Here is a 57671-nt window from a genome sequence, read left to right as displayed (position 1 = left end):
GGGTGTCGGCGCGGAGACGCTCTTCGTCATTTATACGATCGCCGCTGCTGACCGCGCCAACCTTGGCGTCGCGCTGCCGTTCCTGCGGAAAGAATTCTCAATGAGCAACGCCGAAGCCGGCGCGCTGGTCAGTCTTTTCCTGATCGCCTATGCGATCGCCTAGCTTCCCTCGGCATGGCTTGTGTCGAAGTTCGGGGTAAAGCGGGTTTTTTCTATTTCAATGATCCTCACCTCGGTCGCAACCGGTTTGACCGACATGGTCGGCTCGCTGTTCTCGTTAAAAATCTGCCGGATCGCGCTGGGCTTCACGGAAGGACCGCTGCCGATCGGCATCGCGGCGACAATCAACAGGCCGTCCGCCGCCCGACGGCCACTAACGTGTGTCGACCCGTTTCCGCCGTTCACCTGCTTCAACGGTGGACCGAACTTCCACTGCAAGCGGTCGCGAGCCTATGGTCGCCCCTCTAGCAGCAAACAAGCGCCCCACCGGGGCCACCTTGGTACTTCCTGGCAGCCGGCACTGCACTTGAAACGGAAGCGCGAAGTTCGTTTTCAGTGCAGAGAAGAGTTTTCAATTGCCTGCTCGCGTCAAATCCATCAACCGCTTCGGGAGAATCGAAATGCCTTCTCACGCAAACCGCCCGCGCCCAATGACAAGGGAAGAGCTCGAGTCCCTCAGTCCGCTATCCGCCACCAAAGAGAACCCTCACCTACCCTCAAAATCCATCGGGCCGGCTATCTACGTAACTATTCCTTCCGGTGTGGAGCTTTCGCCGAAAGTGAGATGTCAGCGAATCGATGTACGCCCCGACGATCAAAGCCTGTGGAAAATCACCATTGAGAAAAGTGTCGGATCGATCCAGGCGCTGCCGATGGGCGGCACGGTCCAGAGACACGAACGGACTGATACGATGGGCAAGATCTCCGGCCATCCGTCGTTCAGGCCTGAATGGATGGGCGTCCGATTCGTCCCGAAGACAGGAATTCAGCGACCGCGGCCGCAGATGCGAGACGGGAAGGGGCGCAAGGTGAAACCGCTTACGGTTTTTCCCGGAGATGCGCGCCAGGTCCTGTTCGACACAAGTTGGCCATGGCTACTCACCGGAAAGATTGTTACCAGCGACGGCACGTCCGGGTCCGGCGTGCTGATAGGCGACCGCCTCGTTTTGACCGCTCGTCACGTCATGCCTTGGAATAGCATCGCAACCGGTAACTGGTGGATGAAGTTCACTCCCTACTATTTTGACGGCACCGAACCGTTCGGCTCTTCCTATGTGAGCGACGCCCGCCACTACGGCACTGACGACTCAGACTTCAATCTGTCTCATGACTACGCGGTCTTGCGGTTGTTTGATCCACTGGGCAACCGGCTGGGCTACATCGGCACGACGAGCTTTGACGATGGATGGAGGGGGCTCAATGTGTGGGAGAACGTCGGTTATCCATTCGATGTCGCAAGCGGGGAGCGACCGGCGGTGCAGAGCTGGCAGTCCTTCGAAGACGATTATGAAGACGATGACGGTCAAACCTTGGAAACGGAGGCGAGCCTCAATCATGGAAACTCTGGCGGCCCATTTTTCGCCTGGTTTGAAAATGGAAGTCAAGTTCGTGCGTGTGGCGTGGTATCGAGCGAGGTGAGTTTCAACGGCGACGCCGACAATTCGGTAAGCGGCGGAGACAATCTGGTAAACCTGGTGGACTGGGCACGGGCGAACTGGCCTTTGTAGGTGCTTGCCGCGACAAGCCAACGGGTTCAGCACAGTGGCTACTGCTGCTGGTGAGCGAAGCCTGACACCGGACGGCTGCTTCGGACAGACCAACGAAGCGGACCCGCATCCGAAAGCCGCTCCGGCGCCCCGGCACTATAGGCATTCCCGCCAGGCGTCAGCGGGGATTCTTTGCAATTTGATCAATGGGCAAATGCGCGGCCAGGTCTGTAGCAGCATCGGCGCCAATGCCAGTCATGCAAAGCAATCGCACGACGATTTCGTCTTTCGCGCCGGGTGGTACCGACTCCGTCGTAATCGCCAGGCTGACTCCGACTATCGCGTGTGCGGTCAGCCGCCAAACCAGTTCGGCGTCGGGAACCTGAAAGCGGCCAGCCTGCGCAGCACGTCGCAGGTCACGTATCGCAAACGGTCCCATGCGCCGGAAAAGCGCATCCGCAATGACTTCTGAGCGATAGAGCATCTGCTTCCAACTCAGATCGGTGGTCGCGGTGTGCAGCACGGTACGCACTCCAAAGGCATAGACCTGCGCCGGATCCTCAAACCCAACAGTGATCTCTTCGATCTCCACGGCGAGGTCGTGCATCATTTCTTCGAGCACTGCGACCGCAAGTTCGTCTTTGGACTTGAAATAGTTATAGACCGTGCCGGCCCCCACATCGGCCCGCTCGGCGATCTCAAGCATCGTGGCGGCGTCGATGCCCTTTTCGGTCATGACCGCGCCAGCCGCGCGAATCAGCGCATCGCGGTTGCGGCGCTGCCGGCGGGCCACGCGCCCCGAAGGCGCCGTCGGATCTTCCGATGTACTCATATTGCCCTCACTGTCTCAACCATGACGACCATTCTAGTATGAATGGGCTCGCGGTTCCGCGTGCGCGTCAATTCCAGTTTCGGCACCCCAATAGGAATTAACCCCACTGGAACGTGTTCGCGGGCCGCTTGGACCTTCGCCCGACCACCCACTGTCGTGCTCACACTATGAAATGACCGAACACCATAGTTGAGTACAAACCATAACTGACGAACATTCATTTTCGAACTACATTCTGTTTCATGCGATGGCGAACGGCAATCGCGCCCTTCAGGGCCGTCGCCGGACACGGCAAAACACGCTCGATCGACCACCGACAGTTCCCATTCCAAAGTTTCGATCAAGGAGACAGACATGAATGCTTCAACTTCATCCAGCTTGAGCGGCTTCGATACCGACGTTGCCATCGTCGGCGGCGGACCCGTGGGCACGCTGCTCGCCATCTTGCTTGGCAAGCGAGGCAAGCGCGTCACCCTGATTGAACGTTGGTCTCAGGCTTACGGCCGGCCGCGCGCGGTGACTTACGATCACGAAATTGCCCGCATACTGGCGACGCTAGGGATCGACTCTGATAACGATCCGGCGGTCGACTTCCACGACGAGTTGTATTACTGGAAGGACGCGAAGGGCGAGAACCTGCAGATCGTCGATTGGCAGAGCACATCGGCTTCGGGCTGGCGCGTGCGCTACTGGTTCAACCAGCCGGACCTGGAAGCCCGCTTGACCGGCATCGTAGACAGCCTTCCCAATGTCACGCAGCTTCGCGGTTGGGACGCCGTGGCACTGTCGCAGGATGCCGAAGGAGTACAGCTCTCTCTCCAAAGGAATCCGCAAGAAGTCGGCCCGAATGACGAGACCCGGACGCTGCGCGCGAAGTTCGTGGTCGGCGCCGATGGTGCGAACAGCTTCGTGCGTCAGAGCCTGGGCATCGAAAGTGAAGACAAAGGCTACTTCTTCAATTGGCTCATTCTTGACCTGATCCCGAAGGGTGATTACCAGGCGACGCCGAGCCAATGGCAGTTGTGCGATCCGAAGCGTCCCACCACGATTGTGCCGGGCGGCCCGGGGCGACGTCGTTGGGAATTCATGGTGCGGCCCGATGAGTCGGTGGAGGAAATTCAAAAACCGGAACAGGCCTGGGAACTCCTCAAGCCTTGGGGACTTACGCCGGAGAACGCCGAGCTGGAGCGTAGCGCGGTCTACTGTTTCCAGGCTCGTTGGGCCAACGTATGGAACAGCGGCCGTTGTGCCATCGCTGGCGACGCGGCCCACTTGATGCCGCCCTTCGCCGGTGAAGGCATGTGCGCGGGTCTGCGCGATGCAGTTGCCCTTGGGTGGCGCCTTAACTCCATACTTGAAGGCAAGTTCGGACTTGAGGTGTTGGACAGCTACTCAACCGAGCGCGTCGAACACGTGAAGCACTACATCAACTTCAGCCAGGAACTCGGCAAGATCATCTGCATTTCCGACGAAAATGAGGCGGCCGAGCGCGACGAGAAAATGAAGGCGGATCTCGCCAGGCGCAATAACGAACCCGTCCCGACCGATATCTGCCACCTTGGTCATGGCGCGTGGTGCGCCGACTCCGCCCATGCCGGAGAGTTGTCGGGGCAGGGAGTGGTCGAGGTCAATGGCAGACGTGATCGCCTCGACCAGGCCGTTGGCCATGGCTGGATGTTGATCGGACTGGGCGCGGATCCGGCTGCGGCATTGACCGAGGAACAGCGGGAGCAGCTTGACCTACTGGATGGCTTGACCGTAAGGATTGGAGCGCCCGGCACCGCGTGCGATGCGGTCGATGTCGAGGGCACTTACGCCAGGTGGCTGGACGCGATCGACGCGAAATACGTGTTGCTGCGCCCCGACTTTTACGTGGCGGCCACCGGAAGCAGCCCTGAGAAGTTCCGCCAGCGGTTCGCCAGGGTCATGTCAACACTCCATCTGCAAGCACCTGCATTGGTCTAAACCTGGAGCCGCCAAATGATCACGTCCTTCACGTACGACATCAACCCGAGCCGCATTCTGTTCGGCCCGGGCACCTTAAGCTGCGTCGGCGACGAGCTGAACCGGTTAGGCGCAAACCGGGCGCTGATCCTGTCCACCCCCTCTCAACGGGCGGATGCACAAAAGCTGGCCGAGCAGCTCGGCCCGCTGGCGGCCGGCGTGTTTGCCGAGGCCGCCATGCACACGCCGGTGTCGGTAACGACCAAGGCGATGGCCGCGTTTGAAGCGTCAGGCGCCGATTGCGTGGTGGCACTGGGCGGCGGATCGACGATCGGGCTAGGCAAGGCGATTGCCTATCGCAACGACACACCACAAATCGTGGTGGCCACAACGTATGCGGGGTCCGAGGTCACGCCCATCCTCGGGCAGACCGAGGACGGTGTCAAAACCACGGTACGGCATCCCAGGATCCTGCCCGAGGTGGTGATCTATGATCCCAATCTCACCCTGGAGCTACCGGTGGCGATGAGTGTAACCAGCGGGCTCAACGCGATGGCCCACGCAGTGGAAGCGCTTTACGCGAAAGACCGAAATCCGATCTCGTCGATGATGGCCGTCGAAGGCATCCGCGCACTGCGCGATGCCCTGCGGGTAATCGTGACCACGCCCGCCGACATCGCGGCGCGCAGCGACGCCCTCTATGGTTCCTGGCTGTGCGGTTCGGTGCTGGGTGCCGTCGGCATGGCGCTGCATCACAAGCTTTGCCACACGTTGGGGGGCAGTTTCGATCTGCCGCATGCTGAAACCCATGCCATCGTGTTGCCGCACTCGGCAGCCTACAACGCCCGGGCGGCTGCTGACACGTTGCAACCGTTGGTAGATCTCTTCGGCGGCTCAATTGGCGGCGGCCTATATGACTTCGCGCAATCGCTCGGCGCACCGCTTGCCCTGAAGGATTTGGGACTCAAAGAGGCACAACTGGACCTGGCGGCCGATCTGGCGGTGGAGAACCCCTACTGGAACCCTCGTCCGGTCGAACGTGATGCCGTGCGCTCGCTCCTGCAAAGGGCGTGGGACGGCGCACGGCCGGAATAATCCAGATCGCCAGGATAGAGCCTGCTCTGTCGCGCCGACAATCATTCACAAAGGAAGTCGAACATGTCGCAATTTTTTACCGAAGAAAGCTCTGTTGAGGCCGTGAATTCTCGCATGGGCGAGTACGTCAATCCGAGACTGAGGGAGGTCATGACATCCCTCATCAAGCACCTGCATGCGTTTGCCAAAGACATTCACCTGACACAAGATGAGTGGGAAATTGCCATCGACTTCCTGACTAGGACCGGCCAGATCTGCAGCGAAGAGCGGCAGGAATTCATTCTGCTGAGCGACACATTGGGTTTCTCATGCTGGTGGACGCAATCAACAACCGTCGGCCGCATGGGGCCACAGAAAATACGGTATTCGGCCCCTTCCATGTTGTCGGGGCGCCGGAGCGGGAGATGGGCGAGCACATCTCACTCGACGGCAAGGGCGAGAGCTGTCTGTTCGAGGGCCGCGTCATCGACCTGCACGGCAATGCCGTCGCAGGCGCGCGCATCGATGTGTGGTCGGACAATTCCGACGGCTTCTACGACGTGCAACAGCCGGGTATCCAGCCAAAATGGAACAACCGGGGTATTTTCACCACGGGCGCAGACGGCAAGTACAGCTTCGTCGGCATCAAGCCCGTTTCCTACCCGATTCCCCACGATGGGCCGGTCGGCAAGATGCTCACCGAACTGGGACGTCACCCTTATCGGCCTGCGCATATGCACTTCCTCGTAACGGCACCAGGCTTTCAGAAGGTGGTCACGCACACCTTTGTCGGCGACGACCTATACATCACATCGGACGCAGTGTTTGGAGTAAAGCAAACGTTGGTGGCGCCGTTCGAACGTGTCAACAAAGGCAAAACGATTTGGCGCTCGCCCTTCGATTTCGTACTCACTCCGGTGGGTATCGACGAGTAATGTACGGAGCCAAAAATGCTGCCCGCTTTCATCCTGATCGATAAGCTTGACCACGGCTAGCTGCGCCAGAGCTCGTGGCTTGAGCCGAACACTGCACATCCAGGTGCCACGGCCGGACATGTTGCTGCTGGTCCACTGAACAACGCTGGCGGCCAGATCATGAGGCGGGGCGTGCTCGATTTCCACCTCCCGGGCCTGAGGCTCATTCAGGCATCGAGAACGAATCCCTTCGCCAACCGTCGAGCGCAGAAGGTCAGTTTCCCATCCACCGGCTGATGTTCCTGCGAGCATAGGCCGTCCTGGTATTGTTAGTTTGCGCAGTCTCTACCACCGAGCGCTGCGACAGCGTCGACGGAAAAACAGAAAGATTCAGCAAACTAATGACAATCTGCCTATTGATGCACTCGTTTATAGATTCGTAGTACGAACGATATATATCTCAATGTATTCGCAATTTTCTCGATATTGATTAGACCTGTCCCAGGAGACAACATCATGAAGAAGGCAAACGAAGGTTGGGATGCCGGTTACGAGTGGAAAACCGTGCTGCTTTTATCGATAGGCTTCGGACTTGTCGGTATGGACCGATTCATGATCATGCCGCTATTTCCGGTCATGATGAAAGATCTGCATTTGGACTATCAGGATCTCGGCTACATTACCGGCGCGCTGGCCGTCGCATGGGGAGTTGCAGCGATTTTTATGGGGAACCTGTCCGATCGCATTGGGCACCGGAAGGTGATTATTCCGGCCATGATTATTTTCTCGTTGCTGGGCGGCGCTAGCGGGTTTGCAGGCAGCATCGGTACGCTGATTTTGATACGTGCCTTGATGGGATTTGCCGAGGGAGCGTATACCCCTGTCAGCATTGTCGCGACAATCGACGCCTCAAAGCCAACGCGTCACGGTTTTAACATCGGGTTGCAGCAGACGATGATGCCGCTTCTCGGTCTCGGTCTTTCACCGATTCTGGTGACACAGTTGCTGAAGGTAGTCGCATGGCACTGGGTTTTTGCCCTCGTCTCCGTGCCGGGGTTGATCGTCGCCCTACTTCTGTATCGATGCTTGCGCAACAGTGATGGAGCGACCGCCGCCGTTCACACGGAAACACACGACGCAACGACGCACAAATGGTCCGATATATTTCGCTACAGAAACATCCCTTTGAATATCGTCGGCATGCTGTGCTGGTTGACCTGCCTCGTCGTGTTGGGCGCACTGTTTCCCAGCTACCTGACGGATTTCCTGCATCTCAGTATGGAGCAAATGGGATTTGTCCTGTCGGCCATCGGCTTTGGCGGTGCACTCGGCGCGCTGACCATGCCAGCACTGTCTGATCGGCTCGGCCGTAAGCCCGTGATGATTCTTTCGGTCGTCGGTGCCTTCGCCTTTCTGTCGTTACTGACAGCGTGTGATGCGAGTCCGATGAAGCTCTTTACGTTTCTGTTCATGACGCTGTTCTTCATCTTTGCGCTGATCACGCTGACTGTCGGCCCAATTAGTGCCGAATCGGTGCCTGCAAAACTGATGTCGACCGCCTCCGGTCTTGTCATTGGGATCGGCGAGATTTTCGGAGGGGGTATAGCGCCGGCGCTGGCCGGTTACGTAGCGAAGCACTACGGCATCGAGCGAGTGATGTACTTCGCCTTGGCTGCCCTGGTGATCGGCTTTGTCGTAGCGATCTCTCTGAAAGAAACCGCGCCCCGTCGACGGACGAGCGTTGTGGTTGCTACACCGCCGCTCGTGTCGCTTCCCAGCGAATGACGAACGGGACACAGTTGAAGGGTTAGCAATTCGCGGTCGCCATCAAAGTGGCGACAAGAAAATAATCCCTAAGCCGGCCTGCTCCGAAGCGGACCGGCAAGGGTACGTTTCTTCCCTATGGGAAACGTCGTGACACCGGAGACGCCTAGGAATCAAGGTGTCCTTCAGGTGTCCGTCTGAGAGAGCCGAGAGAGTTCGCCAGATTGATGGACCTTGATCCGGGTAGCACCGTCATCGCTCTGCGCGAAGACGTGATTGCCGTTGCAAATGCCGGTCAGTTCGTCAAGAAGGCATGCCGCTTCAATGCGCGAGTTGAACCGCGCCTCGATCTTAAGGCGTGCGTTCGCCGCTATTTCAGTCAAGTTGTACACGCCTGACGCAATTTCATCGATGACTTTCGCCAAGCCAACCGAATCGCGCTCATTCACGAGAAAGCCTGACACACCGTGATCAATCAACTCAGGAATGCCGCTATGGCGTGACGAAATGGTTATTACCCCCGAGGCCATCGCTTCCATCAGCGCTACCGGAACACCTTCCATGTCGCCATCCGACGCAGTCACCGAGGGCAGCACGAAGACGTCGGTTTCATGCATCAGCGCGCGCACTTTCTTGTGAGGCTGCGCACCCAGAAAACAGACACGCGATTCGACCTTCAGCTCGACCGCCAACGCTCTCAGCGAATTTTCCAGTTGACCTGAGCCGACAATGGTCAGCTTCGCCGCTGAAGTGACATATGCCATGGCCCGAATCGCATACTCGGTACCCTTCTTTTCTATCATTCTTCCGACAAGCAGAATATTCAACGTGGTCGATGACGAATCGCGCCTCGAGAACGGGAATTTGTCGATGTCGACGCCCATCCGGCCGACATGGATCTTTACGGGATCGCACCCCCAATCTTGAATGCGATCTGCGAAGAACTGACTCACTGGCAAAAAGAGTTGGCCACGTGCGAAAAGGCGCAAATACTGTCGACGATAGGATTCAACCTGCTTGTCGATCGTCACGTCATGGCCGTGAAAGACCGTGGCCAGGGCTCCAGAGACCAGTCCTGCGTCGCGCAAATATTGCGCACGAACACCGACCATGCCGAAATGCGCGACTAATGCGTCGTACTGCAGAGTCGAATTCATACTCGAGACGCGCGCAATATCGACCGCCGCGGCCCAATGCCCCCCACGGACGGCCTGCACCGCGACTCGACACGCACGGTGCGCGCGCCGATTGTAAAGTCCGCGAAACGCGAGCCGTGCAACAGCAAGCATTTTCGCAGCACGACTCGCGCCGCACCTCGGACTCACGAAGGGCGGGCACTCGAATTCGATTGCCCGGACAAGCGAGTCATCTCCGCGCGTGAGCCCCAGAATCGAGACTTCGGCCCCAGCGTCGCGTAGCGCCCTCGCTTGCTCGATGATGAACGTCTCGGAAAGCACCGGAAAGCGCTGCGCGATGATGAGTATCCGCATAAGTCGGCCCTCGTCGTTGAACGTGCCAGGAACTGATAGCCGCGTGCGCCCGTCGCGACTGAAGTAATCGCTCGTCCGAATGCCCTTGACCTTCGCGAGACGCGACACACATTTCGGCTGCCTTAAACTCCCCAAGTCGGCTTTGGTTTGCGCGCCCTGTTTGAAATTTGGCGAGCCGCACCCAACCGCAAACGAAGACCTTCCGAGTAGAGTTGTAGCTATTGCATCATGACGCGGAAATTAATGCGCGCCAATGATGCACGGTTAAAAACGACAGGATGCTGGCGGCAAAAGACCGGTCACAGGCGATAACATGCTAACAAGACCATATGGACTGAAAGTCCCTTAACTGAAGTGGAGCGGCCATTCTAACGTCCGCCAGAGTATGCGGTCGACTGGCCGTTCATGGCCACTGCCAGCGTGGGGTGCTTGTAGAGGAGTCGATTGCACCGCTTTCCAGAAGCAGGTTTCGTCATTGAAAACCCACCAAGCCAAGGAGAGACGGTGGTTCCTGAAGGCAAGGCACGGGCGCAGCGCTTCGTCGTTCCGCGTATTGCGTATCGGCGTCCATCTTCCAGCCGTTCTCTCATTCTGTGTGAGTCACCATGAAAGAAATGACCGTTGTAATCTGCAACTACAACTACGAACGGTTTCTGGCAGAGGCGATCGATTCGGCGCTAGCGCAGGACTACATGAACACGCACGTCATGGTCATCGACGACGGATCGGTGGACGGGTCGCGCGCAATTATGGAAGGCTACGGCGCGCGCATCACATCCATTTTCAAGGACAACGGCGGACAGGTGTCCGCCTACAACCTGGGACTTCAGCTGGTCAAGACGGATTACGTGCTCTTCCTCGACTCCGATGACGTCCTATATCCGGGTGCCGTGACTGAAGTGATGCAGCGCTTCGAAGGGGGAGATCTGGCAAAGGTGCAGTTCCGGCTAGACGTCATCGACGAGACGAGCAAGTGTACGGGCGTTTATGTACCTCACTCGGGAATCGACGGTGACTGTCGGAAACTTTTGCTGGACGGCTGGCTCTACCCGTCGCCCCCGGCGTCTGGGAACGCGTATAGCGCCGGTGCGCTAAGGAAGATCTTTCCCGTCCCGGAAACGGCCAGGAACCGGTATGGCGCAGATTTCTACGCGATCTATGGCGCGGCTCTCGTCGGGCCGGTTTCGAACGTCCCGAAGTCGCTCGGCGGGTACCGGGTAGCTCATGGCGGAGCGCGAGGCGTTTCATTTGCCAACTCCGAACAGACCGACAAGGCACCCAAAGCATTCACGTCGCGGTGGGTAACACTGCGTGAAATTGCATCGCGCCGCCTGGGAATACAATTGCCACCCAACTTCCACGATTTCGCGCACGAAAAGGCGTATTTCTGGTCGAGTGTCTATCAGGCGCCGTTGACGACCCGATGGCATTGGATGTTTAGGGATTCGCATGCTTATCTGTATGCGATCGTGGCGAATCCGTTCTGGAGCCTGAAAAAGAAAGTCGGAACGCTCGTGCTGTCCAGTCTCTGTCTGGTTCCGTATTCGCCTATCGCCGACTACGCGGTCCGTTACATCTGTAATCCGCTAGCTCGCCGTCGCGCCGATTAGAACAGGATTCCATATGGTTTGCGGTGAAGAGGTAATGTACGACAACATCAGCCTACGCCCTTTTCCGAGCATCATCGTAGTCCAACGGATCAAGCAAGCGAACCCGGAATGGGTGGGCGATAGTCCTTATGCAACACCCTTTGGCGGAGCGCACACGCCTTGTAGACGCATCAGATTTGAGACATTCTCGGGGCGCGTCAACCATGACATCAAATACGTCGGCCAGCGATTGGAGCAACGCTTTGTACCGTTGAACACCTGCTTGTCGAATACCGGTTCGCCTCACCTCTTTCGTGTACTGGAGACGGAAAGATGGGCAACGAGAGGATAATATCGCGCCACGCGCACGTCAGCCGCCAGCAGCAGTCCGACACGATAAACGAGGGGAAGGGCGTGCCTGTAAGATCGACGAAACCCGAACTCGCGTCAGGGTTGACTGAACGTTCGATTTTTCACGAACCGTGGTGGCTTGAAATCGCTACGAATGGCGCGTGGCGCGTGGTGGAGGTTAAGCATGGGAATACGGTTGTCGGCGAGATGCCTCACACGTTCACCCAAAAGGCACTGTGGCAAATCTCGACATTGCCCCCGCTTACCCGGACGTTAGGACCGGTAATCAGGCCACACCAGAGCGGGGCAGGCGAGCGGGAATGGAGTCAGCGTCTTGGCATCGCGCGCGACCTCATCGCACAACTCCCCAGATATGCACATTTTCATCAGATCATGGACCCTCGGGTCTCGGAAGCGGAAGCGCTGGCATTCCGCCTGGAAGGATTTAACGTAAAAGTCGCGTTCACTCTTATCTCGGATGGCTGGACGGACGAGGCAACGGCATTTGCAGCATTGCGAGGCACGGCGCGCACCGCTGTCCGCAGGGCGCAAGAATGCCTTACGGTCGGACCGATCGATTCTGTGAACGCATTTTTGGATTTCTACACCGCCAATCTCGCCGTCCGCAAGCTTGACAATAGGTACGAGAAAACAACGATGGGGCGCTTGCTTCATGAAGCGATGATTCGGAAAGCTTGCACCCTGCTTGGCGCTTTCGATTCGAAAGGTGCGCTGGTTGCCGGGACTGCTTTGCTATGGGATACGCAGAGAGCGTATTACTTCCTTTCTACACGACGTCAAGACGCGCACAGCGGCGCTGTCAGCTTCTTGATATGGTCAGCAATGCGTATAGCGGGTAAACGAGAACTTAGTCTCGACTTTGATGGTGTTTCAACGGCCGGCATCGTTAAATTTCTCGGGGGTTTTGGCGGCCGCCTTGTTCGGCGCTTCGAAGTTGAGCGGACAATGCCCCTCTATGCGGCTTTGCGCACGACCCTCCACGGTGCGAGGGCGGTCACCGCCGCTGCCAGACCCGCGCAGTGGCGCGGCGAGGCCCGTGAACCGCAACGTATCTGAGTTCGGCGAGCGTACCAGTGCACCCGTCACCTACTGGTTGCGGGCTTTTCCGCCACCTGAGTTTGCCTGGAAGCCGTTGTGGGTACGCGTTTCGCGAGTATCGGGCGAATTCGCTAGAATCCGGTTCCTTTGGCGGTCGAAATGACGCGAGGTCAGCAGCGGCACGGCAAGGGATTCCAGTGAAATTGAGCGATGCGCAGTTCGAAGAATTTGTCTTGCCCCATCTCACGCATGGGTGCCAAATCGCTCTATCACGGACATCGGTTCCCGGCGGCGGTTATCAGCCATGCAGTGCGCTGGCATTTTCGCTTTCAGCTCAGCCTTCGTGATATCGAAGAGCTGCTGTCCGAGCGCGGGGTGATTGTCAGTTACGAAACGACCCGGCGTTGGTGCGACAAGTTCGGCGCTAACGGCTAAAAACAGCCCTTCGTTCTGCCAACTCGAATGTCGGCTTTGCGCGCGTTCGCGATCGTTCGGCCCGTGTCTGCCAAAAGTTGCCTGCCGCCTGAGGGCGAACGAGTGCGAAGCATGCGCTCCGCCGCCTTGGGCTATGGGGCGCATGGCTGGCTTGTCGGACAGTCGCTCCGATTGCGCGTCAGAGGCCGAGTTTTCGTTCGCTCATCCACTTCACGATCGCCGGATCGCGATGTGAGAAGAAGCTGCTCTTACCCGTATCCAGCGTTGCGACGGCCTGCATGTCGCCCTCGGACATTTCGAAGTCGAAGACGGCCAGGTTTTCCAGCATCCGTTCCTTCCGCACGGACTTCGCGAGGGCAACGATGCCGCGCTGAACCAGCCATCTCAGCACGACTTGCCCCACGGTCTTGCCGTGGCGCTGCGCAATCGCTACCAGTTGCTCGTTCTCGAACAGGTTGTTCCGTCCTTCGGCGAAGGGAGCCCACGCCTGCGGCTGGACGCCAAGTTCACGCATAGACTCGACGCTCTCGGCCTGCTGGTGAAAGGGGTTGACCTCGATCTGGTTGACAGCTGGTGTGACGTCGTTGAAAGCCGTGATGTCCATGAGGCGATCCGGCTGGAAGTTGCTCAGTCCGATCGCTCGCAGCTTGCCAGCGCGATGCGCCTCCTCCATCGCTCGCCACGCGCCGTGAACGTCCGAGAACGGTTGATGGATCAGGAACAGATCGAGGTAATCAAGTCCCAGACGCTTCAGTGACTTGTCGATGGCCGCCTGAGCACGTGTATAGCCAGCATCCTCGACCCACAACTTGCTGGTAACGAAAAGCTGGTCACGCGGTACCCCGCAACGTCTGAGGCCACGACCGACGGCCTCCTCGTTCTTGTAGGACGCAGCGGTGTCGATCAGGCGGTAGCCCGCCTGCACCGCGTCCACGACGCAGCGTTCGCACTCCGCCTCGTCGGCGATCTGGAAGACGCCATAGCCGAGAATCGGCATCTTCATTCCATTGTTCAATGTCACGTCTTGCATGGTTGGTCCTTGGTATTGAAAGTTGATGGCGGGATGAGGTCTGCTCAGGACGCACCGGATACCTTGGTCAAGCCGGTCTCGTCGAGCCACTCGTTGACGAGATTCATCGTCCCGCACTCCTGATCTGCCTCCACCGCGAATGGGCTTCGCATCTTTGCCCGCGGCGCGCGTCTGGCGAGCATGGACAGGCTGTTGCCGAGGCCGTACCCGCCATGTGTTACGAAGGGCCTAGACGTCTTGTCCGCGAAATCTTGAGGCGCCAAGGTCAGTACGACCTGCGTATCGAAGAACGTCTCGCCGCGATCGACGCGGCATGAATCAGCCCTGCGGCCGCGATTCGATCGGTGGCTGGCGTAACCGCGGCTCAGCCACATGCACCCGAGGCAAAGCGCCAAAACCTCCAGTCCCGTCATGATGCGTTCCTTGCAGTCGACGACGCGGGGAGTGGCTCGGTGTCCGTTACTTTAGGAGTTACCGTTTCAAGTGACTAGTAGAATTCGCCTTGCACCAGTATCAAGCTGAGCTTGATACTGAGGGCCCGCGCGACCGTTCCGTTCACGCTTCATCAGAAGAATTGATCATGCCCATCAACGACTTCAAGGCCATCGCGACGTTCGCCAAAGCCGTGGAACTCGGAAGCATCCGACAGGCGGCCCTGGCCCAGGGCGTCACGCCCCAAGCTGCCAGTCAGACCATCGCACAGTTGGAAAAGCATCTTGGAGTCCGCCTGTTGCATCGGACGACGCGCAGCCTCGCCCTTACCGAGGAGGGCCGAAGGTTCCTGGAGAGCACGCAGCCAGCCCTGGCGGCATTGGACAGGGCTCTGACGTTGGCGCGGGAGTCCAAGGATGAGATTGCGGGGCCGCTGCGCATCGTTGGGCCAAAATCGTCGTTCGCCGCTATCCTCATGCCACTGCTCAACGAGTTCTGTCGCGAGCACCCTGGTATCCAGCCGGACGTCCAGCTCGATGACGGTATCGGCAACTGGGTGCTGGATCGCGTCGATGTCGGCTTCAGAATCGGGACGTCGCCTGGCGAGGGCGTGATCGGTAGGCAGCTCTTCCCGATCCAGATGATCGTGTGCGCGGCGCCTGGCTATCTGAAGGCACACGGAACGCCGTCGACACTCGAAGATTTGACGGCCCACCGATGCTCCGTGTTTCGGCATTCGGTCACTGGCAAGGTAGCGCCTTGGTACTTGACCGTCAATGGCAAGCTCGAACATCGGCAAATGTCCCCTGCGTTCGCGACGAACGACGCGGAGCTAGAAGTGCAAGCCGTGCTCTCGGGGCAAGTCATGGGGCAGCTCGCGAGTTTCTCAGCTGCATCCCATATCCGGGCGGGACGACTGGTGCCAGTTCTCCTGCAGCATATGAGCACGCACATCGGTTTGCATCTTTACTACGGAAGCCGCACTGCTCAGCCCAAGCGGGTACGAGCGTTCCTGGATCTCGCCTTCGCTCGTCTGCATGACTGCAGCGACTACGTGCTCGCTGCAAAGAGCTAGCGCCGTTTAAGCCGCGATCGAAGCCATCCGGCCGTTCGCGGTAGTGTGCGCGGCCTGACCAACACGGATCTCGCGCCCGTCAACCGGGCGACCGAAATCGGCCATCAGAAACCTGTCCGATAACCTGCAAGTACATTTCGGCCATACCCGAAACTCTGGTAACGGCAACGACGAGGCGGCTACCGGTCGCCATCCGGACATTTGCGCTCGGCAGCAGAGAGCGTCAGCTATCACATCGAGCGGATGCATACTTGCGAGCCAGCCCGGACGTCCAGAGCGCCAACGCCAGTCGCGCCCGTTGCCGAGGCCGGGCAGCGCCCGCGGCTTTCATCTGGACCGAGTGCAGCAGACCCCATGCGCGGCACGACGAATGGACGGTTCAACGATCACCCAACTGTGCATACGCGCGAAATCCAGGAGTGCGACGGTGTGTCTCAGCGCAGGGTGCGCTTCCAGGGAAACCGCGAGTGATGTGAGAATATTCAAGTCAAAAGGCGATAGCGGTCGCCACACCGTGCACAACAGTTTAGCCATCGAGGATCCGCGATGAAATTCACCTTGCCGCGAGCTGTCGCTACCGCCGTCGTCTGCGCTCTCACCCAGGCCGCGATGGCACAAGCACCCAGAACGGTGCAGCTGGAAGACATGACCTGGACCGAACTTCGTGATGCGATTCACGCGGGCAAGACCACGATCATCATCCCGATCGGCGGCACCGAGCAAAGTGGACCGTACGTTGCGCTCGGCAAGCACAACGCGCGCGTCAAGGTGCTATCCGAGCGCATCGCGGAAGGCCTTGGCAATGCCATCGTCGCGCCGGTCATCGCCTATGTGCCCGAGGGCAGCTATGCCCCGCCTACTTCGCACATGCGCTTCCCGGGCACGATCACCGTGCCCGACAACGTATTCGAAAAGACTCTTGAATCGGCAGCTAACAGTTTTAGGATTCATGGTTTCAGGAACATCGTCTTCCTCGCCGACCACGGAGGCTACCAGAACGACGTCCGGCTCGTGGTCGGGCAGCTGAACACGGCCTGGGCCGCCTCGGGCGCGCGGGCATTCGTGCCACCGGAGTATTACGGCACAAGTTCGGACGGCTACGCGCAAATCCTCCGTCAGCACGGCGTGCCGGACAGCCAGATCGGCACGCACGCCGGGCTCGCCGATACGTCGCTTCTCCTCGCCGTCGCGCCGCAGATGGTCAGGCTCGACAGCCTGCGCAGCGCGCCTCAACCCGGCCCCGCAGACGGCGTCTATGGCGGCGACCCGCGGCACTCGACCGGCGAGCTCGGCAAACTTGGCGCCGACGCGATCGTATCGCGCACCATCGACGCTATCCGGAAGGAAACCTCCGGCCGCTGAAATCCAGCGTATGGTAGTCGTCAACCGCCATCGCATCTATTCAATAAGGTACGTCGTCATGCAATTGCGTTCTCGGCGTTTCTCACACGTTGTAGCCGCCGCAGCGGCGACATTGGCCACCTATTGCGCCAGCGCCTTGGCGGCCGGGACCGTGGCCACCGTGCCGGGCATGCCGCCGGTCGTCATTCCTGACAACCTGTACAGCGAATCGGCGGCTGGTCACATGAGTCCCTTGGTGGCAGGCGCGCTTTCCCGCGTCTATGTGCCAAACCTGCGCTCGAACGACGTCTATGTGATTGATCCGGCCACCAGCAAGGTCATCGATAAATTTCCGGTGGGCCGCAGTCCGCAGCACGTCGTGCCGTCGTGGGACCTGCAAACGCTGTGGGTCGCCAACAATGCCGAAGGCCGCACCGATGGCAGCCTCACGCCGATCGATCCGAAAACGGGCAGGCCCGGTAAGGAGATGATGGTCGACGATCCGTACAACATGTACTTCTCGCCCGACGGCAAGGAAGCGATTGTGGTGGCAGAAGCGCATGCGCGGCTTGACTTTCGCGACCCCCACACGATGACGCTGAAATCGAGGTTGGAGGTACCGCAGTGCAAGGGCATCAACCACGCCGACTTCTCCATCGACGGCAAATACGCGCTTTTCACCTGTGAATTCAGTAGCAAGCTCGCCAAAATCGATCTTGTCGAACACAAGGTAATGGGCTATCTCGAGCTCGGGAAGAAAGGCATGCCGCAAGACATCCGCGTGTCGCCCGACGGCAAGGTGTTCTTTGTCGCCGATATGATGGCCGACGGAGTGCACCTCGTCGACGGCGACGGCCTCACAGTAATCGGCTTCGTCAAGACTGGCGTCGGTACTCACGGGCTGTATCCGAGCCGCGACGGCACAAAACTCTTTGTCGCCAACCGCGGTTCCAATCATGTTCACGGGCCGCGCCACGGCAAGGGCAGCGTGTCGGTGATCGACTTCGCGACTCATCAGGTAATTGCGACCTGGGCGATTCCTGGCGGAGGCAGTCCCGACATGGGCAATGTCAGCGCGGACGGCAAGACGCTGTGGCTGTCGGGCCGCTTCGACGACGTCGTTTATGCGATCGACACGACGACCGGTGCCGTCAAATCAATTCCCGTCGGGATGGAGCCACACGGGCTGACGGTGTGGCCGCAGCCTGGCCGGTATTCGCTCGGCCACACTGGCAACATGCGTTAATCGCAACCCGGCGGCGGTTTGTTTGTTATCGGGCCACAATCAGCCTTTTGGGAAAGCGGGAGACCTGCCATTGGATTGGCAGCTTTATATCCGGAACCCGACAGACTGGCTCAGGGCGTGTTGCTGTCATTCAGGTGTCGGCAATGGTGAGGCGACTATAGTCAGCTTTTCTGCCATTCGGATCTCCACAACTGCGAATTTCGCGTTCTCTGTCAGCGGATGCGTACTCTCGACCCAGCCCGGACGCAGGGCCAAGCTTCACCTGATAGGCAGCTTCCAGGGTACATCGGTCATGCGTGCGTCGTCACGCGCCACTAGCGCCGTGCGCCGCGCACTTTTCCTTTTGGGGACACTCGCTCGCGGCGCGCCCGTCGCCCATCAGCGTGTTCGCGGATCATGTCGATCAGTGCGCGCAGTCCAGCTGGCACGTGGCGGCGGCCCGGATAGTACAGACAGAGGCCGTCGAGCGGCGGCGTCCAGTCTTCCAGCACGCGAACCAGCGTGCCCGCCTCCAGATCCGCAGCGACGGTCCACTCGGTCAGATACGTGAGACCGAGACCGGCGCGCGCCGCTGCCAGCATCAGGCCTGGCTCGTCCAGCGTCAGCGCACCCTTTCCGTCGATACGCACCGCTTCGCCGTGTCGTTCGAACTCCCACTGATAGATCGCGCCGCTTGGCATTCGCGTGCGGATGCAGTTGTGCGCGTTCAGGTCCGCGGGCGTGCGCGGCGGCTTGTGCTGCGCGAAGTACGTCGGACTGCCGACGACGGCAAAGCGTTGCCTGTCACCGAATGGCACCGCGATCATGTCCTGCGGCACAGTTTCGGCGAGACGGATGCCCGCATCGAATCCTTCGACGACGATATCGATCAGCCGTCCTTCGGTGACGATGTCGAGCTTCATTTCCGGATAGCGCTGCAGGAACGCGATAAACAGCGGCATCGCCTGCTTCGCCGCTCCCGCCGACGCATTGATGCGCAAGGTGCCCGACACCGTGTCGCGAAAGCTGCCGACCCGTTCGATCGCGACGCGGATCGTCGACAGCGCGGGCGCTATTGTGTCGACGAATTGCACACCGGCTTCCGACAACGATACGCTGCGCGTCGTGCGATTGAAAAGCCGCACACCGATGCGGGCTTCGAGCGCCGCCACCGCATGACTGAGCGCGGACGTCGAGACACCCAGGTCGGTCGCCGCCGCGCGAAAGCTGCGATGACGCGCGACGGCCAGCACCGCTTCCAGTTCTCCAAGCCCTGACGTTTTCATTGTCCCAAATCTCTCAACACGGCGTGCCAGATTGTACGGCTAGTCAACGCAATTGCGCCGGTCTATCGTGTGTCATTCACAACGCAATCCGGGAGCAGCAATGCAGATCATCGACAAGGTTTATATCGACGGCACATTCGTCACGCCGCACGGCCACGAGCTGTTTGACCTCTTCAATCCCGCGACCGAACAGGTGATCGGCCGCGTGCGCCTCGCCGATGCGCAGGATGCGCGCGAGGCGATTGCTGCAGCGAATCGCGCGTTTCCCGCGTTTTCGCGCACGGACAAGCGCGAGCGCATCGACATGCTGAAGCGGATGCATGAAGCCGTCGTTGCGAAAGAAGACGAGCTTTACGAAGCAATCGTCGAAGAATATGGCGCACCCGTGTCGCGTGGCCGGTGGATGGCTCAGCATGCGAGCAGTGTGCTGCTCGAAGCGGCGAAGGTGCTACAGGACTACGCGTTCACGCGCCGGGCGGGCACCGCTGAAGTCGTGATGCAGCCGCTCGGTGTCGCGGGCCTGATCACCCCGTGGAATAGCGACGCGGGTTTCATCTGTGGGAAGCTGGCCGCCGCGTTGGCCGCGGGCTGCACGGCCGTCATCAAACCGAGCGAAATAAGTGCGATCCAGACTCGCATCGTCACCGAAGCGTTGCACGAAGCGGGCTTGCCGGCGGGCGTATTCAACATCGTTACGGGACGCGGTGAAACGGTCGGCGCCCAGATCAGCTCACACCCCGATGTCGCGAAACTGTCGTTCACGGGCTCCACGGCAGTCGGCAAGACGATTCTGCGTGCCGGCGCCGATACGTTGAAACGTGTAACGCTCGAACTCGGTGGCAAGTCGCCGGTGGTCGTGCTCGACGATGCGGATTTCGACCACGTCGTGCCGCTTGCGATTCAGGCCGGTTTCATGAACAGCGGCCAGGCATGCATCGCGGGCACGCGCATTCTCGTGCCCAGGCAACGGCTCGCGGAGTTCGAGGCGCGCGTGCGGGAGGAAGTCGCGCGAACACAGGCGGGCGATCCGCGCGATCCTCAAACGACCGTCGGCCCGATGGTCAGCAAGAAGCAGTGGGAGCGCGTGCAGCGCTATATCCGCATCGGCATCGAAGAAGGAGCGCGTTTGATCGCAGGGGGCGAAGGGCGGCCGGATGGCGTCGACGCAGGATGGTTTGTGCGTCCCACTGTCTTCAGCGACGTGACGAACGACATGACGATCGCGCGCGAAGAGATTTTCGGCCCGGTCCTGTCGATCATCACGTATCGCGATACTGACGATGCCATCGCCATCGCCAACGATACGAACTACGGCCTGCAGGCGTACGTGTTCTCGGCGGATGAGAAGCGTGCGCGCGAGGTCGCGTCGCGAATCGAAGCGGGACGCGTACTCGTCAATACGCTCGCACACGAACCGGCCGCGCCGTTCGGCGGCTTCAAGCAATCGGGTATTGGCCGCGAGTATGGCTCGTTTGGGCTGGAGGCGTTTCTCGAGCCGAAGGCCGTGATTGCGGCATTGTGATTGCGTAGCACAAGCGTTCGTTGGCGCGCCCCACAGAGTTGATCAAGCGGGAACGCCAGCCTTAGGACTGCGTGCTCCGGAAAATCGGAAGCGCTTCGCGCAGTTCTACGGCCGACGCCGTGACATCCGTGGTCAGAGCGCGAAGGTCCGTTGTCTGGGGCGAATTTGACGTTGGAATGGCTCTGCGCAAGCACGCGCCAATGTCCATAGATGGCCGGTCACTGCCTGATGGCGACAGACAGAAACCGGCTGATAACCGCCCTCGTCGTTTGATCAGTTGCTTCGGACGGTTTCGCACGACAAACTGGTTAAGCTCGACTGCATTCAGCATGTGGATTCCGGTCTCTTCTGTCAGGCGCTCGGACAGGACCTGTGCTCACGACAACGTCGAAGGTTGTTGTAGGGAAAGAAAATTATAATAGGCGCGCCTCGTTCACTTTCGGATCGCCCGCATGATGTGTCCCTCTCATGCCGGGCAAGAGCATTGGGCGTCCTGACCTTCTGGGATCGGACCCTTCACCGCTCGAACCGATCAACCCCTAAACAGCCATGCATACTCAGTTCCGCTTTTCCTCCGCGGCTTTCGTGCTTGCGCTTGCGAGCGCACTGTCTGCGTGCTCGACGCCGAAGCCGCTTTACCAGCAAGAACAGTTCGACGCAGGCGACAGCCCCTATACGCACAAGTTCGCCGCGAAGGCGGAGCCCGCTTGCGAAGCCGCCCGCCGTGCGTTGCTCAGCCAAGGATATATCGCCAGTTCGACGAGGTCTGATTCGGTCGATGGCTCGAAAAATTTCCAGCCTACCAGCGATTCGCACGCGGTGATCGAAATCCACGTGGTCTGCACAACCGACGACCCCAAAAGCAACAGCAGCACAGCGTACGTGAACGCGGTGCAGGATCGCTATGCGCTGAAGAAGAGCAACACGTCGGCGAGCGTCGGCCTGAGCGTGTTCGGATCGCTGTCGCTGCCGATTGGTTCGAGCGATGACTCGATGGTGAAGGTTGCGAGCGAGACGATTCCCGCCGGCGTTTTCTATCAGCGTTTCTTCGCGCTAGTCGAGCATTACCTGAAGACCGACGCCGTCGAGCCGGCCTCCGTTGACGCCGCTGCGGTGCCGAAGGAGCCGCTGCCGTCGATGAACGACGTCGTGCCGGCGATTCGGGCAGCCCAGACAGGCAGTGATTCGGAGAAGGCGACGAGCACCAAGTAAGCGCCTCCGGAATCGTGCGTTCGAGCCGCGCTTGCTACAGGCTCGGACGGAAGCGGAACAATCTTTCAGGTGGCTTCGCAGAGCGCGCGGGCGACGTCCGTGAGAAGTGGGGCCAGAAACAAATGCATTCAAGTATGGAACGATCGACGCGCGCGTGCCTGTCGCGGTGACCGGCGAGGAAGCAGAAGCCCCGGCCCGATTGAATAGGTCGGCCACAAGCAGCGCAGGGGCGTTCCAGGGTGCGCTACTTCGCGGCGGGTACCGTTTCTTTCGCCCCGGTGCGCGGCGGGTCACTCACGATTTTGCCGCCGACGTCCTGCAGCAGCCGCTGGAACTCGGGCGACGCCATGATGATCTTCCCCGCAGCGGCGCGCAGGCGGTCGACGGCCTCGGCCGACAGGGAGAACGACGTGGGCTGCTCATTCAGGTAATCCAGTTCCGCCTGGTCCGTCAACTGGGAGAACGACACGTCGATGGCATAGATCGTCGTGTCCGGCGTGCGCAACGCCTTGGTGATGGCCGTATCCTTGTTGGCGGCAAATGCATGCGACTCGCGGATCCGGCGCATGGATTGCCACTGTGCCTGTTTGTCCCTCAACAGTTCAGTCGCCTCGTAGGAATAGTGGTCGATCGGAACGCCCGCCGCTTTCACCAGTATCTGCAGCGTGCCCGGCGGGGATTCCGACTTATCCCATGCTGTCTTCGGCGTGGACAGTGAATTGACGACGAAGACGATGATCCTGCGTATATGGTCCAGTGGCGTGGGCTGATCAATTGACTGCAGCGCTTCCATGATCTCGAGGGAATCCAGCACGCTTCGCATACCGAGGTTGTCTGAAACGCCACCGTCTACGACATGGATGTATGGCCGGTTGACGCCATCACCGAACTCCGCCTCCTCCTTCAAATGGCGGGTTGCGCGTGCGGCAGGTCGAGGAGGGTCGACTGAGTCGACAAACGGCTTGATCCAGGCGGGTGGCACGTAGCCGCAAGTGCCACCGTAATTGTTGAGCGTAATGGGCGAGAGCACCACCGGTACTGCCGACGACGCGGCCGCGGCACGGGAAAGACGTATCCCATTCAGATCCGAGCAGAGCACGTCGAAGGTGGCCTGCGTAAAAGGCAGACGGGCGCCGGTGGAAATGTCAGTGGCCGATGCGATGATGAGCGGGCCTTTCCCACGATCAAGATCGCCAAACGTCGCGCCGTTGAAGAGGATCTCGTCGTATAGATCGGCCGCCAGTTCCGAACGACCCCAGCCGCTTGACCACAGTGACGGCCAGTAAGTCGGGTTTAAAGTGCGTGAAGTGATCTCCCCCTGCACGTCGCGTTTGAGAAAGCGCTGTTCATAGTCGTCGAAGAGTTTGTCTCCGTAGAGGCCGTAGGCGAGCGCCGTAAAGCTGCCGCCCGACACGCCGGTGATCACGCCGACATAGTCAAGCAGGCGTGACTGGTTGCCTTTCGGTCCAACGACTTCGGTATTCCGCAGGAACTCAAGGACGCCGTACGAGAACGCGGCAGCACGTGTGCCACCGCCCGAAAAGGCAAGGATCACCAGATTTTCGTTGGCCGTTGAATACTGCGGGCGCGTGACAAATCGATAGCCGGCATTCGGATCGGCGTGGGTAATTGGCGGGTTGATGGGACGGCTGGCGCAGCCGCCGAGCAGGAGCAACAACGCAAGTACTAGCCACGGTGACGTCGGCAATCGAATCACGGGTCCTCCGGATCGCTTCATACAGCTCTCACTTCTTATCGATTCCCCGGCCCTGCAGAGTCGTCATGCGCCGGCAAGCACGCTCGTTAGAGTCAACAGGAGCAGACGGGGCCAACTCCATCGCGCCTGTCGTCACTGTCCCTAGTCGCCGCGCGCTGAAAGTTGCGAATGTACCGCTGCCTCCCAACGCAAAAAAACCTGATCGATCTGCGACAGGGTCTGTCTACGCGTCAATTACGGTGGCCGGCGTTGCCTCACGCATGACTATGGAAAGGCATTGAGACGGCTGCAGTCGGAGCTCGTCAAGGCTGGCGCGACAGGTCGTGCGCAAGGGCCTGGTCGCGCTCGAGTGGTCCAGGACGCTATTCCTCAACGAGAGCTTCCAGCCTTCCAGTGCTTACCGCCTTCGCCAGCGCCGCGTGGTCACGCTCCGTCTGATCTGCATAAGCGAGGGCAAACGTGCCTATGGCCTCGTCAAAGGCATCGCCCCTTCCCAGATAGCCACTGATGCTCGTGGCATCCCCGGATTTGGCGTGGGCGCGGGCCAGGGTCCATCCGCAGAGCCCGGCATAGCGTTTGAGCCGCGCAGGGCTGACTCCCTCGGCGGGAGCAGACATCTTCATGTCCCGCAACTGGCGCACAAAAAAGTCATAGCCTCGTTGTCCTCGCAACCATCCTAAAAAAATGTCGCTGGAAGACTGCATCAACCGTTGCCCCATGACGACACGCTGCCCCTGATTGTCGTAGTGACTCTTTCCCGCATAGGGTTCGAGGACCGACCGGCGCTCCTCCTTGAACTGGAGAATCAGGGGATGGTCTTCCTCATCAAAAAACAACCCGATGAAGCAACGGGTGCCGACGCTGCCAATGCCCACGACCTTCACGGCGAAGTCCTCAAGGTGGTAGCGATCCAGGAGGACACGCCGCTCATCGGACAGCGACTGCCGATAGTCGGCTAGCGCCTCACGCACCCGTTCCTCGAAGCCCGGGTCACTGACGTGGAAGAGCAGCGGTGGTTGATCGACCAGCCGACGTCGCCCAGCCACTTCGCCGGCAATTTTGGGAAAGAGGTTTTCAACAACACGTTGGCGGGCTTTGTCTGCCAATTGTTGGCGGGTCTTTCTGACCTTCTCATCGGGTGCCATCGCAATGAGGGTGTTCATATCCAGGCGGGTGTACCAGACTTCAAGGGGATTCATCCGGGAATAGTCCCGCAGGTGCTCCCGATATGCGCGCACGCACTCGAGGACGGCTTTCCGGGAATCTGCATCCGACACGTGGCTGTCGCGTCCGGAGACCGCAACACTGACGGCCAGCCGTTTGAGATCCCATTCCCAAGGTGCCGGCAGCGTTTCGTCAAAGTCATTCAGATCAAAGACCAGATTGCGCTCCGGGGTTGCAAACAGGCCAAAATTCAACAGGTGGCAGTCTCCACAGGCTTGCACCTCAAGACCAGTACTCGGGGTAGTCGCGAGATCGTAGGCCATGAGCGCCGCCGACCCGCGCAGGAATGTGAACGGACTGCGGAGCATACGGCCGTAGCGAATCGGGACAAGTTCCGGCAATCGATCCTGATTCGATTCTTCCAGGATCTCTATGGGATTCCGGCGCTGGGCCGATGGTATCCAGTCAGCGTGGCTGCTGCGCGGCACGCTATCGCGCAACGCCTGTCCGGCGACGAGACGCTCTGCGCGGGTGCGAAGAGCCGGGACCTCCGCGACGTTATTGACCTTGGCCTTCGCCTTCCCAGGCGCCTTCATCACGGTTTCCATGCTCACCTCCTCCTGACTGGCTCGCGCCGCGGACTCCACTTTTGCATGACGAATCGTCACGGTAGCCGAGATTGTGGGCGCGCACGCATCACGATCGGCCTTGGCGTGCCGTCCTGCTCTGGTGTTCGTGGTGTCAACTGCGGACTCGGTATGTAAGCAGTCGCTGGAAGGACCACCAGTCTGGGACGTGCAGTACGTCCGCTTTCAAGGAAGTCGAATGCTCCGTCTCGCCCCCTCGGTCATTAGCCTGAAGCTAGTGGCCGTCCGTGTACAACCCGATTCGGAAATCCTAGAGATTGCCTGCTGCCGGTGTGCTAAAGGGCAGTCGGTCAGCGCTCCCTGCGACGACTGCCTCCACGGAGTGTTACTGTCCCTCTTCTTTAAAGGTCAGCGCATTTTTCACGGACGTCACGCCGGGCACAGTCTTTGCGATTTCGGCCGCCTTGTCGATATGACTGGCGTCAGTGACGGATCCCGCGAGGGTCACTGCGCCGCCTTTTGCAATGATGTTGATTCTGGAAGTAGCGACACCGCCCTTCGAGAGGGCGCGAAGCACTTTTTTGCTTAGTGCGCGATTCGCCTGTCTGGTGGCTTTAGCACTTCCCTCGGCTGCCGGCGTTGTCGGTGCAGCGGCTGATTCGCTGGTCTGGGGCCACGCATTGATCGATGCGATCACGATTAATGCGCCGCTAGCAAACTTGAGTGTGTTGATGACCTTCATTTCTCGCTCCAGTTGCTAATAGGCCACGATAAATCCGACAGCGTTCGCGGGTCTGGCACGACACGGCCGTAAGGCGCGGTGGGTGGGGCTTGCTATCGCTTCTCGCCCGTATGAACGGACTTCGGCAGCGGTCCAGGTTACATCAGCGCGGGCCGCAGGCAGGCTATGGCTGTAGTAGCAGTCTGTTCCCATTTTTCTCGCGAAACTATGCGACCTTGGTCTGATAGAAATGATAGAAAAACGCAGGCATGGATCTAACTATCAGGCATTCCTGAGGATCGGGGGTGAGCGCGCAAGGGGCCAATTGCTATATTCGCCAAGCCCAATGGTGTGGCCGCTCCGATAGACAGCGACGTTTCCCTTCCCCTCCTGCGTCGCACCCATCACGCCGCGTTCGCCAGCATCGACCGGCGGCACCCTTTTGCAGCACACCGGCACGCGTATTGCGCCCGAACGTCCTCATCCAGAGGTCCGTCCGTCGCCAGCAGATATTCAATAAACAGTTCTTCACCGGGCTCGATTGGCCGGATGGTATGGATGAAAATCCGCCCGTCGTCCTCGATGGTCTCGCAGTTCGGTGCGCAGGCGTGATTCAGCCAGCGTGCACTGTTGCCGCCGCGGCTGCCGTCAATCACCGACCCATCGGACAGACCGAACAGGAAAGTATGGCCTTCGACGCCCTCGCGCTGGTGGCGGCGAACGGCATTGCGCCACGACATGATTTCACCCTTGTACTGAAGCACGCGCTCGCCCGCCGCGAGCGGTTTCATTGCGAACACGCCCCTGCCGTGAACTGACGATCGCCGGACAATCACGCGCCTCATGGTGTTTGCCTGATTGACATGCGCACCAGTATAAAAGAGGCGAGACGTCGCATCTACAGGGGTGTAATGCGGGAACCGTTCAGGCGTGGTTGCACAGCAAGCGGCGTGAAATCGGCCGCGCAGTCGGATTCGGCGGCGCCAAGGTTGCCGGCCGCGCGCCATGGAGGCCGGGACTAAAAGAGCTGGGCGCCGAGCTCGTGCAGGCTGCCCCATTTCACCGTGCTCACGAATGTCGGCCCACTGTGTCGAGCGATTCGATCATCGCGCGCTGCCCACGCGCTTCCGCGATGACGCGCACGATGCGGGTCTGGTAGCGCAGCAGCGCACCGATGGTCGGGCATGAGGTCTGCCGGCGTGTCCGGGATCGTTTGTTTTCCATGCGGATATCGGTGTAGACAGGTAGCAAAGCGCTGGCCGAGATACGACACGGCATCTCGCAGCAAATGCTACCAGGCCAGCCGACCTGAGTCCAGGCCGGCAGCCTGATTACTATGTTCCGACGCGACTGTCGCCCTACCGGTCGCGGCGACCCGGCCACGAGACCGCTGGCAGCGACGTCCGGCGGCTTGGCTGCGGTTTCAGGCCCCGTTCACTGCATCCTTGAACGCCTTGCCCGCCGTGAACTTGACTGTCTTTGCGGCCGCAATCTGGATCTCGGCGCCGGTCGCCGGATTGCGACCGACCCGCGCGGCACGCGCACCCGAGGAAAACGAGCCGAAGCCGATCAGCTGCACGGTATCGCCTTTCGTGACGGCTGCCGTGATGGCCCCGATCAGTGCGTCGAGCGTCTCGCCCGTGTCGACCTTGCTGCCGCCAGTCTTTGCTGCAACGGCGTCCACCAGTTCCTGCTTGTTCATCGTGTTCTACCCTTTTGTGGTTGCGAAGATGCCGTCACCCTACCCGATCGGTGGGCCAGTCCGACCAGCGTCGCATCACCAGATCGATTACCAGGCGCCCGCGCTGATCCCAGTCGTGCCCGATGCCCCGCCGATTGGCGTCGGTCGGGCGAACTTTCATGCATCGTGTAAAGCCGGTGCGGGCGAAGAGTGAAGCGGTACCGTGGTTTGTAGCTCCTCCACCACCGCAGGTTGAACCCAGTCGCGCCGGCCGACCGGGACCGCAGCAGATCGAGCGAACCGCCCCACTTTTCGCGATCTCGCTTTCCGATGAAATCCGCCGCTGGAGGTGATCAGGTCGCGCAATACCGCAGACTTGACAACCCGCACCAGGTAGTCGAGTTCGACCAGCAGTGTCGCGATCATGAAACCGTAGGGTGACGCAAAGCCGAGCACAAGACTGGCCGGCTCGCGCGATTGCAGGATCGAGTAATCGAGTCCCTTCGTTTCGCGATCGAGTGATGCGTTCCGGCACGCTTCGGCAAAACGTTCCAGCGCCGCGCAGGAACCCGTCACACTGTGAAACTGCTGCCGTCCAATGCATGCGTCAAGAAGCACGGCCATGCCGGCCTGCCGCGCTTTGTCGAGACCGTTCATATCACCGCCCTCCCCATGATTCAAAAAGCTCAGTCAGAAACGTGGGTGGCACCGTCGGGACGAGGCCGGGTTCGGTCGCACGCGCCATTTGGTCCGTGGGGTACATCGCCGACGTTCAGCACAGCAAAAAGCGTCGCTAGGGTGAAACGACCCGCACAGCGCTGGTGCAGCTCGACGTATCGTTCGCGCAGATCCAGTGGAACGCTCGGCAGGTCGCTCCAGATGTCAAATACCCGCGTGGCCTGATCGTCGCTCAGCATACATGGCTTGGTCGGCGGTGAGGCATCGAGATCGCGTCGCATGCGTTCGATCCGCGAGCGCGTGACGCCTCTGAACAGCGCCTGGATCATCATCATCGTCGTGCTGGCCTGAGAACCAACGAAATACTGCAGGAGTGCCTCTTCCCAGCACTGACGTTCAATCTGTTCACATGCGTGCGCGAGCGTATTCATCTCGAACCAACAATCGCCGGCGGACCTCCAGCGCTTTCGTCGCGCCGGCGCAGTATTAAAGGCCGGTTGTTCGGCTACCGGTGGCGATCGACCTCAGGTGGCCGCCCCGCGACTCTCGCCGCGAGCACAATGCACGCGGTCCATGCTCTCTCGCACACTTTACTGATCATGGAACTCAGGCGCACAATCTGTGCGGATATTGCGGGTCCGCAGTCTTTTCCAGTCTTGCTGATTGTCTCGCGGCGACGCGGTATCCGATAACAGGCTCACCCGGGTCGCAATGTGCGCCCAACCATTCGGAACGCCCCATGAGCGATAAATCTTCAGGCAGATTTGAAGAACTGATGTCAGGCGGCAGCCGTCACCATCAAATTTTCCCAAGGCTGGATGAAAGACAGGTTGCGCTATTGGAGCGATACGGCGAACGGCGCAAACTGAAAACGGGCGACGTGCTGTTCTCCGAAGGTGATCGGCACATTCCCATGTTCGCCATCGTCTCCGGGACAATCGAGGCGACAAGAGGCTCCGGAGACAGTCTCCATGTTCTGGGCGTGCACGGCGCCGGCAGCTTCACCGGCGAGGTCGGAACGCTTGCCGGCCGCGCTGCGGTGGCGAGCGCGCGCGCCACCTGCGACTGCGAAGTCATCGTCATCGACGAGGAATCGCTACGCGCGCTCGTCATCGCGGAAGCGGAGTTGAGTGAAACGATCATGCGGGCGTTTATCCTGCGGCGCGTTGCGTTCATCCAGGATCAGAACGGCGGTGTTCTGGTCATTGGCAGTTCGGCTTCTGCGGCCACGCTTGGATTGCGCCATTTTCTGAGCCGCAACGGTCAGCCTTCGGCCTACTTCGATATCGACGAGCATGAAGAAGCAAAGGCGCTCCTTGAACGTTATGGCGTGACGGAAGCTGACATACCGGTGCTCGTCACGTTACAGGGCGTCGTGCTAAAGCGTCCGACCAACCGCGCCGTGGCTGACGCGATTGGCCTGAGCCCCGACAGGTTGAATGGTGAGCGATTCGATGTGGTCGTGGTCGGCGCGGGACCGGCAGGTCTCGCGGCCGCAGTGTACGCGGCATCAGAAGGATTGCGGGCCGCGGTTCTCGACACCAAGGCCCCAGGCGGCCAGGCGGGGACGAGTTCGAAGATTGAAAACTACTTCGGATTTCCGACTGGTATCTCGGGACAAGCGCTTGCTGGCCGCGGCTTGTCTCAATGTCGTAAATTCGGCGCCGAAGTCGGTGTACCCATCGAAGTACTCGGCATCGAATGCCGCGACGCGCCGCCCTTTCACATCCGTCTTAGTTGCGACGAACACGTGTATGCCAGCGCTGTCGTCATCGCTACCGGCGCTCGCTATCGAAAGCCGTCGCTGGCCCGCCTTGAGCATTTTGAGGGACGCGGAGTCTACTACAGCGCAACGTTTATGGAAGCCGCGTTCTGCGCCAACGAAGAACTGATTATCGTCGGCGGCGGAAATTCAGCCGGCCAGGCAGCGGTTTTTCTCGCGGGATTTGCGCGCCACGTCCACATCGTGATTCGCGGCGACGCACTCAACGCGAGCATGTCGAACTATTTGATCAGGCGGATTGATGCGGCTGCGAACATCACCGTTCATCGACGGACACAGATCGTCGAGTTGAACGGCGAGTCACAACTCGAATCTGTCGAATGGGATCGACAAGGGCATATTGAACACAGGCCGGTCCGGCACGTCTTCCTGTTTCTTGGCGCACAGCCCAATACTGCGTGGCTCGGCGATTGCGTTGCGCTGGACACGAACGGCTTTGTGCTCACCGGTCCCGATGCAATCGACAAGTGGCCATCCGACCGCCCTCCTCATTCCCTGGAGACCAGCCGACCCGGCATCTTCGCAGTGGGTGACGTGCGCAGCGGCTCGGTAAAGAGGGTTGCAGCCGCAGTTGGAGAAGGTGCTGCCGCCATTCAGTCTCTTCATCAATATCTGGCTCTGAATGATTGACCCTTGACTGCAAGCGTCCATGCAAGATTGTTGAAGCCGCGGCGCGTCTCGATCTTGAGGACGATGCCGAGGGGGTCTGCCTGCAAACTGTCGAGGTGCTGCTCGAGCATCTCGACGTCCGCGTGTTTTGCCGCGAAAGCCAATGCGTCGAGATCGTCGGGTGTCAGTGCAGGGACTCCCAGTTGGCTATCCAGCTGACTTTATCCCGGCGGCGAAAGACGTCTGAACTTTTTCCACAGCTTCTTCAAGGTCTGGTGATCGGCAGCGACGCGTGAAGCGAGATAACCCCGCGCGAAGGCTGCTCCCGAGGCCGCGTCCGGTGATACTCGCGGCACCGACTTGAGAAGCTGGTCGGCGACCACCGCATCGTTGCGCCAACCCAGATCGTCCTGCAGCGCGGTCAGCGCATCGACGTAATGCCGGACGGCGCGCCTCGGACAAAGCGACGCGAAGAACTCGGTGGCATATCGGACTTTCTTCGCTGCAATGCGGGCACGGTGGCGTCGGTGATCGTCGAGCTCGGCAAGCCGCTTGCCGCGTTTGATCAATATCCTGTGTCGACGACGCAGGACATCCGCGGCGAACTGGCTGGCTGGCCTGTCAATGCTCCCGCGCTGTTTGTCGGACATTCCGTCTCGCCATCCCTGCCGATTCAACCATGTCACGAACTGGAGTACGAGCCGGGTATAGCGGGCCGACTCGACTGCGGCTGCCGCGAGCTGCCGATTGTTGGCGGCGATCTGCTCGCACACCTGACGTACCGGCAGGATTTCGTCCGGGCTTGCGCACGTCCCCGCACGTTCGAGCGTCGATCCGGCGAGTACTTCCCAATCACGCGCGGCACCAAGCTCCGATGCAATCCAGCGCAGTTCCTCGCCAAGACCGGCATAAGCGGGAATCTCGTCCGCAAACAGGTCGAGGGCCGAGCGCAGCCGACGAAGTCCCACGCGCATCTGATGGACACTAGACGGATCATGGCCGGACACGACGCCACGTTCGTTCGCGTGGACCTGATCCAGACAGTTGCGCGCGATACTGCAGAATGCGTCCTCGATCGAATCGCGCTTGTTCAACTGCACCGGCTGAGCCTTCACCGCGTCGCTGCGCTCTGCTACGAGCAGTTCGTAGCCGAGATCAGCTTTGCTCATATGATCGATGCGCAGGGGCACGGTTTCCAGGAGTTCGAGCGCTACTTCGTACAAATTCTCTGGTTGCCCATGTTTCAACTCCAGTTCCACCGCCACGATCGGGACCGAGCCCGAGTCCGCCTCGATGGTCCCCTCGTCGAGCGCCACTTCGAGTTCGTCTCCAGACGGCAACCGCAATGGAATAGCGGATCGATTGATCCGCGTGACGAATACGGGCTTGAGCCGGGCGGCGGTCGCCTCGTCACGAATCAGCTTGCCGCAATCGGTATCAGCGGAAATCTGGTCCAGCAGCAGCTTCAGATCGGGCGTGTCGCTATCGACGGGCATCTCGAACTCGTCCCTGTCGAACAGGCCCGTCCGTGCGGACCGTTCGAGCTTTAACGTCTGGAGGCGCTCGCCGCCGACGACACGCACGCGCAGCGAAGCCCCGCACCAGTGAAAGGCAAGTTCGGGCGTGTCGAAATAGGTGCTTGTCAGCAATTTGGGAGGATCCGTCGCGCTTTTCGATTGCGCAAGCAGAGGCGCGTGACGCAACTTCTCAAGATCTTCGATAGGAATTCGTAGCTTCAACTCTCGTTCCATACCGCCTCCCCTTGCGTGCTGGACTGTCAGGCTACACCCAAATCATCGGAATGCGCGTGGGGCGTGCGGCGCGCTGGCATGGGCGATGCCTGCCTCTCGATACCGGGCCTGGCGCTTAGTCGTCGTTGAAAACAGAACGTCACTGATATCTGACCGGCTCGCGCAGCGCAGCCGCCGTTCGAATGTCTGCGGGTCGATTGGGCCAGAGGCCGCAAGCGGGGGCTCAATTCGACCCCTCAGACACCATTTGAACTCAACCGATCGGCGGCGGCTCTCCGTTGCGAAGCACGGTCAACTCTCCGTACCAATTCCGTCGGCGCGCGGGAGTGACACTGAAAATGAGGTCTCTGTTTCGTCGGACCGCGCTTCGATTTCTCCGTGATGGGCTTTGGCGATCTCATTCGCAATGTACAAGTCCAGTCCAAGATTACCCGCTCTATCGTATTTGCTCTGAGTCAAGGCTTCGTAGCCAGCCACATCGACTGACGGGCCGAGCCGCTGCGTCGACGTGTCAATCAGCCGCTGCCGCTGCGCGCTCTATCGCGCTGATATCGATCTTCTTCATTTTCATCATCGCGTCCATCGCACGCCTTCCGGCATCACGGTCGGTCCCGTTGACGAACTCGAGCAGCCGCTTGGGCGTGATCTGCCACGAAAAGCCCCAACGGTCCTTGCACCAGCCGCAAGGCGCTTCCTCTCCGCCCTTGCCGATAATGGCGTTCCAATATCGGTCGGTCTCTTCCTGGCTATCCGTCTCGACCATGAAACTTACCGCCTCATTGGCCTTGAAATTGGGGCCGCCGTTCAGCCCTACGAAGCGCCGACCGAGCACGGTGAACTCGACCGTCAACTCCGGACCCTGGCCAATGCCGGGTATAGGGGATACATGACCTGCATCGACACGGCTGTCAGGAAACGTGGCGGCGTAAAACTCCGCCGCCTCACGCGCTCTACCTTGATCGAACCACAAGCATGTTACGAGCTCAGCCATCGCAATCTCCTTTCAGAAACGCGAGCCGCTATCCGCCTTCGAGGGCAGGCATCCTAACATTCACGCCATCCAGACAGTCGGCATTGACCCTCGATAATAGCCTGGCTGGAGAGTTTCGAAATACGTGAAAGTTCGAATCCCAAAACATCGGCGAAACAGGCAGAAAGGGCAACCGCCGGCGTGTCTTCAAAGTTGGGCGAGCCGAGCCAGAAAGGCGTCGACCTGGTGTTCTTGTGTGGCCCAGGACGTTACCAGGCGAATCACAGAATGCTCGTTATCCGATTTTCTCCAAACGTAGAAAGCAAAGAGTTGCTCCAATGCGGAAATGACCGAATCGGGCAATATTGGAAATACCTGATTCGTAGCCGTTTGCGCGTCGAGAGCGTAACCGCTGGACACGATCCCAGAGGCGAGCTTTGCCGCCATGGCATTGGCGTGCTTTGCATTTTCGAGGAAGAGATTCTTGACGCCAAATAACTCCTGAAACTGGATACCCAGTAGCCGCCCCTTGGCTAACATGCCGCCGCGTTGCTTTACATGAAAAGCAAAATCCTCCGTCAGCGCGGGATTACAAACAACAATTGCTTCACCCAAAAGCGCGCCTGCCTTGGTTCCACCGATCCAGAAAATGTCAACGAGGGAAGCAATATCGGCCAATGTCACGTCGCTCTTGCTTGACGCCAATGCCGCGCCCAACCGCGCGCCATCGAGAAATAGAATCAGGCCGCGTTGCTTTGCGAGCGCCGATATCTTCCGCAGTTCGTCAAGGGTGTAGACGGTGCCTATTTCGGTTGCATCCGACAGATAGATAAGGCGAGGCTTTGCCATGTGCGGAAAATGAGCATTGCTGGCAAGCGCGGCCTCGATATTGGCGGGCGTGAGCTTCCCGTCTACAGGGGGAACGACGATGAGTTTGTGGCCAGTCGCCTCAATCGCGCCGGCTTCCCTGACTACGATATGTCCCGAGCTCACTGCAATGACGGCTTCGTGCGGACGCAGGCAGCTAGCTATTGAAACGATGTTGGCCATGGTCCCGCTTGCAACGTAGTGGATCGCTCCGTCGAACGTGTTTCCCAAGTGGGCCTTGATCCGAGCGGTTGCCTCGGCAGAGTAGGAGTCTTCCCCATAGGCCGCCTGTTGGATGTAGTTGGACTCCGTCAGGGCGTGGAGAATGTCAGGATGGGCGCCTTCGCTGTAGTCGTCGAGAAAGCTGAAAGTAGTCATTCGGTAGTTCTGCCTTAGATGGAGACCGCCCAGGATGGGCACGAGGCCAAAAACCGAAGGCTACCGGTCTGTAACCGAAACGCCTTGTAAAAAATTGCTGCGCCGCTGTCAGAAGCGAGCGGGAGTAACGCCGTACGCCTCGCGAAACGCCCGCGTGAAATGGCTTTGATCGAAGAAGCCAACGGCGTGCGCAATTTCAGTGATCGGCATGTTCCTGTTCGCGTTGATCAACGCCACCGCCTTTTCCAGCCGCATGCGCAGTAACCAGGCGTGAGGCGTCATGCCAACAGTGCGTTTAAACAGTTTCAAAAACCGGAATCGATCGAGGCCAACAAGCAGAGATAGATCTTCCAGGACGATTTTGTCGGCAATATTCGCCTCGACGAATTCCCGAACAAGTCGCAGTTGCTGAGACGATAAGGCGCCGGCGATAGGTGTGGGGGATGGTTGCTTCAAACGGGCGAACAGTGACTCCAGCAATTCCAGAACGTAGGTTTCGCTCATGATGGGATCGTTCATCCCGTGCTGAAGGGTCGCGTGTATTTTGAGCAACTGCTCTGCGAGGCGGCTATCTTGCAGCACCGCTGCGGCCTGTGAGGGGAAATAGTGCTTGCCCGTGATTTCCTCCCCGAAGCCGTTCAGCAGCGCGGGCGACAGTCGAAACGTTTGAAGCGTGTATGACTCGTCAGCCCCAGCAACCCCGTCGTGGACCTCGCCCGCAGGCATGAGCTGAATCGCGCCACGCGTGAGCAACAGGGATTCCCCACGGAACGATTGACGTTGCACCCCGCTCGCAATGAGTGCGATATGGCAGTCGAGATGATAGTGCGGCTCAAAGCGAAACTCGGCAAACCGAGCCTTACTAAGGACCAAACCGGGAATGTCGGTTGAGTGACTGTATTGGACTTCTTCGTGCATAACTCACCTCCGATTCGCCGCCGGCACTTTGGAAAATAGCCTCGAAAATTGCGCTGTGAGCGCCTTCATTATCCCAGCTTCCTTTGGGTCTGCCCTGCCACGCTGACATCACCCGGTGCAGCAGCCCGGCAGCGACGACGTGCGCCGCAATTTCCTCTAAGAGTGCCGCGATGCAGAAATCAAGTGTCGCCAGTCTTTGGCTCATGCCCACGCAGTTCAGGTGAAACCGGCCGCAGACCGCAGCCGTGAGTGCTTTATCTAATCAGGCTCTGAATTCGTCCGCAAAATCAATTGCTTCCCTACAGTTACATGGAATTAATTTTCCATTCGGTTTGCCTTTCCCGGCGCGGCACACAAGCCGGCCTGATGGAAATCCATCATTTTCTCTCGTGAACCGGCGCATCCCGTCATCTATCGTTGACCCAACGACAAGGGCACCGGCCACCGCCGCAATGACGGGAAGCCACCAAAACAGCACAGTCACACACAGCAGGAGACACCCATGTCCTCGACTCCCGGCGTCGAAGGCGGCGGCGCCGCACCTCGCGTCACCGACACAGCCTTTGAAGACGGCATCGGCCAGCAGTGGTATCAGCCCGTGATTTCGCGTGCAGCGCTCAAGGAGCTTATGAAGCGCAGCGACACCGAAGGCTGGCGCAATTTCGGACTGTGGCTCGCGTTGCTGATTGCTTCGGGCGTTGTGGCCGCCGTGTCATGGGGAAGCTGGTGGGCGGTCCCGGCGTTCTTTGTGTACGGCACGATCTACTCGTCAAGCGACGCGCGCTGGCATGAACTCGCGCACGGCACGCCTTTCAGGAGCCGTCGTGCCAACGATTTCTTCTATCACCTGTCGTCGTTCATGACGATTCGCGAAGCCTACTGGTGGCGCTGGAGTCACGCGCGGCACCACACGCACACCTACTTCCAGGCTCGCGATCCCGAGATCCAGGTCGCACGGCCGACGAAAGTCTGGCCAATCGTCATCGACTTTCTCGGCCTGATGGGTTGCTCGATCGAAATCGGCAAAGTCGTGCGGCACGCATTCGGCCGTGTCGACGCCGCGACCGACGCGTTTCTGCCCGCGTCCGAAAAGCCCAAGATGATCTGGTCGTGCCGCATCTACCTCGCGGTGGTGCTCGGCACTATCGCGCTCGCAATCGCCACGCACAGCTTCCTGCCGCTCATGTTCGTCTGGACTCCGCGCTTCTACGGCGGCTGGTTGCATCAACTGCTCGGCCTCACCCAGCATGCGGGACTTGCGGTCAACGTGAAGGATCATCGTCTGAACACGCGCACGGTGCATATCAACCCCGTGTTTCGCTTTCTCTATCTCAACATGAACTACCACCTCGAACACCATCTGCTGCCGATGGTGCCGTTCCACGCGCTGCCGCGTCTGCACGAATCGATCAAGGATCAATTGCCGCCTGCGTATCCGAGCCTCTATGCGGCGTATCGGGAGATGCTGCCCGCGCTGTGGAAACAGCGGTCCGATCCTTCACACGTGATCGAACGGAAGATCCCGGGCAAGGACGTGCCGCAAGACGCATTCCCCGTGCAATCGAACGCCTGAACGACCTCAAATAACGGAGACTCCCGTGACCGTCGAAACGAACAACCTCAAGTGGGTCGTGGCCTGCGCCACCGGCGATATCGATGAAGAAGACGTGATCCGCTTCGATCACGCCGGTGCGAGTTACGCGGTGTACCGGATCGGTGAAGGCTTCTTCGCGTCCGACGGCTGGTGCACACACGAACGCGCGCATCTCGCCGATGGCTTCGTCGTGAATCGCGAGATCGAATGTCCGCTGCATCAGGGGCGCTTCGACATCCCCACTGGCAAGCCGAAAAGCCCGCCCGTGTGCGTGCACCTGAAAACGTATCCGGTGCGCGTCGAGAACGGCGAAGTGCTGCTTGGCGTTCCGGCAAAGGACCCGTCATGACGAATCAACCCGCGATGGTGATCGTCGGCGCCGGACAGAGCGGCGCGCGCGCCGCGCACGCACTCCGCGAGAACGGCTGGAAAGGCGGTATCACGCTGCTCGGCAATGAAGGCGTCGCGCCTTACGACCGGCCGCCGCTCTCGAAGGCGGTGCTGCTCGGACAGAAGACCACCGGCGAATGCACGCTCTACGATGAAGCGTTCTATCGCCAGCAGGGAATCGATCTGCGCACCGATGCGTCCGTGCAGCGGATCGACCGTGCGGCGCGTCGAGTGGTCTTGCCAAGCGGCCACGCGATCGCCTATCACCGTCTGCTGATCGCGACCGGCGCCGCGCCGCGCAAGCTCACCGCGCCAGGTGCGACGCTAGCGGGCGTGTATTACCTGCGCACTGTCGTGGACGCCGGATACATCGCCGGCGAACTGCAACCGGGGCGCACGATAGCAGTCATCGGCGCGGGCTTTATCGGACTTGAAATTGCCGCGACGGCGATCGCGTGCGGCTGCAACGTGGTCGTGATCGAGGCGGGCTCGCGCGCGTTGATGCGCGCCGTGCCCGAGATCGTCGCTGCGCATCTGGTCGAGCGGCATCGGCAGATGGGTGTCGATATCCGTTTCGCGGTTCAGGTGGACCGGATCGTCGGCCGTGATCGCGTGACGGGCGTCAAGCTCTCCGACGGCGACAACATCGCATGCGATTGCGTAATTGCGGGGATCGGCGTGAAGCCCCGAACCGAACTCGCGGAAGCCGCCGGTCTCGATGTCGCAGACGGGATCGCAGTCGACGACACGCTGCGCACGAATGACCCGCACGTCTTCGCCGCCGGGGACGTGTGCTCGTTTCCGCACCGGCTGTTTCGTCGGCGCATGCGCCTCGAATGCTGGAAAAACGCCGAGGATCAAGCACGCATCGTGGCGCGCAACATGCTCGATCGCGGCGAGACCTACTCCGAGGTGCCGTGGTTCTGGTCCAATCAGTACGACATGACGATCCAGATCGCGGGTATGCCGGCCTTCTCCGTATCGACTGTCGTGCGTGAAACCGGCAGCACGTCACGCGTTTTCTTCGCACTGGACCGTGACGGCGTGCTGGTCGGCGCAAGCGGCGTCGGCAACCCAAGCGAGATCGCACGCGACGTACGCGCCGCGCAGGCGCTGATCGCGCGGCGAGCGTGTGTCGAACCGGCACTGCTCGCCGATCGCAACGCGAAGTTGAAATCGCTGCTCGCCGCAGAGGTGTCATGACTCAACGTCTCGAGATCTATCAGTCGTTGTGGGCGATGGAGCGCCGGCATACCGACGGCCATGAGCGCTCGCTCGAAGAAAACATCGCGATGATCGCGCAAGCCGGCTTCGAGGGTGTCAGCGCCGGCTATGCATCTCGCGACGAGGTACGTCGCCTCGCTACCCTGCTCGCGCCGCATGGCATGCGCGCCGAAGCGCAGTGCTTTCCGCGCACCGTCGATGAGCTGCAACCGGTGCTCGAACTCGCGACCGAGTTCGGCGCGCATCACGTCGACCTGCAACCGGACGTGCGCCCGCGGCGCATCGATGAATGCCTGACGCTGATCGACGGCTGGACGCGTCTTGCCGAACAGGTGGATTTTCCAGTCTACATCGAGACACACCGCGACCGCATGACGACCGATCTGCATTTCACGCTCGACCTGCTGGATGCGCGGCCGGACCTCGAACTGCTCGGCGACATCTCGCACTATCTGGTGGGCCGCGAGTTTGCATGGCCTGTGTCGGACGAGAACCACGCGGCGATGCAGCGCATTCTCGACCACTCGTGGGCCTTTCACGGCCGCGTCGCGAGCCGCGAACAGGTGCAGATCGAGATCTCATTCGAACCGCACCGAATGTGGGTCGATCTGTTTCTGGACTGGTGGCGCTATGGCTTCGCGTCCTGGCGACGCCGCGCCGGCGCCACGACTCGCTCGTCTTCACGTGCGAGCTGGGACCGAAACCGTACGCGATCATCGGCCGTGACGGCAACGACACGACCGACCGCTGGGCCGAATCGCTGCTGATGCGCGACTGGATACGCGACCTGTGGAACGAAGTGACGCAAGCCGACGAAGCGCTCACAGTGAACACGCAATGAATGTCTTGCGAACGACGCTAGTCGCCAGGCGGGAGATTCTCGCGCAGCAGCACGGTGACAGGAATCTGGTGAGGCAACGCGACACCCGGGTCGCGATGATAGTGCCGCAGCACGATTTCGATGGAACGCATCGCCTCGCCGGCCGGATTCTGGTCGAGCACGGCGTCGAGCGTACCTTCTATCAGCAGTCGCCGCGAACTCTCGCTGAGTTCATGGCCGACGAAAACCGTTGAACGCACACGGTCGAGTGCAACCAGCGCAGCGCCAACGCCCTCGTTGCCGACTGAAATGTTGTAGATCCCGCGCAAGTCGGGATAGCGCCGGAAGGCGTCGCGAACGAGTTGCTCGGTTATCGACGACTGCTCGCGGCTCTCTACGGTCTCCACGATGTCGCAGTTCGGAAAGCGCCGCCGCAGCACGGAACGAAAGCCGCTTTCGCGCTCTTCATGGCCGAGGAAGTCATGCATGCCCGTCAGCACCAGCACTTGACCGCCGGCATCGCCGAGAAAGCGCCCGATCAGTTCGCCCGCGACGCGTCCCGCGCAACGGTTGTCGATGCCGACATAAGCAAGCCGCCCGGTGCCCGGCAGATCGCTGGCGAGCGTCACGACCGGAATGGTGCGGCTGACCTGGCGCAGCGCAGCGGTGATGTCCGGATGCTCGTACGCGACGATGACGAGCGCGTCGGCCCTCTGCGTAACGCGGCGAATGGTGTCGACCACGCGCGCCGGTTCGAGGCTCTCGAAGTAGGTGACCGCGCAGATCACGCGCTGTGCTTCGAAGGTCTTTTGCGCGACTTCGAAGCCTTGCTTCAACGATCCATAGTAAGGCGCGACCGGCTGCTGCAACAGGATCGCGATGCGCAGCCAGCGCACCGAAACCGATTCGAGCGCGCGGTCGATCTTCAGCTTGCGTGCCCATTCGAGCACGCTCGTTTCTTTCGCCCGCGAGACGCCGCCCCGCCCGTTCAGCACACGGTCGACGGTCGCTTCGCTGACACCGGCGGCCTTCGCGATGTCGGCCATGTTCGTTTTGCGGCGCGTGGAACTGGGCATTCGCATCAGCCTGGCAGGAAGGGAAAGCGAAGATTCACACGATCATCGCATCGCGGGCGCCCCGCATCAAGGCACGCCGCCTGGCGCCCAGCGCCGCCGCTGACGATCGCCCAGCCACTTCGGCAACCCCGGCAAGTTTCTGGCCGTGAACAGGACAGCGGCACGCCCAAAGCAAGGCAACGCACCCCCAACTCGGATGCTGCCGCGCAACGGACATCACTGGAGACATGAAATGAAGCGGAGAATGATTCAATTTGGCCTGCGGCCGTTGGCGGCATCTGGGCGCGGCGTTGCGTGCGATCGACGACGACCTCGTGCTGACGCACCGATCATCTTCGCCGTGGTCGCCAATGCAAGGATGCGCCGGACGGCGCGCCGCCTGAAAGTCAATGATCTGCTTTGAACCAATGCCACGGGAGGATTCGTCGATGGGACAGTTCGATACGAAGGTGGCCGTCATCACCGGCGGCACACAGGGGCTCGGCGCCGCAATCGCCGCGCTGTTCATTGTTGGGCCACTGTAAAGCGGGTTGATGTCGAAAATCCTTGAACGCCAGTCTAAATGCCCGCTCATTGCAGAATTCGACCGGATGCGCGGGGGCGCGCAAACACACCACGTCCTGGCGCACACCAAATTAGTTGAATATTTCAACAATTATTCTATACTTGCTTGGACACAGAGCGCTATTGCCAGTTTTCCTGCGCTCTGACCACTTCACCTTCAGGCTCGATCTGACCAGTTCATTGCGCGCCGACCAAGCCAGATTGGCTCAAGCGATCAATGGATTCCGGACATTTCCTCCCTCGCGTGTTGCGATTGGTTCGTGCGTAGCCCCAACAGTATCCTAGCGTTTCCCTCGCGGCAGGCTGCTGATCGAAAGGGCCCTACTCTCGAAGTTGCTCGCGCAACGTCTGAAGATGTTCGAGTGGCGAAAGCATTCCGAAACCTTGCCGGAAGTCTTGTGGCGCAGACCCTCGCGGTATCGAACCCCCACGACCGGCAAAGACACCGGACCGCAATCTCGCCACACTGATCTCCAGCCTGCTGGCATCGGGCCTGGCCAGCAGATAGAGGATTAGCCTTGCACTGGTGTGTATTCATTGAAGATGGGAGCTGACCATGTCGTTACTAGTCGAAGCAACCGCCGCCGATATCGAAGCGCTGTTGCCGGAGCTCGAAGCAATCTATCAGGACCTTCACGAGCATCCGGAGCTTTCGATGGCCGAGTTCCGCACTGCTGCGATTGCGGCTGACCGTATCGGGAAGCTGGGCTACGAAGTCACCCGGAACGTCGGCGGGACCGGCGTGGTCGGCGTGCTACGCAACGGCGAAGGTGCGACCGTCATGCTTCGCGCCGACATGGACGCGCTGCCCGTCACCGAGGCGACGGGCCTTCCCTACGCCAGCCGGGTGAAGGCGAAAGACGAGGACGGCATCGAAGTCGGCGTTGCGCATGCGTGCGGCCATGACCTTCACGTGACATGGTTGCTCGGAGCGGCACAACTGCTGGCCGAACATCGCGACGCGTGGAAAGGCACCGTGCTGGTGGTTTTTCAGCCGGGCGAAGAAGTCGGACTGGGCGCGCGCAGCATGATGGACGACGGCATGGCGGAGCGCTTTCCGAAGCCGGACATCATCCTCGGACAACACGTGATGGTGGGGGCCGCGGGCACAGTGGGCTATCGTAGCGGCACGATCCTGTCGGCGGGTGACAGCCTCAAGGTCAAGCTATTCGGGCGAGGGTCGCATGGATCGCAGCCGCAAACGTCGATCGATCCGGTCATCATGGCCGCGTCGACAACCATGCGGCTGCAGACCATCGTGTCGCGTGAAATTGCCCCGCTTGACAGCGCCGTGCTGACAATCGGCGCGTTGCAGGCGGGGACAAAAGAAAACATCATCCCCGACGACGCCACGCTCAAACTCAACGTGCGCACCTACGATGAAGACGTGCGCGAATACATGCTCGGTGCCATTCGCAGAATCTGCTGCGCTGAATGTACGGCATCCGGTGCGCCGCGTGATCCGGAGTTTACGACGTTGAGCAGCTATCCGCTGACCGTCAACGACGAAAATGCATCGGGTCGTATCGGCGAGGCCTTCAAACAATGGTTCGGTGAGCGCGCTTTCGAGACCCAACCGGCCGGCGCCAGCGAGGACTTCAGCGTTTTCGGCCGTACCTGGGGCGTGCCGTACGTTTTCTGGATCGTCGGCGGAACCGACGCGCAGGTCTATGCGCAAGCCAAAGCGCAAAAGAAGATCAACCAGATTCCGAGCAATCATTCGCCGATGTACGCGCCGACGCTCAACCCCACACTGAGAACCGGACTCGAAGCGATGATCTGCGCGGCTGCGGTGTGGCTCGACGAGCAAGGCGAGAGAAAGTGAACTCGCATATCGTCTATCAGGTGCTCGACCTTGTCGGCACATTCGTATTCGCGATCAGTGGCGCAGTGGCTGCAAGACAGCGAAGACTCGATCTGTTCGGTATCCTGTCGGTCGCTTTCGTGGTCGCGTGTGGCGGCGGCATCGTGCGCGACGTTTGCATCGGCGCGACGCCTCCGGCCGCGCTCTCCGACTGGCGATATCTGGCGACATCGATGCTCGCGTCGGCGGTCACCATCGCAGCCTACGCGAAAGTCAGGCGACTCCGGTTTCCCGTACTGTTTTTTGATGCCGTCGGACTGGGTCTATTCGCAGTGTCGGGCGCGCAGAAGTCGTTGACGTATGGGCACAATGCCGAACTGGCCATCCTGCTCGGAACGGTCAGTGCAGTAGGTGGCGGTGTCATTCGAGACATGCTGCTCTCCCGCGTGCCGTCGATACTCGAGCGGGAAATCTATGCGTCCGCGGCATTGCTCGGCGCGCTCGTCTTCGTTGTCTCTGCGGAGGTGGGCGCGATGTCGGCGTGGACGCCTTGGGTTGCGACGGCCGTTTGCGTCGGCGTTCGCCTGCTCGCGCTGTATTACGGCTGGCGATTGCCCGTGTATCGAGGGACGAAAGCCAGGCGCGAAGACGCGCGCACCCGAACAAATGCCTAGTAGCTGTGAAGCACAGGCGACGCGACTGAGCGCCCCCTACTTCATATCCAGCAACGTGATTGCGGACGTGAAGCAAAGGCGTTCAAGGGCAGGCAGGGACGAGCGCGGCTCTTAAGCCGCGCTCGAAACGCGCCGGCACAGCGGCGCTTGATGTTGGCAGGCCTGATGCCGTCACTGGACGACAGAAATAGCACGTCGACTGTTGCAAGGCGCGGCATTCGGCCTGGATGACCTCAGGTCCCAACAGGACGGATCGACAGCGCGTTCCTGACGGAGACGACTCCCGGTACACCCTTCGCCACCTCGGTTGCCCGGTCGCTTTGGGCCTGCACCGGCACGGTGCCTTGCAACGTGACGGCACCGTCGCGCGCACGGATGGTGACATTGGACATGACGATGCCTCTATCCTTCACCAACGCCGAGCGAACCTGACGTTGTAGCGCGCGGTTCGCTGCTTTCAGCGACTTGTAGTGCGCCCGCGCGCTAGCCGTTGTGCTTGCCGGGGTGGCAGGGGCGGCAGGGGCAGCGTCGCTCGCCTGCGCATAGGCGTGGATCGAACCGCAGATAAGAAGTGCAGTACCTGCCAGTTTGATTGCGTGAATTGCCTTCATGCATTTTCTCCTGTTGTCACAATTGTCTAGCGTTCCGAATAGCAACGCTGCACTACACCACCAAAATCTTTCCGGGTGAATTGAATAGAACGATATTGCGGATAATGCGTTGGGTCAGGCGATAATGCAAACGCAAGCGACCATGAAATACCGGTCAAAATCTGGATGCGTCGGATAGTGACAATACTCCAATCTTGCCAGGATGACTGCGCGCGGATCAGAAAATGAGGCTTTGACGCAACGTCTCACATGCAGGCTTGCATGTTGTGCCACTTTTGCAGTGGAATGACATATGGTACGGCCTGAAATGGCGAGTTGCTGAAATGATCCCTACCTCCTGCCGCGCGAAGTGATCGCGCGAGAACCCGACTACCCCAATTGCAAGTTCAGTACCAATTCGCCATTGCGCACGACAACGGTGCGATCTGGAGAAACTGGCATTGTTTTCCGGAGAATCGTCGGCGCTCGTAGACATGTGCGCGTCCGCCGGAGAAGTCATCTGATCGGCTTCGTGAATGAAGCGATTGCGGGCGCTGACGAGTATGACTAGCGCCTGAGTGTCACGCGCGAACAATCCCCACGCCTGCAGCTTGCAGCGCATCTGTGAACGCTGTGTCCGCCAACTTCTCGACCACTATCGTCTGCGCAAGCGTCACGTCGCCAATCGAATAGGCCGACGCCGCATTCAGTTTTTCCATCGACGCGAGGACGACGGTCTCGGCGGACCGCGCGGCAAGCGCTCGCTTCACGTAGGCCTCTTCGAGATCACCCGTACTGAGCCCTGCCGTTGGATGAACACCTGTCACACCCATGAAATAAACGTCGGCATGGATATGCGACATCGCCTCGATGGCCGCAGCGCCGACGTTGACGATCGAATGCTTGTACAACTTGCCGCCGATCATGATCACGTCGATTGACGGATGGTCCACCAGCGCAACGGCGACCGTCGGGCTATGCGTGACGACGGTCGCCGACAACGAGCGAGGGATATGCGCCACCAGTTCGGCCGACGTCGTGCCGCCATCGATGATGACGATGCTGCCCGGCTCGATCATGGCCGCGGCAGCGATGCCGATCGCGCGCTTGCCCGACGACTCGAGCGCACGTCTTTGCTCAAACGGAGCAACCGCCGACGAGGCCGGCAATGCACCACCGTGGACCCGCTGCAGCAATCCTTCCGCAGCGAGTTCGCGCAGATCGCGCCGTATCGTGTCCTCCGAGACACCGAAGGTGACGGCGAGCGGCCCCGCCAGCACCTGTCCGTCCCGGGACAGCAAGTCGAGAATCGCCTTCTTGCGTTGTGTCGTCAACATGATTTTGCACGTTTCTTCTTGATATTGCACGAACTTGCACGATATCATGAATTCGTCCTTGTCGCGATCTGGAGGAATTCATGACTGCAACGCAAGACCGTGTACGCATCATCGATACGACCGTGTTGTCCGACGACTGGTATGTGTTGAAGAAGACGACCTTCGACTTCCTGCGACGCGACGGCACCTGGCAACGACAGAGCCGGGAAACTTATGATCGCGGCAACGGTGCGACGATCCTGTTGTTCGATCGCGCCAGGAAGACGGTGATATTGACCCGACAGTTCAGATTGCCTGCGTTCGTCAACGGTCACGACGGGATGATGGTGGAAGCCGCCGGGGGCCTGCTCGACAACGCGTCGCCGGAGCAGCGCATTCGCGCCGAGGTCGAGGAAGAAACGGGGTATCGCGTGCGCGACGTGCAGAAAATATTCGAGGCCTACATGAGCCCCGGATCGGTGACGGAAAAGCTTCACTTCTTCATCGCCGAATATGACGCGACGACGCGCGTCGGCCATGGCGGAGGAATTGAAGCGGAGGGAGAAGATGTCGAAGTCGTGGAATTGACGTTGGACGACGCGCTAGCGGCAGTGGACCGTGGCGAAATCGTCGACGGCAAAACCATCATGCTGTTGCAGCATCTGGCGCTGCGCGAATTGACGCGAGCGCATGCCACATGATTGGACAACTCGTTCCTGTCGCCGGGCCATAGGCCGTATCGCGGCGACCATCACGCCATCCCGAGCGCTCGCTCGACCCCAACGGCTGAAGCGGGTCGAGCGGCGTCGCCTGTCGAACGGCAAAGTTCGACAGGCGTGACCACGAAGACTAGGAATGTCGAAACGCCCGCTCTTCGCGCAACGCGGCGGCGGCCTCGGACGCGTCGCGCAAATCATCGAGATCGCGGCCGCGTGTCTCCGGCGTGTAGTAGGTCGTCACCACGCCGATCAGGCTCAGGATCGCGACATAACTGGCGAGCGGAATCCACGCGAGAATCCGGCCTTCGCTGCCGCCCCAGTGCGCGGTGGCCCACGCGATGACCGAAGCGCCGATGAGCGGCGCGACCCCACCCGCGATGACCGCCGATACTTCGCGTCCCACCGCCACGCCGGCATAGCGATGCTGCGCCCCGAACAATTCGGGAAGCAGTGCGCCTTGCGTGGCGAACATGCCCCAGACGCCGGCCAGCGCGACGCACAGCATCGCGATGCTCGCCGCCGCATTGCCCTGGCTCAGCACCCACCAGGTCGGATAGGCCAGCAGCAGTTGATAGACAGCGAACGCGCGATAGACGGGAATGCGTCCGAACCGGTCGCTCAGCATGCCGGTCAGCGGGATGATGATCGCCCCCGACGCCCCGGCAAGCAGCAGCGCGACAGGACCGATCTGTCCTTTGAGGCCTGTCGCCGTCGCCATGTAACTGATCGCGAGCGACTGATAGATCGACGAGCCGCCGTTCTCCGCCATCCGCATGCCGATGACTTTGAGCAGCGTCGGCTTCGAATGCTTGATCAGGTGTTTCAGCGGACTGTCGTTCACTTGCTGGCGCGCTTCGAGCTTGGCGAACGACGGCGACTCCTTGAGTTTCAACCGGATCCATACCGCCACCGCGACAATGGCGACGCTCAACAGAAACGGCACGCGCCAGAGCCAGCTTTGCGAAATGTCTTCGACGCGCACCAGCGTGAAGTAGATCGCGGCAGCCATCACCGTGCCGAGCAGCACACCCATGAAGGGCAGCGCGGCGAAATATCCGCGTCGCCTGGCTGGCGCATACTCGGCCATCAGCACCGCGGCGCCGGCTTGTTCCGCGCCCGCGCCCAGTCCCTGCAGCAAGCGGCAGCCCACCAGCAGTATCGGCGCCCAGACACCGGCGGTTGCATAGGTGGGCAAGAGGCCGATGAGCGTACTGGCGATGCCCATCAGCAGGATCGTCGCCATCAGAACGAACTTGCGTCCATAGCGGTCGCCGAGCGCCCCGAAGACGATGCCGCCTACGGGCCGGATCGCGAAGCCGAGGAAGTACGCGCCGAAGCTCGCAATCAGGCCGATGCCCGGATCGCTCGACGGAAAGAACAGCGGCGCGAAGATCAGCGCCGACGCCAAGTTGTACAGCGCGAAGTCGTAGTACTCGAGCGCGCTGCCAATCGAAGCCGCCCACGCCGCGCGATACAGATCGGCGGTGTTCACTTCCTGCCTGGCTGCGGCGGCGTCGTTGCCGGTGTCGCTCGAAGCGGTGGCAATGGTTTGCTGGTGTTTCATGATGTCTCCTCCAATGTGGATGCCGCGCCTGATCAGCGATGATCCGGACGGTCCGCTCCTCATCGATCCCCCTCGTCTTCCCGCGAGGTGTCGGATCGTGTTGCCTGCGTTTTCCTGCGAAACACTACCCGCGCCGGTCTAGCCGACCCGCGCAATCTCGTCGAGCAAGGCCGCGCTCATCACGTCGAGCGGTGCCGGCTTGCCCGTATAGAGTTCGACCTGTCCGCAGAACTGATGCAGCAGCATGCGCGTTCCATCGACGACGCGGCAGCCGATCTCGGCGGCATCGCGGATCAGCTTCGTGCGAACCGGGATGAATGCCGCATCCATCACGAACAGATGCGCGGCGAGTTGTCCGGCGCGCAGCGGGTTCACGTCGGGCGCGCGAAAACCCGCCGCCGTCGCATTCACCACGCCGTCGAACGCGGCCGGGTCGAAGGAGTTCAGAGCGCCGCCAAAGTCGAGGCCGAAAGCCGTGGCCAGTTCCTGTCCACGCGATGCGGTGCGGTTGAACACGGTCACCCGCGCGCCCGCGCGTTGCATGCCCCACGCGATCGCGCGCGCCGCGCCGCCCGCACCGAGAAGCGCGACGCGGCGGCCCCGCAGCGACGTTACCTCTTCGAGCGCGCGGACCGCGCCCACGCAATCGGTGTTGTAGCCCGTCAGATGGCCGTCGCGATTGTCGATCGTGTTCACCGCGCCGATTTCACGCGCGGTGTCGTCGAGCGCATCGAGGTGCGCAATCACGGCCTGCTTGTGCGGCATCGTCACGTTCAGCCCGCGAATGCCGAGCGTGCGCATCGCGGCGATGGCGCCGGCGGCATCCTCGACGCCAAAGCTCACGAACGTATAGTCCACACCGAGCGCCCGATACGCTGCGTTGTGCACCTTGACGTTGAACGTGAACGGCTGACCCGCTAGCGAGCCGCAAAGAGCTGGAATGGAATGTGGCATGTCTGTTCTACACCGCGGAGAGGTCGAACGCAGCGACGGGCGTCTTGCCGTCGAGCACGCGCAGCAGGTTGTCGGTCGCGAGTTCGGCCATCGCGCGCCGCGTCTCGTGCGTCGCGGAGCCGATGTGCGGGAACGGCGTGACTTTGGGATGGGTCCGCAGCGGCGAATCCTGGGACAGCGGTTCGACGGCGAACACATCGAGGCCGGCCGCGCGCAAATGGCCGCTGTCGAGCGCGGCAAGCAGCGCGTCTTCGCGCACGATCGCGCCACGCGAGCCGTTGACGAAGATCGCGCCGCGCTTCATCGCGCGGAACGCCTGCGCGTCCATCAGGCCGCGCGTTTCATCGGAGAGCGGCAGCGTCAATGCGACGATATCGGCGCGCTCGAGCACTTCGCCGAACGAGGCGCGCACCGCGTGTCCGCCAAGCGCCGCCGGCACCGGTACGTCGAACGGATCGTGGAAAATCACCGGCATGCCGAACCCGAGCGCCGCGCGCCGCGCCACCGCCTGCCCTATCCTGCCGAAACCCAGCACGCCGAGCGTCTTGCAGTGCACGTCCCAGCCGAACAGATCCTCGCCAACGTTGCGCGTCCAGTGGCCGTTGCGCACATGGTTCGACAGCTCGACCAGACGCCGCGACGCGGCGATGATCATCGCGAACACCGTGTCCGCCGTTGTCTCGGTCAGCACGCCGGGCGTGTGGCACAGCGTGATGCCGCGCTGCTTCAGATGGGCGAGATCGTAGTTGTCGACGCCGACCGAGATGCTCGAAATCACCCGGAGACGGGGTGACTGGTCGAGTTCTGCCGCGCCCAGTCTGAAGCTGGAACCGATCAGGCCGTCCGCGTCGTGCAGCGCGTCGCGAAAGCGCGGCAACTCTTGCGCGCGTCGCGGATCGGCGACCACCACGTGATGCTTCGCGCGGATTCGTTCGAGCAGGTCGTCCGGAATCGCCCGAAACACGACGACGTTTCTGCGTGCTGTGTTCATCGCTGTGTCTGACATTTGCATGCTCTCTTCTCCCTGTCCCGATTGCTGGCGAGTGAACGCATTCGACGTCGCCTTGCCAATGTCTTGTTGTGAAGTTGCGCAGCGGCGCGCCGGACGGTTTCAGACCACGCTGGTCAGTCCGCCGTCAACGAAAAGTGTCTGCCCGTTCACGAAGTCCGACGCCGACGACGCCAGAAACACCGCGGCGCCGCACAACTCTTCCACGCGGCCCCAGCGTCCGGCCGGCGTGCGCTTGCAGAGCCAGTCGGAGAACGCGGGGTCGTCGACCAGCGCGCGATTGAGATCGGTCGCGAAGTAGCCGGGAGCGAGCGCGTTGGCCTGAATGCCGCGACTGGCCCACTCCGCGCACATGCCTTTGGTCAGCATGCGGATCGCGCCCTTGGTGGCCGCATACGGCGCGATGCCCGGCCGCGCCAACTCGCCTTGCACCGAACAGATGTTGATGATCTTGCCGCGCCCGCGCAGCAGCATGTGACGAGCGACCGCTTGCGACACATGGAAAGCGCCGTCCAGGTTGACGCGCAGCAGGTCGTTCCAGTCGGCGGCGCTGAAGTTTTCGAGCGGTGCTCTGCGCTGGATGCCGGCATTGTTGACGAGGATGTCGATTGCGCCGACGCGCTCTTCGAAATCATCCACCGATGCCGCCACTTGCGCGGACTGCGACACATCAAATACCGCGATATCCGCGCTGAAGCCCTCATCGCGCAATCCCGCTGCCACGGCGCGCGCCTTCTGCTCATCGCGATCGTTGATGACGACGGCCGCGCCTGCGCCCGCCAGACCGCGCGCCAACGCGAGCCCGATGCCGCGCCCGGAGCCGGTGATCAATGCGCGCCGCCCCTCCAGGCTGAACAGATTCAATGTCTCGTACATGTCTCAGGACGCATTCGATGCGCCTCCGGGTTGTCTGTCGATGCACGTAGTTCACCGCAGACTCGGAGATTGCGCCAATAGTCTTTCGTGACCTTGTTATCATGATTTTTGATAACGCACGGCGGCCCGGCCCATGGCCGAAGAGACATCATGGAACTCAAACATCTGCGCGCGTTCGTCGCGCTAGCCGAGGAACTGCATTTCGGCAGGGCGGCGCAGCGGCTGTGCATCGTGCAGCCGGCATTGAGCATGCAGATCAAGGCGCTGGAAGAGGAACTGGACGTGCGCCTGCTCGAACGCGACCGGCACAAGGTGGCGCTGACCGAAACCGGGCGGCTCTTTCTGCCCGAAGCGCGCGCCACGCTTCATCAGGCGATGCGTGCGGAGCAGACCGCCCGCTTGTCGGCGCGCGGCGAAATTGGCACGTTGCGAATCGCGTTCGTGTCGTCCGTGCTGCCGAAGCTGTTGCCGACGCTCATTCGCAGCATGCATGCGCGCTACCCGCTCATCACGCTCGAACTGAAAGACATGCCGACACCGGATCAGATCGCCGCCCTGCACAGCAACCAGCTGGACTTCGGCCTGGTACGTCTGCCCGTGACCGGCGCCGGGCTGGAAACGCGTCTCGTGCTCGAAGAGTCGTTCGTGGTCGCGCTACCCGATGACCACCCGCTCGCCGCGCAACCGGTGATCCGTCCGGCCGATCTGCGTGGCTGTCCGGCGTTCGTGCTCGCGCGGCGCTACGCACCCGGCTTCCATGACGAAATGCTCGTCGCGTTGAAACGCCAGGGTGCGGATCTGGAGATCGCTCAGGAACTCGGTGAATTTTCGACCATGCTCGCGCTGGTTTCGGCCGGGCTCGGCATCGGGGTGATTCCGACCGAAGCGGCCCTCGCGTTGCCGCCGAAAGTCGTCGCGCGTGCGCTTGAACTTGCGGATCACCGGGCCGGCATCGGCCTCGCGTATGCGCACCTGGATAGCGCCGCCAAACGCGCGCTGCTCGGCGTGATGGAGTCATGCGCCCGCGACGGCTGGGTCACGTAGGCCCCGGTTCGCTGCGCACCAGCGTGGCGCCCACTCGACATTGAAATCGAGCCCGCACCCCGGCGGGCGTCATCAGTCATCCGTCAGGAAGTTCGGATGACTCGCGCGGATCTGATCGACCTGGTTCAGCGTGCCCGACAGATGCTTGCGCAGCGCCGCCTGCGCGGCCTCGGCGTCGCCTTTTTCGATCGCATCGACGATCTCGGTGTGATCGCGCACCACCGCCATCGTCTTGCCCTCCACCGGCAGGTGCAGGCGGCGCAGCCGGTCGATGTGGCCACCCCGTCTGCGCACCAGGTCCCAGAGTTGCGGCACGCCCGCCGCCTCGTACATCTGCCGATGAAAGGCCTGATCGAGCGCCGAGAACTGCTCGTAGTTCTTCAGGTCGCGCAGTTCCATCTGCCCGGCGATCGTAGCGCGCAACTGAACGATCAGCGCTGCATCGCGCTGCTGCGCGAGCGTGCGCACGACTTCCAGTTCGATAGCACGGCGCAGGAAGTGCGCCTGCAACGCGGACGTCACGTTGATCTGGCTGACCACCGTGGCGTGCTGCGGAAAGATGTCGACGAGACCTTCCTCGCCGAGCTTCATTAGCGCGTCGCGCACCGGCGTCTGGCTCAGACCGTACTGCGTCGCCAGATCGGCGCGCGAGAGCACCGTGCCGGGCGCCAGTTCGAGCGACAGGATCATTTCGCGCAGCCGTTCGAATACTTGCGGCGCGGCATGACGGGAGCGGTCGAGCCGGGTCGGTGTCGACGGGAAAGCGTTGGTTTTCATGGCAGGAACGAAGCGTAAGCGCAGGCGGAATCTGCTGTTCCGGCCCGCTGAGATACTAATACTATAGCCGACGTCGGCCCGCGCCCAGCGCCTGCGCAGCCCGCACGGACCTGAGTATTTACCCCACTGACGCACTAATACATTAGTGCTTTACCATGCGCCCATCAACTTCAAACTCTCCCATTACCGGATTGCCACCATGACTCGCGACATCACCGTCACCCAGGTGCGAATTACGCCGATCGCCTTCCGCGACGGCCCTCTGCTCAACGCTGCGGGCATCCACGAACCGTGGGCGCTGCGCGCGATCGTCGAACTGGAGACGAGCGATGGGCGCGTGGGCATCTCAGAGACCTACGGTGACGAACCGATGCTGCGCGTGCTCGAGCAGGCCAAGGCGCTGGTGATCGGTCTGTCGCCGTTCGACCTGAACCGGATGGAAGAACGCGTGCGCGCCGCGATCAAGGCGAGCCCCGGCGCGGTGGAATTCGAACTCGCGCCCGGCTCGCACTCGGCCAAGAACGCGCCGAAAGTCATCAGCACGCTCGAAGTCGCGATGCTCGACTTGCAGGGGCAAATCGTCGGCGCGCCGATCGTCGATCTGCTTGGCGGCAAGGTTCGCGACGCCGTGCCCTACAGCGCCTACCTCTTCTTCAAGTACGCCGAGCACATCGACAAGCCCTATGCGCCCGATGCCTGGGGCGAAGGCCTGAGTGCAGAGCAGATCGTCGCGCAGGCGCGTCGCATGATCGAGCTGTACGGCTTCCAGAGCATCAAACTCAAGGGCGGCGTATTCGAGCCGGCGCACGAGATCGCGTGCATGCGCGCGCTGCATCAGGCCTTCCCCGGCATGCCACTGCGCCTCGATCCGAATGCCAACTGGACGCTCGAAACGAGCATCGCGGCCGCCCCCGAACTCGACGAGCTGCTCGAGTACTACGAAGACCCATGTCCGGGGCTCGCAGGCATGGCCGAGCTGGCGAAGCACACCCGCCTGCCTCTCGCGACCAACATGGTGATCACCACCATGGAAGATTTCCGCCGCGGCGCCGAGATGGGTTCGGTCAAGGTCTTGCTGTCGGACCATCACTACTGGGGCGGCCTGCGCGCGACCCAGACACTCGCGCGCATGTGCAAGCTGTGGGATCTGGGCATGTCGATGCACTCCAACTCGCACCTCGGCATCAGCCTGATGGCGATGACGCACGTCGCGGCGAGCATCCCCAACCTGACCTACGCGTGCGACACCCATTACCCGTGGCAGGAAGAAGAAGTCATCAAGGGCGGCCGTGTGAGCTTCGACAACGGCGCGGTACGCGTGCCCAGCGCGCCGGGCCTCGGTGTCGAGCTCGACCGCGACCGCCTGGCTGAACTGCATGCCCAGTACCTGTCGTGCGGCGTGCGCAATCGCGACGACCTGAAGCAGATGCAGAAGTACGACCCGGGTTTCAGCGGCAAGAACCCACGCTTCTAACGCGCGCCTCTCATCCGAGCCGACGTCCGGCGCGCGATGCGCATTGCCAATCGAGGAGACACCCCCATGAGCAGTTCCATCCCCGTCGCCGCCGGCCCGGACCGGACCGACGCGCTGGCGAGCGCCGTGCGCAAGATCAAGTGGCATGTGCTGCCGCTCTTCGTCGTGATGTTCATCGTCAACTACATCGACCGTGTGAACATCGGCTTCGTCCGCCAGCATCTGAGCGCCGATCTGGGCATCGGCGCGGCGGCCTATGGACTCGGCGCGGGGCTCTTCTTCGTCAGTTACGCGGTCTTCGAAGTGCCGTCGAACATGCTGCTGCAGCGCTTCGGCGCCAAGGCGTGGCTCACGCGCATCATGTTCACGTGGGGTCTGGCCGCGGTCGGCATGGCGTTCGTTCGCGGCGAAACGTCGTTCTACGCGATGCGGCTGCTGCTCGGCGCGGCCGAGGCTGGCTTCTTTCCCGGCGTCATCTTCTATTTCACGCAATGGCTGCCGCGCGACGAGCGAGGCAAGGCGATGGCGATCTTTCTCAGCGGCTCGGCGCTCGCCTCGATACTGTCCGGGCCGATCTCCGGCGCGCTGATGCTGATCAGCGGCTGGGGCCTGCACGGCTGGCAGTGGATGTTCGTGATCGAAGGGATGGCCTCGGTGGTGCTGGCCGGCTTCATCTGGTTCTGGCTCGACTCGATGCCGCGCGACGCACGATGGCTGAGCCGCGCAGAACAGGATGCGATAGTGGCCGAGGTGGAGGAAGAGCAGCGCCAGCGCGATGCGGTGCATGCGGTGAAGCCGTCGGTCTGGACTCTGCTGCGCGACCCGCAGATCCTGATCTTCTGCCTGATCTACTTCTCGGTTTCGCTGACGATCTACGGCGCAACCTTCTGGCTGCCCAGCATCATTCGCAAGATGGGCCATTTCAACGATTTCCAGGTCGGGCTCTTCAATTCGATCCCGTGGCTGATCTCGATCGTGGCGATGTACTTGTTCGCGATGCTCGCGGCGCGCTTCAAGTTCCAGCAGGCATGGGTTGCGTGCGTGCTGCTGATCGCCGCGCTCGGCATGTATGCGGCCGGCCAGGGCAGCCCGATGTTCTCATTCGTCGCGATCTGCTTTGCGGCGATCGGTTTCAAAGCGGCGTCGGCATTGTTCTGGCCGATTCCGCAGGGTTACCTGGACGCGCGGATTACCGCGGCGGTGCTGGCGCTGATCAATTCGATCGGCAATCTCGGCGGCTTCGTTGCGCCGGCGACATTTGGCTTCCTCGAGCAGAAGACAGGGTCGATCGAAGGCGGGCTGACTGGGTTGGCGGTGATGTCGGTGGTGGCCGCCGGGGTTGTTTTCTTTGCGCGGATGACACCTCGGGATGGGCGGGCTGCGCTTGCGGTGTAGGACTGAGCGGACCGGTTCGACGGGTATCTGAGCCGGTCCGCTGGAAAACGATCGTGCTGATGAGAGGCGATTGATTGCGTGCGCCGGCCGACGAAATATTTCGCTCGGGGCGCAGCTGTGCACTGAATTCCGTCATTCGCCGATCTGAAATGTTAGCGGTACCATCGATTACAAACTTTGCGGAGACACAATGAAAATGATAGATATCCGTTCCGTCGCCGATCAAACGGCCGTCGGACGATACAGATGGACCATCTGCGCGCTTATCTTTTTTGCAACGACGATCAACTACATGGATCGTCAGATGCTTGGGCTGCTGGCGCCGCTGCTGCAAAAAGACATTGGCTGGAATCAGGTTCAGTATGCGCAGACCGTGATGGTGTTCACGGTCGCCTATGCAGTGGGTCTCGCGATATTTGGTCGAATCGCCGATCGGATCAGCACCAAAGTGGTCTACGGCAGTGCCATGGCGATGTGGAGCCTGGCTGCGATGCTGCACGCGTTGGCGGCGACCGTCCCCGGCTTCGCGGCCGTGCGCGGTTTGCTCGGGTTCGGCGAGGCGGCCAATTTCCCTGTCGCCATCCGCACCACGGCCACATGGTTTCCGAAGAAGGAGCGCGCGTTGGCCACGGGCCTGTGGAACATGGGCGCAACCGTTGGCGGGATCGTTGCGCCTGCATTCGTACCGATCGCCGCTGTCATGTGGGGCTGGCGGGCGACGTTCATTGCCGGAGGGGCGGCCGGTTTCGTGTGGCTGGCGGTGTGGCTGCTGGTGTACCGTCCTCCCGCGGAGCATGCGTCGGTATCGAAGCGCGAGCTGGATTACATCAATTCGGACCGGGACGAACGCGTCGAGCAATCCGTGAGCTGGCTCTCCGTATTGAAGTACCGCGAAACGTGGGCGTTCATTTTTGGCAAACTGCTGACCGATCCGGTGTGGTGGTTCTATCTGTTCTGGCTGCCCAAATGGCTCAATGAGTCGAGGCACATCGACATCGGCAATCTGGGTCTGCCGCTGATCGTCATTTACACGATGGCGTCCGTCGGCAGTGTGGCTGGAGGATGGCTGTCGTCCCGGCTGATGCAGCGTTCCAATAAACCCAATGTCGCACGCAAGATCGCGATGGGTATCTGCGCGCTGTGCGTGCTGCCGATCGCCACACTGTCGCATTTTCAGAGCCTCTGGTACGCGGTCTTCGCTGTCGGCCTTGCCGCGGCAGCTCACCAAGGGTGGTCGGCAAATCTTGTCACCACCGTCGGCGACGTGTTTCCGCGCCGGATGGTCGGCACGGTGGTCGGTATCGGCGGCGTGGCGGGGATGATCGGCTCGTTCTTCTACTCGGGAGTCATCGGCGAGACGTTGCAGCGCACCGGTCAGTATTGGGTGCTCTTCGCTGTCGGTGCATCGGCTTATCTGGTCGCGCTCGGCATCATTCATCTGCTAATGCCGCGCATGACGCCTGTGAATCTGCGCGAGCAAGAGACTGCCGTCGGCTGAAGGTCTTCTTGAGGGAACAGACGTCGGCGAACGAGTAGCGTAGCCACACAATCAGCATGTGGCTTCGCGGCTCAGCGGCGCAATGGCCGGTCAACCGTCAGTTACTTCGCGGTAGTCGTCGGGTCGCACCACGTCAGTGAAAACCGTAGTCGGGGTTATGCCGGTCGAAAGCAGATTCGCTCCAGCGGTGCGGCACGACGTCTT

At 60.8% G+C, this 57671-nt stretch carries 50 protein-coding genes and 4 pseudogenes (1 of these 54 cut by a window edge); 26 read left to right on the top strand and 28 right to left on the bottom strand.

The annotated features are described in order from the left end of the window. Positions 1-159: 159 nt before the first annotated feature. Complete coding sequence (locus FVF58_RS20995) at positions 160-414, bottom strand: hypothetical protein (protein ID WP_149671774.1); 255 nt, start codon at positions 412-414, stop codon at positions 160-162. A 206-nt stretch (positions 415-620) separates the two neighbouring features. Between FVF58_RS20995 and FVF58_RS20990 the strand changes: the two genes are divergently transcribed. Further along, the gene (locus FVF58_RS20990; protein WP_149671773.1) at positions 621-1727 is read left to right on the top strand and encodes a trypsin-like serine peptidase; all 1107 of its coding nucleotides are present in this window, start codon (positions 621-623) and stop codon (positions 1725-1727) included. 157 nt (positions 1728-1884) lie between these two features. Here the strand turns inward: FVF58_RS20990 and FVF58_RS20985 are convergent, their stop codons facing one another. Then, positions 1885-2538, bottom strand: coding sequence for a TetR/AcrR family transcriptional regulator (locus tag FVF58_RS20985; protein ID WP_149671772.1), 654 nt, complete (start codon positions 2536-2538; stop codon positions 1885-1887). A gap of 354 nt (positions 2539-2892) precedes the next feature. On the opposite strand from FVF58_RS20985, the gene mhpA reads away from it, so the two are divergent. From mhpA to FVF58_RS20965, 5 genes and pseudogenes are all read left to right on the top strand, one after another. After that, entirely contained in the window at positions 2893-4503 is a 1611-nt protein-coding gene (gene mhpA, locus FVF58_RS20980; RefSeq protein WP_223191166.1) for a bifunctional 3-(3-hydroxy-phenyl)propionate/3-hydroxycinnamic acid hydroxylase MhpA, read from the top strand. Positions 4504-4518: 15 nt separating this feature from the next. Next, entirely contained in the window at positions 4519-5577 is a 1059-nt protein-coding gene (locus tag FVF58_RS20975) for a maleylacetate reductase (protein ID WP_149671770.1), read from the top strand. Between the two features lie 63 nt (positions 5578-5640). Continuing rightward, positions 5641-5826: pseudogene (locus FVF58_RS54440) on the top strand (dioxygenase); the annotation flags it as partial. Positions 5827-5885: 59 nt separating this feature from the next. Beyond that, positions 5886-6491 carry a dioxygenase family protein gene (locus FVF58_RS20970; RefSeq protein ID WP_246217137.1) on the top strand — a complete coding sequence of 202 codons (606 nt, stop codon included), beginning with the start codon at positions 5886-5888 and terminating at the stop codon, positions 6489-6491. Between the two features lie 495 nt (positions 6492-6986). After that, positions 6987-8255 (top strand): MFS transporter, encoded by a 1269-nt coding sequence (locus tag FVF58_RS20965; RefSeq protein ID WP_149671769.1) that lies wholly within the window; start codon positions 6987-6989, stop codon positions 8253-8255. Between the two features lie 164 nt (positions 8256-8419). Here FVF58_RS20965 and FVF58_RS20960 read toward each other — a convergent pair whose 3' ends face one another. After that, positions 8420-9724, bottom strand: coding sequence for a glycosyltransferase (locus tag FVF58_RS20960; protein WP_149671768.1), 1305 nt, complete (start codon positions 9722-9724; stop codon positions 8420-8422). A 605-nt stretch (positions 9725-10329) separates the two neighbouring features. On the opposite strand from FVF58_RS20960, the gene FVF58_RS20955 reads away from it, so the two are divergent. The 3 genes and pseudogenes from FVF58_RS20955 to FVF58_RS20945 form a co-directional block, all read left to right on the top strand. Beyond that, the gene (locus FVF58_RS20955; protein ID WP_149671767.1) at positions 10330-11334 is read left to right on the top strand and encodes a glycosyltransferase family A protein; all 1005 of its coding nucleotides are present in this window, start codon (positions 10330-10332) and stop codon (positions 11332-11334) included. A gap of 312 nt (positions 11335-11646) precedes the next feature. Further along, positions 11647-12741: a GNAT family N-acetyltransferase gene (locus FVF58_RS20950; RefSeq protein WP_149671766.1), complete on the top strand. Its 1095-nt coding sequence runs from the start codon at positions 11647-11649 to the stop codon at positions 12739-12741. A 231-nt stretch (positions 12742-12972) separates the two neighbouring features. Then, positions 12973-13146, top strand: a pseudogene (locus FVF58_RS20945) (IS6 family transposase); the annotation flags it as partial. A 190-nt stretch (positions 13147-13336) separates the two neighbouring features. On the opposite strand, the gene FVF58_RS20940 reads toward FVF58_RS20945, so the two are convergent. Together FVF58_RS20940 and FVF58_RS20935 are read right to left on the bottom strand one after the other, a co-directional pair. Next, the gene (locus tag FVF58_RS20940) at positions 13337-14188 is read right to left on the bottom strand and encodes an aldo/keto reductase (RefSeq protein ID WP_149671830.1); all 852 of its coding nucleotides are present in this window, start codon (positions 14186-14188) and stop codon (positions 13337-13339) included. Positions 14189-14232: 44 nt separating this feature from the next. Further along, positions 14233-14601, bottom strand: a complete 369-nt coding sequence (locus FVF58_RS20935; protein WP_149671765.1) for an NADPH-dependent FMN reductase family protein — start codon at positions 14599-14601, stop codon at positions 14233-14235. Positions 14602-14768: 167 nt separating this feature from the next. Here FVF58_RS20935 and FVF58_RS20930 point away from each other — a divergent pair, with 167 nt between their 5' ends. From FVF58_RS20930 to FVF58_RS20920, 3 genes are all read left to right on the top strand, one after another. Further along, positions 14769-15695: a LysR family transcriptional regulator gene (locus FVF58_RS20930; protein WP_149671764.1), complete on the top strand. Its 927-nt coding sequence runs from the start codon at positions 14769-14771 to the stop codon at positions 15693-15695. A gap of 546 nt (positions 15696-16241) precedes the next feature. Beyond that, positions 16242-17057, top strand: a complete 816-nt coding sequence (locus FVF58_RS20925; protein WP_149671763.1) for a creatininase family protein — start codon at positions 16242-16244, stop codon at positions 17055-17057. A gap of 58 nt (positions 17058-17115) precedes the next feature. Beyond that, complete coding sequence (locus FVF58_RS20920) at positions 17116-18282, top strand: YncE family protein (RefSeq protein ID WP_149671829.1); 1167 nt, start codon at positions 17116-17118, stop codon at positions 18280-18282. Positions 18283-18596: 314 nt separating this feature from the next. Here the strand turns inward: FVF58_RS20920 and FVF58_RS20915 are convergent, their stop codons facing one another. Further along, on the bottom strand, positions 18597-19547 hold the full coding sequence (locus tag FVF58_RS20915) for a LysR family transcriptional regulator (RefSeq protein ID WP_149671762.1): 951 nt from the start codon (positions 19545-19547) through the stop codon (positions 18597-18599). 100 nt (positions 19548-19647) lie between these two features. On the opposite strand from FVF58_RS20915, the gene FVF58_RS20910 reads away from it, so the two are divergent. After that, positions 19648-21069: an aldehyde dehydrogenase family protein gene (locus tag FVF58_RS20910; protein ID WP_149671761.1), complete on the top strand. Its 1422-nt coding sequence runs from the start codon at positions 19648-19650 to the stop codon at positions 21067-21069. Positions 21070-21618: 549 nt separating this feature from the next. Continuing rightward, positions 21619-22224: pseudogene (locus FVF58_RS20905) on the top strand (DUF2242 domain-containing protein); the annotation flags it as partial. 301 nt (positions 22225-22525) lie between these two features. Here FVF58_RS20905 and FVF58_RS20900 read toward each other — a convergent pair. The 8 genes from FVF58_RS20900 to FVF58_RS20865 form a co-directional block, all read right to left on the bottom strand. Further along, entirely contained in the window at positions 22526-23998 is a 1473-nt protein-coding gene (locus FVF58_RS20900) for a patatin-like phospholipase family protein (protein WP_223191165.1), read from the bottom strand. Positions 23999-24360: 362 nt separating this feature from the next. Further along, the gene (locus FVF58_RS20895; protein WP_149671758.1) at positions 24361-25770 is read right to left on the bottom strand and encodes a DUF2252 domain-containing protein; all 1410 of its coding nucleotides are present in this window, start codon (positions 25768-25770) and stop codon (positions 24361-24363) included. Between the two features lie 364 nt (positions 25771-26134). Then, positions 26135-26491, bottom strand: a complete 357-nt coding sequence (locus FVF58_RS20890) for a BON domain-containing protein (protein ID WP_149671757.1) — start codon at positions 26489-26491, stop codon at positions 26135-26137. 383 nt (positions 26492-26874) lie between these two features. Then, complete coding sequence (locus FVF58_RS20885) at positions 26875-27315, bottom strand: SET domain-containing protein (protein ID WP_149671828.1); 441 nt, start codon at positions 27313-27315, stop codon at positions 26875-26877. A gap of 223 nt (positions 27316-27538) precedes the next feature. Beyond that, complete coding sequence (locus tag FVF58_RS20880) at positions 27539-27694, bottom strand: hypothetical protein (protein WP_246217136.1); 156 nt, start codon at positions 27692-27694, stop codon at positions 27539-27541. Between the two features lie 199 nt (positions 27695-27893). Beyond that, complete coding sequence (locus FVF58_RS20875; protein WP_149671756.1) at positions 27894-28172, bottom strand: HU family DNA-binding protein; 279 nt, start codon at positions 28170-28172, stop codon at positions 27894-27896. 156 nt (positions 28173-28328) lie between these two features. Continuing rightward, a complete protein-coding gene (locus FVF58_RS54435) occupies positions 28329-28808 on the bottom strand; it encodes an AcaB family transcriptional regulator (protein ID WP_149671755.1) in 480 nt (159 codons plus the stop codon). 29 nt (positions 28809-28837) lie between these two features. Further along, complete coding sequence (locus tag FVF58_RS20865; protein WP_149671754.1) at positions 28838-29260, bottom strand: hypothetical protein; 423 nt, start codon at positions 29258-29260, stop codon at positions 28838-28840. 308 nt (positions 29261-29568) lie between these two features. Between FVF58_RS20865 and FVF58_RS20860 the strand changes: the two genes are divergently transcribed. Then, positions 29569-31242 carry an FAD-dependent oxidoreductase gene (locus FVF58_RS20860; RefSeq protein ID WP_149671753.1) on the top strand — a complete coding sequence of 558 codons (1674 nt, stop codon included), beginning with the start codon at positions 29569-29571 and terminating at the stop codon, positions 31240-31242. Positions 31243-31442: 200 nt separating this feature from the next. Here FVF58_RS20860 and FVF58_RS20855 read toward each other — a convergent pair whose 3' ends face one another. The 5 genes and pseudogenes from FVF58_RS20855 to FVF58_RS20835 all read right to left on the bottom strand — a co-directional run bounded on the left by FVF58_RS20855 (position 31443) and on the right by FVF58_RS20835 (position 36105). After that, entirely contained in the window at positions 31443-32972 is a 1530-nt protein-coding gene (locus FVF58_RS20855) for a CYTH and CHAD domain-containing protein (protein WP_149671752.1), read from the bottom strand. A gap of 291 nt (positions 32973-33263) precedes the next feature. After that, positions 33264-33410, bottom strand: a pseudogene (locus tag FVF58_RS52850) (sensor histidine kinase); the annotation flags it as partial. 73 nt (positions 33411-33483) lie between these two features. Next, positions 33484-33963: a VOC family protein gene (locus tag FVF58_RS20845; RefSeq protein WP_149671751.1), complete on the bottom strand. Its 480-nt coding sequence runs from the start codon at positions 33961-33963 to the stop codon at positions 33484-33486. A gap of 186 nt (positions 33964-34149) precedes the next feature. Further along, on the bottom strand, positions 34150-35187 hold the full coding sequence (locus FVF58_RS20840; protein WP_149671750.1) for a threonine aldolase family protein: 1038 nt from the start codon (positions 35185-35187) through the stop codon (positions 34150-34152). Positions 35188-35295: 108 nt separating this feature from the next. Then, a complete protein-coding gene (locus FVF58_RS20835) occupies positions 35296-36105 on the bottom strand; it encodes a helix-turn-helix transcriptional regulator (protein WP_149671749.1) in 810 nt (269 codons plus the stop codon). A gap of 502 nt (positions 36106-36607) precedes the next feature. Between FVF58_RS20835 and FVF58_RS20825 the strand changes: the two genes are divergently transcribed. The 4 genes from FVF58_RS20825 to FVF58_RS20810 are packed head-to-tail and all read left to right on the top strand — an operon-like array spanning position 36608 to position 40080. Continuing rightward, positions 36608-37678, top strand: coding sequence for a fatty acid desaturase (locus FVF58_RS20825; protein ID WP_149671748.1), 1071 nt, complete (start codon positions 36608-36610; stop codon positions 37676-37678). A 25-nt stretch (positions 37679-37703) separates the two neighbouring features. Continuing rightward, positions 37704-38048 carry a non-heme iron oxygenase ferredoxin subunit gene (locus FVF58_RS20820; protein ID WP_149671747.1) on the top strand — a complete coding sequence of 115 codons (345 nt, stop codon included), beginning with the start codon at positions 37704-37706 and terminating at the stop codon, positions 38046-38048. Beyond that, complete coding sequence (locus FVF58_RS20815) at positions 38045-39292, top strand: NAD(P)/FAD-dependent oxidoreductase (RefSeq protein ID WP_149671746.1); 1248 nt, start codon at positions 38045-38047, stop codon at positions 39290-39292. The genes FVF58_RS20820 and FVF58_RS20815 overlap by 4 nt, the downstream gene beginning before the upstream one ends. After that, positions 39289-40080: a sugar phosphate isomerase/epimerase family protein gene (locus FVF58_RS20810; RefSeq protein WP_246217135.1), complete on the top strand. Its 792-nt coding sequence runs from the start codon at positions 39289-39291 to the stop codon at positions 40078-40080. The genes FVF58_RS20815 and FVF58_RS20810 overlap by 4 nt, the downstream gene beginning before the upstream one ends. A gap of 91 nt (positions 40081-40171) precedes the next feature. Here FVF58_RS20810 and FVF58_RS20805 read toward each other — a convergent pair whose 3' ends face one another. Further along, positions 40172-41209: a LacI family DNA-binding transcriptional regulator gene (locus FVF58_RS20805; protein ID WP_149671745.1), complete on the bottom strand. Its 1038-nt coding sequence runs from the start codon at positions 41207-41209 to the stop codon at positions 40172-40174. Positions 41210-42329: 1120 nt separating this feature from the next. Here FVF58_RS20805 and FVF58_RS20795 point away from each other — a divergent pair. Beyond that, positions 42330-43598 (top strand): M20 family metallopeptidase, encoded by a 1269-nt coding sequence (locus FVF58_RS20795; protein WP_149671744.1) that lies wholly within the window; start codon positions 42330-42332, stop codon positions 43596-43598. Next, a complete protein-coding gene (locus tag FVF58_RS20790) occupies positions 43595-44251 on the top strand; it encodes a trimeric intracellular cation channel family protein (RefSeq protein ID WP_149671743.1) in 657 nt (218 codons plus the stop codon). Before FVF58_RS20795 ends, FVF58_RS20790 begins: the two co-directional genes overlap by 4 nt. A gap of 233 nt (positions 44252-44484) precedes the next feature. Here FVF58_RS20790 and FVF58_RS20785 read toward each other — a convergent pair whose 3' ends face one another. Both FVF58_RS20785 and FVF58_RS20780 read right to left on the bottom strand, forming a co-directional pair. Beyond that, the gene (locus FVF58_RS20785; protein WP_149671742.1) at positions 44485-44862 is read right to left on the bottom strand and encodes a BON domain-containing protein; all 378 of its coding nucleotides are present in this window, start codon (positions 44860-44862) and stop codon (positions 44485-44487) included. A 560-nt stretch (positions 44863-45422) separates the two neighbouring features. Then, entirely contained in the window at positions 45423-46226 is an 804-nt protein-coding gene (locus FVF58_RS20780; RefSeq protein ID WP_149671741.1) for a DeoR/GlpR family DNA-binding transcription regulator, read from the bottom strand. 32 nt (positions 46227-46258) lie between these two features. Here FVF58_RS20780 and FVF58_RS20775 point away from each other — a divergent pair, with 32 nt between their 5' ends. Further along, entirely contained in the window at positions 46259-46858 is a 600-nt protein-coding gene (locus tag FVF58_RS20775; RefSeq protein WP_149671740.1) for an NUDIX domain-containing protein, read from the top strand. A gap of 148 nt (positions 46859-47006) precedes the next feature. Here FVF58_RS20775 and FVF58_RS20770 read toward each other — a convergent pair whose 3' ends face one another. From FVF58_RS20770 to FVF58_RS20755, 4 genes are all read right to left on the bottom strand, one after another. Further along, a complete protein-coding gene (locus FVF58_RS20770) occupies positions 47007-48440 on the bottom strand; it encodes an MFS transporter (RefSeq protein ID WP_149671739.1) in 1434 nt (477 codons plus the stop codon). 138 nt (positions 48441-48578) lie between these two features. Continuing rightward, the gene (gene aroE / locus FVF58_RS20765) at positions 48579-49394 is read right to left on the bottom strand and encodes a shikimate dehydrogenase (RefSeq protein WP_149671738.1); all 816 of its coding nucleotides are present in this window, start codon (positions 49392-49394) and stop codon (positions 48579-48581) included. A 7-nt stretch (positions 49395-49401) separates the two neighbouring features. After that, the gene (locus tag FVF58_RS20760) at positions 49402-50385 is read right to left on the bottom strand and encodes a 2-hydroxyacid dehydrogenase (RefSeq protein ID WP_149671737.1); all 984 of its coding nucleotides are present in this window, start codon (positions 50383-50385) and stop codon (positions 49402-49404) included. A 120-nt stretch (positions 50386-50505) separates the two neighbouring features. Then, positions 50506-51279, bottom strand: a complete 774-nt coding sequence (locus tag FVF58_RS20755) for an SDR family oxidoreductase (RefSeq protein WP_149671736.1) — start codon at positions 51277-51279, stop codon at positions 50506-50508. 150 nt (positions 51280-51429) lie between these two features. Here FVF58_RS20755 and FVF58_RS20750 point away from each other — a divergent pair, with 150 nt between their 5' ends. Beyond that, positions 51430-52323 carry a LysR family transcriptional regulator gene (locus FVF58_RS20750; RefSeq protein ID WP_149671735.1) on the top strand — a complete coding sequence of 298 codons (894 nt, stop codon included), beginning with the start codon at positions 51430-51432 and terminating at the stop codon, positions 52321-52323. Positions 52324-52395: 72 nt separating this feature from the next. Here the strand turns inward: FVF58_RS20750 and FVF58_RS20745 are convergent, their stop codons facing one another. After that, entirely contained in the window at positions 52396-53100 is a 705-nt protein-coding gene (locus FVF58_RS20745) for a GntR family transcriptional regulator (RefSeq protein WP_149671734.1), read from the bottom strand. 199 nt (positions 53101-53299) lie between these two features. Between FVF58_RS20745 and FVF58_RS20740 the strand changes: the two genes are divergently transcribed. From FVF58_RS20740 to FVF58_RS20730, 3 genes are all read left to right on the top strand, one after another. Then, the gene (locus tag FVF58_RS20740) at positions 53300-54574 is read left to right on the top strand and encodes a glucarate dehydratase family protein (protein ID WP_149671733.1); all 1275 of its coding nucleotides are present in this window, start codon (positions 53300-53302) and stop codon (positions 54572-54574) included. Between the two features lie 66 nt (positions 54575-54640). Next, on the top strand, positions 54641-55969 hold the full coding sequence (locus FVF58_RS20735; protein ID WP_149671732.1) for an MFS transporter: 1329 nt from the start codon (positions 54641-54643) through the stop codon (positions 55967-55969). A gap of 190 nt (positions 55970-56159) precedes the next feature. After that, positions 56160-57467, top strand: a complete 1308-nt coding sequence (locus FVF58_RS20730) for an MFS transporter (RefSeq protein ID WP_149671731.1) — start codon at positions 56160-56162, stop codon at positions 57465-57467. Positions 57468-57600: 133 nt separating this feature from the next. Here FVF58_RS20730 and FVF58_RS20725 read toward each other — a convergent pair whose 3' ends face one another. Next, positions 57601-57671, bottom strand: partial view of a DUF1571 domain-containing protein gene (locus FVF58_RS20725; RefSeq protein ID WP_188130881.1) — the 3' end only. 853 nt of this gene lie beyond the right edge of the window; only the last 71 of its 924 coding nucleotides appear in the window; its start codon lies beyond the right edge, outside the window — the gene reads right to left on this strand; it ends in the stop codon at positions 57601-57603.

This window comes from Paraburkholderia panacisoli, from assembly GCF_008369935.1.
GTDB classification, from domain to species: domain Bacteria; phylum Pseudomonadota; class Gammaproteobacteria; order Burkholderiales; family Burkholderiaceae; genus Paraburkholderia; species Paraburkholderia panacisoli.
The sequence above is the reverse complement of the archived record's forward strand: the minus strand, read 5'-3'. Positions and strand labels throughout refer to the sequence as shown.

Excerpts from the sequence above, each read along its gene's own strand:
- FVF58_RS20990 (WP_149671773.1), top strand. The coding sequence starts at position 621 with ATGCCTTCTCACGCAAACCGCCCGCGCCCAATGACAAGGGAAGAGCTC.
- FVF58_RS54435 (WP_149671755.1), bottom strand. The coding sequence starts at position 28,808 with ATGAACGGTCTCGACAAAGCGCGGCAGGCCGGCATGGCCGTGCTTCTT.
- FVF58_RS20875 (WP_149671756.1), bottom strand. The coding sequence starts at position 28,172 with ATGAACAAGCAGGAACTGGTGGACGCCGTTGCAGCAAAGACTGGCGGC.
- FVF58_RS20810 (WP_246217135.1), top strand. The coding sequence starts at position 39,289 with ATGACTCAACGTCTCGAGATCTATCAGTCGTTGTGGGCGATGGAGCGC.
- FVF58_RS20940 (WP_149671830.1), bottom strand. The coding sequence starts at position 14,188 with ATGCAAGACGTGACATTGAACAATGGAATGAAGATGCCGATTCTCGGC.
- FVF58_RS20915 (WP_149671762.1), bottom strand. The coding sequence starts at position 19,547 with ATGAAAACGTCAGGGCTTGGAGAACTGGAAGCGGTGCTGGCCGTCGCG.
- FVF58_RS20970 (WP_246217137.1), top strand. The coding sequence starts at position 5,886 with ATGCTGGTGGACGCAATCAACAACCGTCGGCCGCATGGGGCCACAGAA.
- FVF58_RS20960 (WP_149671768.1), bottom strand. The coding sequence starts at position 9,724 with ATGCGGATACTCATCATCGCGCAGCGCTTTCCGGTGCTTTCCGAGACG.
- FVF58_RS20795 (WP_149671744.1), top strand. The coding sequence starts at position 42,330 with ATGTCGTTACTAGTCGAAGCAACCGCCGCCGATATCGAAGCGCTGTTG.
- FVF58_RS20785 (WP_149671742.1), bottom strand. The coding sequence starts at position 44,862 with ATGAAGGCAATTCACGCAATCAAACTGGCAGGTACTGCACTTCTTATC.
- FVF58_RS20985 (WP_149671772.1), bottom strand. The coding sequence starts at position 2,538 with ATGAGTACATCGGAAGATCCGACGGCGCCTTCGGGGCGCGTGGCCCGC.
- FVF58_RS20735 (WP_149671732.1), top strand. The coding sequence starts at position 54,641 with ATGAGCAGTTCCATCCCCGTCGCCGCCGGCCCGGACCGGACCGACGCG.
- FVF58_RS20740 (WP_149671733.1), top strand. The coding sequence starts at position 53,300 with ATGACTCGCGACATCACCGTCACCCAGGTGCGAATTACGCCGATCGCC.
- FVF58_RS20780 (WP_149671741.1), bottom strand. The coding sequence starts at position 46,226 with ATGATATCGTGCAAGTTCGTGCAATATCAAGAAGAAACGTGCAAAATC.
- FVF58_RS20865 (WP_149671754.1), bottom strand. The coding sequence starts at position 29,260 with ATGAATACGCTCGCGCACGCATGTGAACAGATTGAACGTCAGTGCTGG.
- FVF58_RS20775 (WP_149671740.1), top strand. The coding sequence starts at position 46,259 with ATGACTGCAACGCAAGACCGTGTACGCATCATCGATACGACCGTGTTG.
- FVF58_RS20745 (WP_149671734.1), bottom strand. The coding sequence starts at position 53,100 with ATGAAAACCAACGCTTTCCCGTCGACACCGACCCGGCTCGACCGCTCC.
- mhpA (WP_223191166.1), top strand. The coding sequence starts at position 2,893 with ATGAATGCTTCAACTTCATCCAGCTTGAGCGGCTTCGATACCGACGTT.
- FVF58_RS20860 (WP_149671753.1), top strand. The coding sequence starts at position 29,569 with ATGAGCGATAAATCTTCAGGCAGATTTGAAGAACTGATGTCAGGCGGC.
- FVF58_RS20895 (WP_149671758.1), bottom strand. The coding sequence starts at position 25,770 with ATGGAAACCGTGATGAAGGCGCCTGGGAAGGCGAAGGCCAAGGTCAAT.
- FVF58_RS20885 (WP_149671828.1), bottom strand. The coding sequence starts at position 27,315 with ATGAGGCGCGTGATTGTCCGGCGATCGTCAGTTCACGGCAGGGGCGTG.
- aroE (WP_149671738.1), bottom strand. The coding sequence starts at position 49,394 with ATGCCACATTCCATTCCAGCTCTTTGCGGCTCGCTAGCGGGTCAGCCG.
- FVF58_RS20910 (WP_149671761.1), top strand. The coding sequence starts at position 19,648 with ATGCAGATCATCGACAAGGTTTATATCGACGGCACATTCGTCACGCCG.
- FVF58_RS20930 (WP_149671764.1), top strand. The coding sequence starts at position 14,769 with ATGCCCATCAACGACTTCAAGGCCATCGCGACGTTCGCCAAAGCCGTG.
- FVF58_RS20925 (WP_149671763.1), top strand. The coding sequence starts at position 16,242 with ATGAAATTCACCTTGCCGCGAGCTGTCGCTACCGCCGTCGTCTGCGCT.
- FVF58_RS20840 (WP_149671750.1), bottom strand. The coding sequence starts at position 35,187 with ATGACTACTTTCAGCTTTCTCGACGACTACAGCGAAGGCGCCCATCCT.
- FVF58_RS20965 (WP_149671769.1), top strand. The coding sequence starts at position 6,987 with ATGAAGAAGGCAAACGAAGGTTGGGATGCCGGTTACGAGTGGAAAACC.
- FVF58_RS20845 (WP_149671751.1), bottom strand. The coding sequence starts at position 33,963 with ATGGCTGAGCTCGTAACATGCTTGTGGTTCGATCAAGGTAGAGCGCGT.
- FVF58_RS20855 (WP_149671752.1), bottom strand. The coding sequence starts at position 32,972 with ATGGAACGAGAGTTGAAGCTACGAATTCCTATCGAAGATCTTGAGAAG.
- FVF58_RS20750 (WP_149671735.1), top strand. The coding sequence starts at position 51,430 with ATGGAACTCAAACATCTGCGCGCGTTCGTCGCGCTAGCCGAGGAACTG.
- FVF58_RS20950 (WP_149671766.1), top strand. The coding sequence starts at position 11,647 with ATGGGCAACGAGAGGATAATATCGCGCCACGCGCACGTCAGCCGCCAG.
- FVF58_RS20975 (WP_149671770.1), top strand. The coding sequence starts at position 4,519 with ATGATCACGTCCTTCACGTACGACATCAACCCGAGCCGCATTCTGTTC.
- FVF58_RS20890 (WP_149671757.1), bottom strand. The coding sequence starts at position 26,491 with ATGAAGGTCATCAACACACTCAAGTTTGCTAGCGGCGCATTAATCGTG.
- FVF58_RS20955 (WP_149671767.1), top strand. The coding sequence starts at position 10,330 with ATGAAAGAAATGACCGTTGTAATCTGCAACTACAACTACGAACGGTTT.
- FVF58_RS20920 (WP_149671829.1), top strand. The coding sequence starts at position 17,116 with ATGCAATTGCGTTCTCGGCGTTTCTCACACGTTGTAGCCGCCGCAGCG.
- FVF58_RS20815 (WP_149671746.1), top strand. The coding sequence starts at position 38,045 with ATGACGAATCAACCCGCGATGGTGATCGTCGGCGCCGGACAGAGCGGC.
- FVF58_RS20805 (WP_149671745.1), bottom strand. The coding sequence starts at position 41,209 with ATGCCCAGTTCCACGCGCCGCAAAACGAACATGGCCGACATCGCGAAG.
- FVF58_RS20770 (WP_149671739.1), bottom strand. The coding sequence starts at position 48,440 with ATGAAACACCAGCAAACCATTGCCACCGCTTCGAGCGACACCGGCAAC.
- FVF58_RS20755 (WP_149671736.1), bottom strand. The coding sequence starts at position 51,279 with ATGTACGAGACATTGAATCTGTTCAGCCTGGAGGGGCGGCGCGCATTG.
- FVF58_RS20730 (WP_149671731.1), top strand. The coding sequence starts at position 56,160 with ATGAAAATGATAGATATCCGTTCCGTCGCCGATCAAACGGCCGTCGGA.
- FVF58_RS20880 (WP_246217136.1), bottom strand. The coding sequence starts at position 27,694 with ATGGAAAACAAACGATCCCGGACACGCCGGCAGACCTCATGCCCGACC.
- FVF58_RS20935 (WP_149671765.1), bottom strand. The coding sequence starts at position 14,601 with ATGACGGGACTGGAGGTTTTGGCGCTTTGCCTCGGGTGCATGTGGCTG.
- FVF58_RS20825 (WP_149671748.1), top strand. The coding sequence starts at position 36,608 with ATGTCCTCGACTCCCGGCGTCGAAGGCGGCGGCGCCGCACCTCGCGTC.
- FVF58_RS20760 (WP_149671737.1), bottom strand. The coding sequence starts at position 50,385 with ATGAACACAGCACGCAGAAACGTCGTCGTGTTTCGGGCGATTCCGGAC.
- FVF58_RS20835 (WP_149671749.1), bottom strand. The coding sequence starts at position 36,105 with ATGCACGAAGAAGTCCAATACAGTCACTCAACCGACATTCCCGGTTTG.